Annotated in this window: 57 protein-coding genes, 4 tRNA genes and 1 riboswitch (1 of these 62 only partly in view); of the genes, 54 read left to right on the forward strand and 7 right to left on the reverse strand. The window is 58.7% G+C overall.

Features of this window, described 5'->3' with window-relative positions; all coding sequences use genetic code 11:
* Nucleotides 1-592: the 3' end of an adenylosuccinate lyase gene (purB, locus tag B9Z50_RS15415; protein ID WP_108365702.1), read on the forward strand. It extends 809 nt beyond the left edge of the window; 592 of the gene's 1,401 nt are visible here — the last part of the coding sequence; the start codon falls outside the window, past its left edge; the stop codon is at nucleotides 590-592.
* A gap of 9 nt (nucleotides 593-601) precedes the next feature.
* Complete coding sequence (locus tag B9Z50_RS15420) at nucleotides 602-1,162, forward strand: YaeQ family protein (RefSeq protein ID WP_108365631.1); 561 nt, start codon at nucleotides 602-604, stop codon at nucleotides 1,160-1,162.
* Between the two features lie 72 nt (nucleotides 1,163-1,234).
* Here B9Z50_RS15420 and argC read toward each other — a convergent pair whose 3' ends face one another.
* Entirely contained in the window at nucleotides 1,235-2,158 is a 924-nt protein-coding gene (gene argC, locus B9Z50_RS15425; RefSeq protein WP_108365632.1) for an N-acetyl-gamma-glutamyl-phosphate reductase, read from the reverse strand.
* A gap of 175 nt (nucleotides 2,159-2,333) precedes the next feature.
* Between argC and sucC the strand changes: the two genes are divergently transcribed.
* The 15 genes from sucC (at nucleotide 2,334) to B9Z50_RS15500 (ending at nucleotide 17,845) form a co-directional block, all read left to right on the forward strand.
* Nucleotides 2,334-3,494 carry an ADP-forming succinate--CoA ligase subunit beta gene (gene sucC / locus B9Z50_RS15430; protein WP_108365633.1) on the forward strand — a complete coding sequence of 387 codons (1,161 nt, stop codon included), beginning with the start codon at nucleotides 2,334-2,336 and terminating at the stop codon, nucleotides 3,492-3,494.
* Between the two features lie 53 nt (nucleotides 3,495-3,547).
* The gene (sucD, locus tag B9Z50_RS15435; protein WP_108365634.1) at nucleotides 3,548-4,444 is read left to right on the forward strand and encodes a succinate--CoA ligase subunit alpha; all 897 of its coding nucleotides are present in this window, start codon (nucleotides 3,548-3,550) and stop codon (nucleotides 4,442-4,444) included.
* A 149-nt stretch (nucleotides 4,445-4,593) separates the two neighbouring features.
* Nucleotides 4,594-5,304: a TerC family protein gene (locus B9Z50_RS15440; protein WP_108365703.1), complete on the forward strand. Its 711-nt coding sequence runs from the start codon at nucleotides 4,594-4,596 to the stop codon at nucleotides 5,302-5,304.
* 146 nt (nucleotides 5,305-5,450) lie between these two features.
* On the forward strand, nucleotides 5,451-5,933 hold the full coding sequence (locus B9Z50_RS15445) for a pilin (RefSeq protein ID WP_108365635.1): 483 nt from the start codon (nucleotides 5,451-5,453) through the stop codon (nucleotides 5,931-5,933).
* Between the two features lie 62 nt (nucleotides 5,934-5,995).
* The gene (locus B9Z50_RS15450) at nucleotides 5,996-7,462 is read left to right on the forward strand and encodes a PglL family O-oligosaccharyltransferase (RefSeq protein WP_108365636.1); all 1,467 of its coding nucleotides are present in this window, start codon (nucleotides 5,996-5,998) and stop codon (nucleotides 7,460-7,462) included.
* Nucleotides 7,463-7,569: 107 nt separating this feature from the next.
* A complete protein-coding gene (locus B9Z50_RS15455; protein WP_108365637.1) occupies nucleotides 7,570-8,193 on the forward strand; it encodes a response regulator transcription factor in 624 nt (207 codons plus the stop codon).
* Between the two features lie 58 nt (nucleotides 8,194-8,251).
* Nucleotides 8,252-8,352, forward strand: a riboswitch (S-adenosyl-L-homocysteine riboswitch).
* Between the two features lie 56 nt (nucleotides 8,353-8,408).
* Nucleotides 8,409-11,120 (forward strand): methionine synthase, encoded by a 2,712-nt coding sequence (gene metH, locus B9Z50_RS15460; protein WP_108365638.1) that lies wholly within the window; start codon nucleotides 8,409-8,411, stop codon nucleotides 11,118-11,120.
* A gap of 131 nt (nucleotides 11,121-11,251) precedes the next feature.
* Nucleotides 11,252-11,857, forward strand: a complete 606-nt coding sequence (locus tag B9Z50_RS15465; RefSeq protein WP_233249904.1) for a LemA family protein — start codon at nucleotides 11,252-11,254, stop codon at nucleotides 11,855-11,857.
* 11 nt (nucleotides 11,858-11,868) lie between these two features.
* Nucleotides 11,869-12,849: a YgcG family protein gene (locus tag B9Z50_RS15470; protein WP_233249905.1), complete on the forward strand. Its 981-nt coding sequence runs from the start codon at nucleotides 11,869-11,871 to the stop codon at nucleotides 12,847-12,849.
* 1 nt (nucleotide 12,850) lies between these two features.
* A complete protein-coding gene (locus B9Z50_RS15475; protein WP_108365640.1) occupies nucleotides 12,851-13,393 on the forward strand; it encodes a TPM domain-containing protein in 543 nt (180 codons plus the stop codon).
* Between the two features lie 71 nt (nucleotides 13,394-13,464).
* Entirely contained in the window at nucleotides 13,465-13,701 is a 237-nt protein-coding gene (locus B9Z50_RS15480; protein ID WP_370463087.1) for a hypothetical protein, read from the forward strand.
* Nucleotides 13,702-13,739: 38 nt separating this feature from the next.
* Nucleotides 13,740-14,945 carry an ABC transporter substrate-binding protein gene (locus tag B9Z50_RS15485; protein WP_108365641.1) on the forward strand — a complete coding sequence of 402 codons (1,206 nt, stop codon included), beginning with the start codon at nucleotides 13,740-13,742 and terminating at the stop codon, nucleotides 14,943-14,945.
* Nucleotides 14,942-16,573 carry an ABC transporter permease gene (locus B9Z50_RS15490; protein WP_370463088.1) on the forward strand — a complete coding sequence of 544 codons (1,632 nt, stop codon included), beginning with the start codon at nucleotides 14,942-14,944 and terminating at the stop codon, nucleotides 16,571-16,573. The genes B9Z50_RS15485 and B9Z50_RS15490 overlap by 4 nt, the downstream gene beginning before the upstream one ends.
* Nucleotides 16,570-17,247 carry an ATP-binding cassette domain-containing protein gene (locus tag B9Z50_RS15495; protein WP_108365642.1) on the forward strand — a complete coding sequence of 226 codons (678 nt, stop codon included), beginning with the start codon at nucleotides 16,570-16,572 and terminating at the stop codon, nucleotides 17,245-17,247. Before B9Z50_RS15490 ends, B9Z50_RS15495 begins: the two co-directional genes overlap by 4 nt.
* Nucleotides 17,240-17,845 (forward strand): CDP-alcohol phosphatidyltransferase family protein, encoded by a 606-nt coding sequence (locus B9Z50_RS15500; protein ID WP_108365643.1) that lies wholly within the window; start codon nucleotides 17,240-17,242, stop codon nucleotides 17,843-17,845. Before B9Z50_RS15495 ends, B9Z50_RS15500 begins: the two co-directional genes overlap by 8 nt.
* A gap of 273 nt (nucleotides 17,846-18,118) precedes the next feature.
* On the opposite strand, the gene B9Z50_RS15505 is transcribed toward B9Z50_RS15500, so the two are convergent.
* The gene (locus tag B9Z50_RS15505; RefSeq protein WP_108365644.1) at nucleotides 18,119-18,667 is read right to left on the reverse strand and encodes a YfbU family protein; all 549 of its coding nucleotides are present in this window, start codon (nucleotides 18,665-18,667) and stop codon (nucleotides 18,119-18,121) included.
* Nucleotides 18,668-19,211: 544 nt separating this feature from the next.
* Here B9Z50_RS15505 and B9Z50_RS15510 point away from each other — a divergent pair.
* From B9Z50_RS15510 to ubiA, 4 genes are all read left to right on the forward strand, one after another.
* Nucleotides 19,212-20,663, forward strand: coding sequence for a Fic family protein (locus tag B9Z50_RS15510; protein WP_108365645.1), 1,452 nt, complete (start codon nucleotides 19,212-19,214; stop codon nucleotides 20,661-20,663).
* Nucleotides 20,664-20,778: 115 nt separating this feature from the next.
* On the forward strand, nucleotides 20,779-23,091 hold the full coding sequence (locus B9Z50_RS18015; protein WP_233249907.1) for an FAD-dependent oxidoreductase: 2,313 nt from the start codon (nucleotides 20,779-20,781) through the stop codon (nucleotides 23,089-23,091).
* Entirely contained in the window at nucleotides 23,088-23,843 is a 756-nt protein-coding gene (locus tag B9Z50_RS15525) for a DUF3047 domain-containing protein (RefSeq protein ID WP_108365646.1), read from the forward strand. The genes B9Z50_RS18015 and B9Z50_RS15525 overlap by 4 nt, the downstream gene beginning before the upstream one ends.
* Nucleotides 23,844-23,980: 137 nt before the next feature.
* On the forward strand, nucleotides 23,981-24,832 hold the full coding sequence (ubiA, locus tag B9Z50_RS15530) for a 4-hydroxybenzoate octaprenyltransferase (RefSeq protein WP_108365647.1): 852 nt from the start codon (nucleotides 23,981-23,983) through the stop codon (nucleotides 24,830-24,832).
* 33 nt (nucleotides 24,833-24,865) lie between these two features.
* Here ubiA and proC read toward each other — a convergent pair whose 3' ends face one another.
* Complete coding sequence (gene proC, locus B9Z50_RS15535) at nucleotides 24,866-25,690, reverse strand: pyrroline-5-carboxylate reductase (RefSeq protein ID WP_108365648.1); 825 nt, start codon at nucleotides 25,688-25,690, stop codon at nucleotides 24,866-24,868.
* Between the two features lie 89 nt (nucleotides 25,691-25,779).
* Here proC and glpK point away from each other — a divergent pair, with 89 nt between their 5' ends.
* The 19 genes from glpK to B9Z50_RS15630 all read left to right on the forward strand — a co-directional run bounded on the left by glpK (nucleotide 25,780) and on the right by B9Z50_RS15630 (nucleotide 36,360).
* Nucleotides 25,780-27,282, forward strand: a complete 1,503-nt coding sequence (gene glpK, locus B9Z50_RS15540) for a glycerol kinase GlpK (RefSeq protein WP_233249908.1) — start codon at nucleotides 25,780-25,782, stop codon at nucleotides 27,280-27,282.
* A 266-nt stretch (nucleotides 27,283-27,548) separates the two neighbouring features.
* On the forward strand, nucleotides 27,549-27,917 hold the full coding sequence (gene rplN, locus B9Z50_RS15545) for a 50S ribosomal protein L14 (protein WP_089951934.1): 369 nt from the start codon (nucleotides 27,549-27,551) through the stop codon (nucleotides 27,915-27,917).
* A 9-nt stretch (nucleotides 27,918-27,926) separates the two neighbouring features.
* Entirely contained in the window at nucleotides 27,927-28,247 is a 321-nt protein-coding gene (gene rplX, locus B9Z50_RS15550) for a 50S ribosomal protein L24 (RefSeq protein ID WP_108365650.1), read from the forward strand.
* 2 nt (nucleotides 28,248-28,249) lie between these two features.
* Entirely contained in the window at nucleotides 28,250-28,789 is a 540-nt protein-coding gene (gene rplE / locus B9Z50_RS15555; protein ID WP_062408250.1) for a 50S ribosomal protein L5, read from the forward strand.
* Nucleotides 28,790-28,797: 8 nt separating this feature from the next.
* Entirely contained in the window at nucleotides 28,798-29,103 is a 306-nt protein-coding gene (gene rpsN, locus B9Z50_RS15560) for a 30S ribosomal protein S14 (protein WP_108365651.1), read from the forward strand.
* A gap of 18 nt (nucleotides 29,104-29,121) precedes the next feature.
* Entirely contained in the window at nucleotides 29,122-29,517 is a 396-nt protein-coding gene (rpsH, locus tag B9Z50_RS15565) for a 30S ribosomal protein S8 (RefSeq protein ID WP_108365652.1), read from the forward strand.
* A 16-nt stretch (nucleotides 29,518-29,533) separates the two neighbouring features.
* Nucleotides 29,534-30,067: a 50S ribosomal protein L6 gene (gene rplF / locus B9Z50_RS15570; RefSeq protein WP_108365653.1), complete on the forward strand. Its 534-nt coding sequence runs from the start codon at nucleotides 29,534-29,536 to the stop codon at nucleotides 30,065-30,067.
* 11 nt (nucleotides 30,068-30,078) lie between these two features.
* The gene (gene rplR, locus B9Z50_RS15575; protein WP_062407202.1) at nucleotides 30,079-30,444 is read left to right on the forward strand and encodes a 50S ribosomal protein L18; all 366 of its coding nucleotides are present in this window, start codon (nucleotides 30,079-30,081) and stop codon (nucleotides 30,442-30,444) included.
* A 17-nt stretch (nucleotides 30,445-30,461) separates the two neighbouring features.
* Nucleotides 30,462-30,980, forward strand: coding sequence for a 30S ribosomal protein S5 (gene rpsE / locus B9Z50_RS15580; RefSeq protein ID WP_090044609.1), 519 nt, complete (start codon nucleotides 30,462-30,464; stop codon nucleotides 30,978-30,980).
* Nucleotides 30,981-30,994: 14 nt separating this feature from the next.
* Nucleotides 30,995-31,177 (forward strand): 50S ribosomal protein L30, encoded by a 183-nt coding sequence (gene rpmD, locus B9Z50_RS15585; RefSeq protein ID WP_062407206.1) that lies wholly within the window; start codon nucleotides 30,995-30,997, stop codon nucleotides 31,175-31,177.
* A 10-nt stretch (nucleotides 31,178-31,187) separates the two neighbouring features.
* A complete protein-coding gene (gene rplO, locus B9Z50_RS15590; protein WP_108365706.1) occupies nucleotides 31,188-31,619 on the forward strand; it encodes a 50S ribosomal protein L15 in 432 nt (143 codons plus the stop codon).
* 22 nt (nucleotides 31,620-31,641) lie between these two features.
* On the forward strand, nucleotides 31,642-32,961 hold the full coding sequence (secY, locus tag B9Z50_RS15595; RefSeq protein ID WP_108365654.1) for a preprotein translocase subunit SecY: 1,320 nt from the start codon (nucleotides 31,642-31,644) through the stop codon (nucleotides 32,959-32,961).
* 104 nt (nucleotides 32,962-33,065) lie between these two features.
* On the forward strand, nucleotides 33,066-33,179 hold the full coding sequence (gene rpmJ / locus B9Z50_RS15600; RefSeq protein ID WP_028820150.1) for a 50S ribosomal protein L36: 114 nt from the start codon (nucleotides 33,066-33,068) through the stop codon (nucleotides 33,177-33,179).
* Between the two features lie 24 nt (nucleotides 33,180-33,203).
* On the forward strand, nucleotides 33,204-33,569 hold the full coding sequence (gene rpsM / locus B9Z50_RS15605; RefSeq protein WP_019429278.1) for a 30S ribosomal protein S13: 366 nt from the start codon (nucleotides 33,204-33,206) through the stop codon (nucleotides 33,567-33,569).
* A 19-nt stretch (nucleotides 33,570-33,588) separates the two neighbouring features.
* Nucleotides 33,589-33,993 carry a 30S ribosomal protein S11 gene (gene rpsK / locus B9Z50_RS15610; RefSeq protein WP_019427456.1) on the forward strand — a complete coding sequence of 135 codons (405 nt, stop codon included), beginning with the start codon at nucleotides 33,589-33,591 and terminating at the stop codon, nucleotides 33,991-33,993.
* A gap of 86 nt (nucleotides 33,994-34,079) precedes the next feature.
* The gene (gene rpsD / locus B9Z50_RS15615) at nucleotides 34,080-34,703 is read left to right on the forward strand and encodes a 30S ribosomal protein S4 (protein ID WP_062407211.1); all 624 of its coding nucleotides are present in this window, start codon (nucleotides 34,080-34,082) and stop codon (nucleotides 34,701-34,703) included.
* 100 nt (nucleotides 34,704-34,803) lie between these two features.
* Nucleotides 34,804-35,796 carry a DNA-directed RNA polymerase subunit alpha gene (rpoA, locus tag B9Z50_RS15620; RefSeq protein WP_062407213.1) on the forward strand — a complete coding sequence of 331 codons (993 nt, stop codon included), beginning with the start codon at nucleotides 34,804-34,806 and terminating at the stop codon, nucleotides 35,794-35,796.
* Between the two features lie 82 nt (nucleotides 35,797-35,878).
* Nucleotides 35,879-36,265 carry a 50S ribosomal protein L17 gene (rplQ, locus tag B9Z50_RS15625; RefSeq protein WP_108365655.1) on the forward strand — a complete coding sequence of 129 codons (387 nt, stop codon included), beginning with the start codon at nucleotides 35,879-35,881 and terminating at the stop codon, nucleotides 36,263-36,265.
* Between the two features lie 18 nt (nucleotides 36,266-36,283).
* Nucleotides 36,284-36,360, forward strand: a tRNA-Met gene (locus tag B9Z50_RS15630).
* A gap of 107 nt (nucleotides 36,361-36,467) precedes the next feature.
* Here B9Z50_RS15630 and B9Z50_RS15635 read toward each other — a convergent pair.
* Genes B9Z50_RS15635 through apaG form a run of 4 tightly spaced genes read right to left on the reverse strand, consistent with a single transcriptional unit; the run spans nucleotide 36,468 to nucleotide 38,877 of the window.
* The gene (locus B9Z50_RS15635; protein WP_370463089.1) at nucleotides 36,468-36,956 is read right to left on the reverse strand and encodes a CinA family protein; all 489 of its coding nucleotides are present in this window, start codon (nucleotides 36,954-36,956) and stop codon (nucleotides 36,468-36,470) included.
* Entirely contained in the window at nucleotides 36,947-37,483 is a 537-nt protein-coding gene (locus tag B9Z50_RS15640) for a phosphatidylglycerophosphatase A (protein WP_108365656.1), read from the reverse strand. Before B9Z50_RS15640 ends, B9Z50_RS15635 begins: the two co-directional genes overlap by 10 nt.
* A gap of 2 nt (nucleotides 37,484-37,485) precedes the next feature.
* The gene (thiL, locus tag B9Z50_RS15645) at nucleotides 37,486-38,445 is read right to left on the reverse strand and encodes a thiamine-phosphate kinase (protein WP_108365657.1); all 960 of its coding nucleotides are present in this window, start codon (nucleotides 38,443-38,445) and stop codon (nucleotides 37,486-37,488) included.
* 39 nt (nucleotides 38,446-38,484) lie between these two features.
* Nucleotides 38,485-38,877: a Co2+/Mg2+ efflux protein ApaG gene (apaG, locus tag B9Z50_RS15650; protein WP_108365658.1), complete on the reverse strand. Its 393-nt coding sequence runs from the start codon at nucleotides 38,875-38,877 to the stop codon at nucleotides 38,485-38,487.
* A 29-nt stretch (nucleotides 38,878-38,906) separates the two neighbouring features.
* Here apaG and rpe point away from each other — a divergent pair, with 29 nt between their 5' ends.
* The 14 genes from rpe to B9Z50_RS15715 form a co-directional block, all read left to right on the forward strand.
* Nucleotides 38,907-39,587, forward strand: coding sequence for a ribulose-phosphate 3-epimerase (gene rpe, locus B9Z50_RS15655; RefSeq protein WP_108365659.1), 681 nt, complete (start codon nucleotides 38,907-38,909; stop codon nucleotides 39,585-39,587).
* A 14-nt stretch (nucleotides 39,588-39,601) separates the two neighbouring features.
* Nucleotides 39,602-40,324: a phosphoglycolate phosphatase gene (gene gph, locus B9Z50_RS15660; RefSeq protein ID WP_108365660.1), complete on the forward strand. Its 723-nt coding sequence runs from the start codon at nucleotides 39,602-39,604 to the stop codon at nucleotides 40,322-40,324.
* Nucleotides 40,325-40,608: 284 nt separating this feature from the next.
* Nucleotides 40,609-42,108 carry an anthranilate synthase component I gene (gene trpE, locus B9Z50_RS15665; RefSeq protein ID WP_108365661.1) on the forward strand — a complete coding sequence of 500 codons (1,500 nt, stop codon included), beginning with the start codon at nucleotides 40,609-40,611 and terminating at the stop codon, nucleotides 42,106-42,108.
* A gap of 2 nt (nucleotides 42,109-42,110) precedes the next feature.
* The gene (locus B9Z50_RS15670) at nucleotides 42,111-42,692 is read left to right on the forward strand and encodes an aminodeoxychorismate/anthranilate synthase component II (protein WP_199221767.1); all 582 of its coding nucleotides are present in this window, start codon (nucleotides 42,111-42,113) and stop codon (nucleotides 42,690-42,692) included.
* On the forward strand, nucleotides 42,689-43,765 hold the full coding sequence (gene ltaE, locus B9Z50_RS15675) for a low-specificity L-threonine aldolase (RefSeq protein WP_108365663.1): 1,077 nt from the start codon (nucleotides 42,689-42,691) through the stop codon (nucleotides 43,763-43,765). Before B9Z50_RS15670 ends, ltaE begins: the two co-directional genes overlap by 4 nt.
* 4 nt (nucleotides 43,766-43,769) lie before the next feature.
* Nucleotides 43,770-44,465 carry a LysE family translocator gene (locus B9Z50_RS15680; RefSeq protein ID WP_108365664.1) on the forward strand — a complete coding sequence of 232 codons (696 nt, stop codon included), beginning with the start codon at nucleotides 43,770-43,772 and terminating at the stop codon, nucleotides 44,463-44,465.
* 39 nt (nucleotides 44,466-44,504) lie between these two features.
* Nucleotides 44,505-45,533: an anthranilate phosphoribosyltransferase gene (trpD, locus tag B9Z50_RS15685; protein WP_108365665.1), complete on the forward strand. Its 1,029-nt coding sequence runs from the start codon at nucleotides 44,505-44,507 to the stop codon at nucleotides 45,531-45,533.
* 3 nt (nucleotides 45,534-45,536) lie between these two features.
* Nucleotides 45,537-45,677, forward strand: a complete 141-nt coding sequence (locus B9Z50_RS17810; protein WP_199221768.1) for a hypothetical protein — start codon at nucleotides 45,537-45,539, stop codon at nucleotides 45,675-45,677.
* Nucleotides 45,670-46,458, forward strand: a complete 789-nt coding sequence (gene trpC / locus B9Z50_RS15690; RefSeq protein WP_108365666.1) for an indole-3-glycerol phosphate synthase TrpC — start codon at nucleotides 45,670-45,672, stop codon at nucleotides 46,456-46,458. Before B9Z50_RS17810 ends, trpC begins: the two co-directional genes overlap by 8 nt.
* 8 nt (nucleotides 46,459-46,466) lie before the next feature.
* Nucleotides 46,467-47,219, forward strand: a complete 753-nt coding sequence (locus B9Z50_RS15695) for a uracil-DNA glycosylase (protein WP_108365708.1) — start codon at nucleotides 46,467-46,469, stop codon at nucleotides 47,217-47,219.
* A 62-nt stretch (nucleotides 47,220-47,281) separates the two neighbouring features.
* Nucleotides 47,282-47,367 (forward strand) — tRNA-Tyr (locus B9Z50_RS15700).
* An 87-nt stretch (nucleotides 47,368-47,454) separates the two neighbouring features.
* Nucleotides 47,455-47,528 (forward strand) — tRNA-Gly (locus tag B9Z50_RS15705).
* A gap of 30 nt (nucleotides 47,529-47,558) precedes the next feature.
* Nucleotides 47,559-47,633, forward strand: a tRNA-Thr gene (locus B9Z50_RS15710).
* A gap of 73 nt (nucleotides 47,634-47,706) precedes the next feature.
* Nucleotides 47,707-47,845, forward strand: a 139-nt coding sequence (locus B9Z50_RS15715) for a GTP-binding protein (protein WP_233200730.1), incomplete at its 3' end; no start/stop codon positions are given.

Here is a 47,845-nt window from a genome sequence, read left to right on the forward strand (position 1 = left end):
CGCCGTGGCCCGCAGCAACACCATCTTGATCGACCTGTCACGTGACATCTGGGGCTATGTGAGCTTGGGCTACTTCAAGCAACGCCTCAAAGCCGGCGAGATTGGCTCTTCCACCATGCCGCACAAGGTCAACCCCATCGACTTTGAAAACGCCGAAGGTAACCTGGGCTTGGCCAATGCCGTGCTCAAGCACCTGAGCGAAAAGCTGCCGATCAGCCGCTGGCAGCGTGACCTGACCGATTCCACCGTGTTGCGCAACATGGGTGTGGGCTTGGGCTACACCGCGCTGGCCCATGCTTCGCTCATGACCGGACTGAACAAACTGGAGCTCAACGAAGAAGCGCTGGCCGCCGATTTGGACGCCGCTTGGGAAGTGTTGGCCGAACCGATCCAGACGGTGATGCGCCGCTATGGCGTGCAGGGTGCGTATGAAAAGCTCAAGGAAGTCACCCGAGGCAAGACCGTGACGGCTGCTGATCTGCACGGCCTGATTGCCGCGCTGGAGATTCCTCAAGCCGACAAGGAGAGGCTGCTGGCCATGACGCCGGGCAGCTACATCGGCAAGGCCGCCGAGCTGGCCCGCCGGGTCTGATGGGTGGATATGGCCCTCAAATCCACCATCTACAAAGCCAACCTGTCGATTGCTGACATCGATCACAGCTACTACGAAGACCACCAGCTCACACTGGCGCGTCACCCCAGCGAGACCGACGAGCGCATGATGATCCGTCTGCTCGGTTTGGCCATCAATGCCTACAAGCTGCAAGCCGTGTGCAAAGGCGACGGCAAGTTGGCTTTTGGCGCAGGCCTGTCGGACCCGGACGATCCGGACGTGAGCCTGCGTGACTTCACCGGTCAGACCCGCATGTGGATCGAAGTCGGTCAGCCCGAAGACAAGCCCATCATGAAAGCTTGTCAAAAGGCCGATGAGGTGTTGTTGTATTGCTTCAACCACGCAGCCGAAGTCTGGTGGAAAGGCATTGAGACCAAACTGACGCGACTGGACAAGCTGCAGGTCTGGCGCGTGCCCACCGAAGGCTCACAAGAGTTGGCCAAACTGGCTGAACGCAGCATGCAGCTGCAAGCCACGGTGCAAGAAGGCGAGGTCACCTTCAGCAGCGACAAGGGCAGCGTCCACATTGAGCTGGTGCGCTGGAAATAAGGGGCCGCTTTGGCGGGTGGACAGCGGTCACACCGCCGCCCAGCCCTGCTGAGCCTCTCTGGCTGAGGATTTTTACAGGCCCAGCATCAAAGAGATGTTCTGCACCGCCGCACCACTGGCACCTTTGCCCAGGTTGTCCAGGCGGGCGATCACGACGGCATGGCGGGCCTCTTCGTTGGCAAATACCCGGATTTCCAGCTGGTTGGTGTTGTTCAGGGCGGTGGCGTCCAGCTTGGCATCGGCCGTGGCGGGCAACACGCTCACCCAGCCGCCAGCGGCTTGGCTGGCTGCGTAGTGCGCTTGTAAAGCCGCGTTCAGATCTGCACCCGAGGGCTTGCCCGGCAGGCTGTCCAAGTGCAGTGGCAGTTGCACCAGCATGCCTTGCCGGAAATTGCCCACGGCTGGCACAAACAACGGGCGGCAAGTCAAGCCGGTGTAACGCATGATTTCAGGGATGTGCTTGTGCTTCAGGCCCAAGGCATAGGCTTCAAAGAGAGGTGCCCGGCCGTCATCAAAATCTTCGATCATGGTGCGGCCGCCACCGGAGTAACCACTCACTGATGGCAAACACACCGGAAAATCACGTGGCAGCAGACCGGCATCGATCAAGGGCCGCAAGATGGCAATCGCTCCGGTCGCGTAGCAACCCGGGTTGGCCACACGCTGGGCTTGGCGCACGGCCACCAGCTGGCCTGCGGCCAGCTCGGGAAAACCAAAGACCCAATCGGGATGGCAGCGGTGCGCGGTGGAGGCATCCACAATGTGCGGTTTTTGACCTGGCAGGCCATCGATCATGGCCACAGACTCGATGGCGGCATCGTCGTGCAGGCACAACACCACCAAATCGGCGCCCGCCATCAGCTCGCGCTTGGCTTCGGGGTCCTTGCGGCGGGCCGGGTCGATGCTGAGCACCTCGACCTGCGGCATCAGTGCCAGGCGCTCACGGATTTGCAAACCTGTGGTGCCGGCTTCCCCGTCGATAAAAATTTTGGCCATGGGTATTACTTTCTCAAAATTTCGCGTCCCCAGCGTCAAGCCAATGTAAGACGCAGAGCTCAGGATTGGTGCGTTGCAGCATGATACAGTCGCACGCTGCAGTGTCCAGAGCCTGCTGACGGGTGAATCACCGCGGCAGACCGGTCAAATCAACCACCCTCTGAGAGAAGACCTCATGAAGATCCACGAGTACCAAGGCAAGGAAATCTTGCGTCAATTCGGTGTGCCAGTACCCCGCGGCATTCCAGCATTCACTGTTCAAGAGGCGGTTGAAGCCGCTCAAAAACTGGGCGGCCCGGTTTGGGTGGTCAAGGCCCAGATCCACGCAGGTGGCCGCGGCAAGGGCGGCGGCGTCAAAGTGGCCAAGACCATTGACGACGTCAAGCGCATCGCCGGTGAGATCCTGGGCATGCAGCTCAAGACCCACCAAACTGGCCCAGAAGGCCAAAAAGTCCGACGCCTGTACATCGAAGACGGCGCTGACATCAACAAAGAGTATTACGTGTCCGTGGTCACCGACCGTGCGACCCAAAAAATCGCTTTCATCGCGTCCAGCGAAGGCGGCATGGACATCGAGGAAGTGGCTCACTCCACCCCCGAGAAGATCATCACCGAGTTCATCGACCCGCTGACCGGTCTGGGCGACGAACAAGCCAAGAAGATCTCGGACGCCATTGGCATGCCCGCTGACTCCACCGCACAAGCTGTGGACATCTTCAAGAAGCTGTACCAGTGCTACATGGAAACCGACGCTTCGTTGGTGGAAATCAACCCGCTGAACCGCGACAGCAAAGGCAACGTGATGGCTTTGGACGCGAAGTTCAACTTCGACGCCAACGCCCTTTTCCGTCACCCCGAAATCGTGGCTTACCGCGACCTGGACGAAGAAGATCCTGCCGAAGTTGAAGCTTCCAAGTTCGACCTGGCCTACATCAGCTTGGACGGCAACATCGGTTGCTTGGTCAACGGCGCTGGCTTGGCCATGGCCACCATGGACACCATCAAGCTGTTCGGCGGCGAGCCAGCCAACTTCTTGGACGTGGGCGGCGGCGCCACAGCCGAGAAAGTCACCGAAGCCTTCAAGATCATGCTGGCCAACAAGAATGTCAAAGGCATTTTGGTCAACATCTTCGGCGGCATCATGAAGTGCGACACCATCGCCACCGGCGTGATCACCGCCTGCAAGGCTGTGAACCTGTCCGTGCCTCTGGTTGTGCGCATGAAGGGCACCAACGATGAGCTGGGCAAGAAGATGCTGGCCGAATCCGGTCTGCCGATCATCTCTGCCGACACCATGGCCGAAGCCGCGACAGCCATCGTCGCAGCCGTTAAGTAATGACTTTGCAGGATGGCGCTGCAGGCGCTGTCCGCAACTGATTAGGAACAAACATGTCCATCTACATCAACAAAGACACCAAAGTCATCACCCAAGGCATCACCGGCAAAACCGGTCAGTTCCACACTGAGAAGTGCCAGGAATACGCGAACGGCAAAAACTGCTTCGTCGCGGGTGTGAACCCCAAGAAGGCTGGCGAGTCCATCTTCAACATCCCAATTTACGCATCCGTCAAGGAAGCCGCCACACAAACTGGCGCGACCGTGTCCGTGATTTATGTGCCACCAGCAGGTGCTGCCGCTGCGATCTGGGAAGCTGTTGAAGCCGACCTGGACCTGGCGATCTGTATCACCGAAGGCATTCCAGTGCGTGACATGCTCGAAGTGCGCAACAAGATGAAGGCCAAGGAAGCCGCTGGCGGCAAGCGCACGCTGCTGCTGGGCCCCAACTGCCCAGGTCTGATCACTCCCGATGAAATCAAGATCGGCATCATGCCCGGTCACATTCACCGCAAAGGCCGCATTGGCGTGGTGTCCCGTTCGGGCACTTTGACCTATGAAGCCGTGGCGATGTTGACCGAAGTGGGTCTGGGCCAGTCCAGCGCCGTCGGTATCGGTGGTGACCCGATCAACGGTTTGAAGCACATCGATGTGATGAAGGCTTTCAACGACGATCCAGACACCGACGCCGTGATCATGATCGGTGAAATCGGCGGTCCCGACGAAGCCGAAGCCGCTCAGTGGTGCAAGGCCAACATGAAAAAGCCTGTGGTGGGCTTCATCGCCGGTGTGACTGCCCCTCCCGGCAAGCGCATGGGCCACGCCGGTGCCTTGATCTCTGGCGGTGCCGACACGGCCGATGCCAAGCTGGCCATCATGGAAGAGTGCGGCTTCATCGTCACACGCAACCCGTCTGAACTGGGCAAATTGCTCAAGGCTCAGCTGAAGTAAACAGCGTCATTCGCGATAGTGACAAGACCCAGCCCAGATCAGGGCTGTGGTTTGCCACAATACAAAAGCCGGATTTCCCGAGGGAAAATCCGGCTTTGTTTTTGCAAATTGATCAAAAAGGCCCGCCTTGGCGGGTGAAAGGCATCCCTGTGGAAGAATTTCTGACCGCTCATTTCTGGTTCGCCGTCGGCCAGATCATCATGATCGACATTTTGCTGGGCGGTGACAACGCCGTGGTGATTGCGCTGGCCTGCCGCCAGTTGCCCGACCACCAGCGCACCAAAGGCATCATGTGGGGTACAGCCGGTGCCATCGTGTTGCGTGTCATCCTGATCTTTTTCGCACTCACCCTGCTGGCGATTCCTTTCCTCAAGTTCGTGGGCGCCCTCTTGCTCATCTGGATCGGCGTGAAACTGCTCACCCCCGATGAAGACGACGACCACAGCAACATCCAAGGCAGCGACAAGCTCTGGGGCGCGGTCAAAACCGTCATCATTGCCGACTTGGTGATGAGCGTGGACAACGTGATCGCCATCGCCGGTGCGGCCCAGACTTCTGGTAACGCTGACCATCAAATGCCTTTGGTCATCTTTGGCCTGTTGGTCAGCATTCCGATCATTGTCTGGGGCAGCCAGCTGGTCCTCAAATTGATGGACCGCTTTCCGATCATCATCACCGCAGGCGGCATGCTGCTGGGCTGGATCGCGGGCACCATGATGCAAACAGACCCCGGCCTGGTGGCCTATTTGCCGCAAGACAAGGTGTGGGGCTATGGCATGGGCTTGGCCGGTGCCTTGCTGGTGTTGGCTTTGGGCAAATTCATCATGGCGCGACGCGCGGGAACTGAAAACGCCGCCTGATTCTGACCCCTTACAGCAGCCGCAAGTTGTCGCCTGACATCTTGCGGCTGTTTGTATTTTGAGGGTCAAAAAATTGAGCTCCATCACTGGAGTTCACCAGGGGGATGAATTACCATCAACACCCATTTACAGGGGGGAAACATGCCATGCAAAAAAGGCAACAAGGTCTGACATTGATCGAGTTAATGATCGTCATTGCGATCATTGGTATCTTGGGCGCTCTGGCCTTGCCGGCCTATCAGGACTACAGCATCCGTGCCCGAGTGTCCGAAATGCTCTTGGCGGCAGGCGGTTGCAAAACAGCGGTGAACGAAGCCATCAGCTCTGCCTCACAACCCGATGTCTCCAGCGCATTGCCCAAGGCCTGTGAAAATCAGAGCAGCAAATACGTCAGCAGCATCAGCGCTGATGCAAATGGCGTGATCACCGTGGTGGGCAACCACGAAGCCTTGCGTGGCAGCACCAGCGCAACGGCCAACAGCATCAGCTTGACGCCTGTTCAAACGGGCAGCACCGCCGTCAACGGCAGCACCGACGGCGGCAAGACCATCGCCAGCTGGCGATGCGGACCGGCGGCCACCCATGGTTTGCCACTTAAATACTTGCCCGCTTCGTGCAAGGCATCTTGATTTTGGTGATTTCACGTGAATGCCTGGCGCGAGCCGGGCGTTTGTTGGTGGACTGAGTTCACATGCCGGAGTTCCGCTCACCAGCGCAGGGCACTGGCCGCCTCCAGCATGCCTTGCTGGTGTTGTTGCTGGCCTGGCCCTGGGTGCAGCCTTTTTCCAGCACCCCTTTGCCCAATGTGTGGCCGTGGTTGACCAGCTGGACTTGCCTGGCATTGGCTTTGTTGATGTGGCAACGCCTGAGTTTGACCATCCTTGTTCAAGGCTGGGCTTGGGCAGCTTTGCTCAGCAGCGCCATGGGTCTGGTGCAGTTTTTGGGTCAGGCTGAGCTTTTGGCACCGGCTTTGCATGTGCCCGCCTATCTGGGCGACGCCATGGGCAATTTGCGCCAGCGCAACCAGTTGGCGAGTTTGCTCGCACTGGGCATCTTGGCGGTCTTGATCTGGCGTGCCCTGGCGCTGTCCATGATCCACACCCTCTGGATGCTGGCCCTGTTGGCCATGGGCATGGCCGCAACAGCCTCGCGCACAGGGTTGCTTCAACTGCTGTTCATCGCTGTGTGGATGCTGCTGCACCGCGCAGCCCCCAAAGGACGCGAGGCTTTGGTGCTCACCGGGCTGGTGTTGGGCGTGTATGCCCTGGCGTCTTGGCTTTTGCCGGAGCTGCTGCTGCACCTGAGTGGCCAGGCCACGGACAGCGCCATGGTGCGCATGGGATCCTTGGGTGGCTGCGGCAGTCGCCAGGCGCTTTGGGCCAATGTGCTGCACTTGGTGGCACAGCATCCGCTTGGCGGCTGGGGCTGGGACCAGTTGCGTTACGCGCACTACATCACCGAGTTCCCCTCGTTGCGTTTTTGTGACATGTTGGGCAATGCCCACAACCTGCCCTTGCACATCGCATTTGTGTGGGGTGTGCCCGTGGCCGTGTTGGCGAGCTTGGGTGTGTTGGTGTGGGTGGTTCGCGCCAGGCCATGGCGTCACCAAGGAGCCGGACTACAGCTGGCTTGGGGGGGGCTTGGTGTTCTGGCTTTGCACAGTTTGCTCGAATACCCGCTGTGGTACGGCCCCTTCCAGGTGGCCCTGTTGCTGTGCCTGTGGCTCATGCGGGGCTGGGTCTGGCAAGTCTTGCAAGTGCGGGCCCGCGCGACGGGGCTGGCCGTGGTTTTGTTGGGCATTTTGGGCTTTGTGGCTTATGACCATGAGCAAGTGCGACAAATCTATATGCCAGCAGCGCAGCGCCTCAAGCTTTGGAGCGACCCCGCGCTGCAACTGGCGCAACGCACCTGGCTGTTCCGTGGCACGGCCGTGTTCGCGCTGGTCACCACCACGCCGGTCCACGAAGGCAATGCCCGCGCCATGCTGGAGGCCAGTTTGGTGGCCATGCGCACCTCCCCCGAGCCGCGTGTGATCGAAAAGCTCCTGGACAGTGCAAAGCTGCTGGGTGAAGACGCGCTGTATGAGGCGCATAAAAAACATTTCCAGCGGGTCTACCCACAGGCCTATCTGGCGTGGGCTTACCATCGTCAACCTTGAAAAAAATCAACGGGATATGGCGAAATTTTGCGAAATTACCCAATTGGGTAATTATATAAATCGACATATTTGATAAATTAGTTGCCAAATTCGGTATTGATATTTTTATGAAAAAACGACTTGGGCACATTTTTTTGGTGGACGACAACCATGACATTCGGTTTTATCTGAGTGACATGTTGACCCTGCTTGGCTATACGGTGGATACCTTTGACAATGCCACCGCATTTCTTGAGAGGTCACTGGACATATCGCCTGCTGTGGTCTTGTTGGACATGCGCATGCCCGGTCTAAACGGACTGGAGTTGCAATCGCAGATGGAAACTTTGGGGCGCAAAACCCCCATTATTTTCATCAGTGGTGAAAGTGACAAAGACGAAATCATTGAGGCCTTCCGATTGGGTGCAGTCGACTTCTTGCTCAAACCCTTCAATCGGGAAAAGCTGTGCCAAGTCGTAGACAAAGCCCTTGAAATGGACAGACAGCGCAACCAGGAGTTCATCAACACCGACGCGCTGAGGCGTTCCTTTGACACACTGTCAGCCCGCGAGCAGGAAATCTTCATGCTGATCGTGCAGGGTTTGACCAACAAAGGGATCGCCGAAGTCACAGGCATCCAGCCGGGCACGGCCAAGAAACACCGCGCCACCATCTACCAAAAGTTCGAAGTCAACACCAGTGCTGAACTGATTGGCCAATGCAAGGGCGTCGACTTGAGCAAACTCACCTAAAGTGAAGCCGTGAGGCAGCCGTGAGGCAGCCGTGATCGGCCCCGGCTAAAATCGAGTGCTTCCCAAGGAGCGTTGCAGCCCGCCGCCGTCAAGGCGCAGCAGGTCAGGCTTGGGACCGTTCAATGTCTGAATGATTTTGCACAACGACGCTCACCTGAATGCCCCAAGGTGAGCCTGTGTCTGTTGTCGCGTCTGAAATCCTGTCTGTTCCCCCCATGAAGTTGTCCGGTCTGGAGCCTGTCTCCATCGGCACCGGGTCATTGTTTGTCAACGTGGGTGAACGCACCAACGTGACCGGCTCCAAGGCTTTTGCCCGCATGATTTTGAATGGCGAGTACGAGCAGGCTTTGGCCGTGGCGCGTCAGCAGGTCGAAAACGGTGCGCAGGTCATCGACGTGAACATGGACGAAGCCATGCTCGACAGCCAGGCGGCCATGGTGCGGTTCTTGAACCTGATGGCCGGTGAGCCCGACATCGCCCGCGTGCCGGTGATGGTGGATTCGAGCAAGTGGTCGGTGATCGAAGCCGGTTTGCGCTGCATCCAGGGCAAGGGCATCGTGAACTCGATCAGCATGAAAGAGGGCTTGGAAGAGTTCAAGCGCCAGGCCAAGCTGGTCAAGCGCTACGGCGCGGCAGCTGTGGTGATGGCATTTGACGAAAAAGGCCAGGCTGACACTTACGAGCGCAAGATCGAGATTTGCGAACGCGCTTACCGCGTGCTGGTCGATGAAGTCGGCTTCCCGCCCGAAGACATCATTTTTGACCCGAACATCTTTGCAATCGCCACCGGCATCGAAGAGCACAACAACTACGCGGTGGACTTCATCGAAGCCACGCGCTGGATCAAGCAGAACCTGCCGGGCGCCAAGGTGTCGGGTGGTGTGTCCAACGTCAGTTTTTCATTCCGCGGCAACGACCCGGTGCGCGAAGCGATTCATACCGTTTTTCTGTACCACGCGATCCAAGCCGGCATGGACATGGGCATCGTGAACGCGGGCATGGTCGGCGTGTACGACGACCTGGAGCCCACGCTGCGCGAGCGTGTGGAAGACGTGGTGCTGAATCGTCGCCCCGATGCGGGCGAGCGTTTGATCGAAGTGGCCGACAGCGCCAAAGGCGCGGCCAAAGACGAGAGCACGAAGTTGGCTTGGCGCGGCACGCCCGATGCGCCCGTGAGCGTGGCGCAGCGCTTGAGCCACTCGCTGGTGCACGGCATCACCGACTTTATCAGCGACGACACCGAAGAGGCTTACCGCGAGATTCTGGCCAAGGGCGGTCGCCCCTTGCATGTGATCGAAGGCCCGCTGATGGACGGCATGAACGTGGTCGGTGACCTGTTTGGCCAGGGCAAGATGTTCTTGCCGCAAGTGGTCAAAAGCGCCCGTGTGATGAAGCAGGCCGTGGCGCATTTGCTGCCCTACATCGAAGCCGAAAAATTGGCGCAAGAAGCCGCAGGCGAAGATGTGAAAGCCAAAGGCAAGATCGTGATCGCCACGGTCAAGGGCGATGTGCACGACATCGGCAAAAACATCGTCACCGTGGTCTTGCAGTGCAACAACTTCGAAGTGGTCAATATGGGCGTGATGGTGCCCTGCCACGAAATTTTGGCCAAAGCCAAAGAAGAAAACGCCGACATCATTGGCCTGTCGGGTCTCATCACGCCGAGCTTGGAAGAGATGCAGTACGTGGCGGCCGAGATGGAAAAAGACCCGTACTTCCGCGACCGCCAAATGCCGCTGCTGATTGGTGGCGCCACCTGCAGCCGCGTGCACACCGCCGTGAAGATCGCGCCCAATTATTCAGGCCCCGTGGTCTATGTGCCCGATGCGTCGCGCAGTGTGGGCGTCGCGCAAGGCTTGTTGTCTGAGCAAGCGGCCAAGTTCATCGCTGACCTGAACACCGACTACGACAAGGTGCGCGAGCAGCACGCGGGCAAAAAGCAAACGCCGATTTGGACGCTGGCGCAGGCCCGCGCCAACAAGACGCCGATCGACTGGTCGCAAGGCGTGCCCGCCGCGCCCAAGTTCATTGGCCGGCGCGTGTTCAAAAACTACGATTTGGGCGAGATCGCCCAATACATCGACTGGGGTCCGTTCTTTCAAACTTGGGACTTGGCCGGCCCATTCCCGGCCATCTTGGATGATGAGATCGTGGGCGAGCAAGCCCGCAAGGTGTATGCCGATGGCCAGGCCATGCTGCAAAAAATCATCGACGGCCGCTGGGTCACGGCCAACGCCGTGCTGGGCCTTTACCCCGCCAACAGCGTGAACGATGACGACATCGCGATGTACACCGACGAGTCCCGCAATCAAGTCGCCATGACTTGGCGCGGCCTGCGGCAACAGACCGAGAAACACCTGATCGATGGCGTGATGCGCCCCAGCCGTTGCCTGGCCGACTTCGTCGCGCCGCAAGGTACAGCCCCTGACCACGTTGGCGTCTTCGCCGTCACGGCAGGCATTGGGGCCGACAAACGCGCCGCCGCCTTTGAAGCCGCGCACGACGATTACAGCGCCATCATGCTCAAGTCATTGGCCGACCGCTTGGCCGAAGCATTGGCCGAGTGTCTGCACAAAAAAGTGCGCACCGACCTGTGGGGTTACGCCGCCGCTGAGGCGCTGAGCAACGAAGAACTCATTGCAGAAAAATACCAAGGCATCCGCCCCGCGCCCGGCTACCCTGCCTGCCCCGACCACAGCGCCAAAAAGGCGATGTTCGACTTGCTGCAATGTGAGGACATCGGCATGGGCCTGACCGAGAGCCTGGCCATGACGCCCGCGGCCAGCGTGAGTGGTTTTTACATGGCCCACCCCGAGGCGCAGTACTTCAGCGTGGGCAAAGTCGGCGACGACCAGGTGAATGATCTGGCCCAGCGCAGTGGCGTGGAGGCCAAAGCCCTGCAGCGCTTGCTCGCGCCCAACCTCTGAAGTGGCGGTCGGGCGCTCAGACACAGGCGGTTTGACGGGGAATTGAGCGGGTTGTTGATCGGGGTGTGCATTTGGCCGCGATCACATGGGGTAAGCTTTTCGTTTGTCACACCGCTTGGGAGAAAAGACCTATGAACCGTATTGCTACGCGAGCCAGCGCCTGGATGGCCACAGCGGCCTTGGTGCTCAGCCTGACCGGCTGCGGCTACAACGACTTCCAGCGCCTGGAAGAGCAGACCACGTCTGCGTGGTCCGAGGTGCTCAACCAGTACCAGCGCCGTGCCGATCTGGTGCCCAACATCGTGGCCACCGTGAAGGGCGAGGCCAATTTCGAGCAGGAAACCCTGACCCAAGTGATTGAAGCGCGGGCCAAGGCCACGAGTTTCCAGATCACGCCCGAGGTGCTGACCAACCCGCAGGCTTTGCAGCAATTTCAGGCCATGCAGGGGCAACTCTCCAGTGCCCTGTCGCGCTTGATGGTGGTGTCCGAGCAATACCCCAACCTCAAGGCCAACCAGGGTTTTGCCGATTTGCGCGTGCAGCTCGAAGGCACCGAAAACCGCATCACCGTGGCGCGCAACCGCTACATCGCTGCCGTGCAGGAATACAACGTTCTCGCGCGCAGTTTTCCGAGCAACCTGACGGCCAAGGTGTTCGGCTACGCGCCCAAGGCCAATTTCACGGTGGCCAACGAAGCCGCCATCAGTGCGCCGCCCAAGGTGGATTTCGGTAAGTGATTCACTTCCACATGCCCCAACCTGGGCCAATGGGCGGGTTCAGCGCTCAGCGCTTGGGCAAGGGCTTGACCCGGCTGCTGTTGGCGGTTTTGGCCTGGGTCACATTGAGCCTGTCGCCCGCGTGGGCCCAAGCACTCGTGCCCGTGCCGCCCCTCACCGCTCGGGTGATGGACCAGACCGGCACCTTGGCCGCTGGTGATGTGGCGGCTCTCGAGCAGCAACTCAAGCGCTTTGAGCAGCAGCGCGGCACCCAGATCGTGGTGCTGGTGTTGCCCAGCACCGCGCCCGAGGACATCGCCGACTTCACCCAGCGTCTGGGCGACGCTTGGAAGATCGGTCGGCGCGAAGTGGGCGATGGCCTGCTGTTGGTGGTGGCTCTGAACGATCGCCGTTTGCGCATAGCGCCCGCCAAGTCGCTGGAAGGCGCAGTGCCCGACTTGGCGGCCCAACGCATCATCGACCAAGTCATCACGCCCGCATTTCGCCAGGGCGATGTGGCCGGCGGGCTGCGTGCTGGACTCAGCCACCTGCAAGCCCGCATTGAGGGCGAGGCCTTGCCGCTGCCCAAAGCCGGCGCACAAGCTGGCCAGCCCACTGGAGCGGCCGAGGTCGATGGGCTGAACTTGGCGGTTTTGTTGATGGTGGTTTTGCCCTCTGTAGCGGGCGTGTTGCGCCGGGTGTTGGGGCAGCGCTGGGGCGCATTGGGGACCGGGGGCGTGGTCGGTGTGGTGGTTTGGAGCATGACCGGTCTGCTTTGGCTGGCGGGCATCGCCGCCATGTTGGGCCTGATGTCGGCACTGTTCATGCAGGCCCTGCCCAGTGCCGCAGTGCGGCGCAGTCAGGGCAGCCACCGTGGGCGTGGCGGTGACTTTAACGGCTGGGGTGGTGGCGGACGAGGTCGCTCCGGTGGCTGGGGTGGCTCCAGCGGCGGTGGGTTTTCGTCCGGTGGCGGTGGCAATTTTGGGGGCGGTGGTGCCTCCGGGAGATGGTGATATGCACGAGTCGCTCCTGACCCAGGTCGTGCGATGGTGGCGACACCGCTGGATGGACGAGCGTGCTGCCGAGCGGGCGGTGCCGCCGGCCTTGGCCGAGCAGCTGCAGGCCCGAGTGAGCGCCAGCGAAGCGCGACACAGCGGAGAGATCGTGCTGTGCGTCGAAGCCGCTTTGCCCAACAGCTACCTGTGGCGTGCGGGGCGCGAAACGCCTTTGCCGGTGGTGATACGTGAGCGCGCACTGTCGTGGTTCGGCAAGCAACGCGTGTGGGACACCGAGCACAACAATGGCGTGCTCATCTACTTGTTGCTGGCCGAGCGCCGGGTCGAAATCGTGGCCGACCGGGGCATCAGCCGCCATGTGCCCGATGCCCATTGGCAAGTCGTGGTTCAAAAATTAAGTGAGTACTTGCAAGCCGGGGACTTCGACAGCGGTTTAACTCAGGCGTTGCAGGAAGTCTCGGCATTGCTGGTTCAGAACTTCCCGCTGCAGTCGGGCGAAGCGAACCCGAACGAGCTGTGCAACCGCGTGGTTTGGGCCTGAGCCAGCGGTCTTGTCAAAACAAGCACAATCGGCATCGACACACCGCTGGGTGGCAAGACAATAGAACCAACATGCACAACTTCTGGACCGCTTTGCTCAATGACTTGTACCAAGGCATTGAGCTGGACGCCAAGCGTCAGCAGCAGCTCATCAGCTTGTTCAAGTTGCATTTTGACAACCCGCAAGACATGCGTGCCGACGTGCAGGGCAAGCCGGTTTATTTGGGTTTGGCCATGAACGAGCAAGGTTTGCTGAAGCTCAAACCGCAATACCTTTTGCTCAATTTGCCCTTGTCTCAAGAGGTTTGAACCTTGAGGGATCAGGCGATTCAACTGAGGAGTTATCGATGAGCCCATCAATTTTGCTCACACGCCGACACGCCATGGGCCTCTTTGCAGCAGTGCTGGCGGACCCCGTTCTGGCCAACACAGCTTGGGCAGATACCTTGAATGCAGCCCGTGGCCAGACGGTGTACTTCAACGCCTGGGCTGGCAGTGAGCGCATCAACGCCTACGTGCAATGGGCCGCGGCTGAGTTGCAGCGCAACTTTGGCGTCAAGCTGCAGCACGTCAAGATCAGCGACGCGGCCGATGTGGTCAAGCGCGTGCGCGCCGAGAAGCAAGCCGGGCGCAAAGACACCGAAGGCACAGTCGACCTCATCTGGGTCAACGGCGAAAACTTCGCGGCCATGAAGCGCGATGGATTATTGTCTGCGCCCTTCGCACAAGCTTTGCCCAATTTCCAGTGGGTAGATACCGTGGGCAAGCCCACCACGCTGGTGGATTTTTCGGTGCCCACCGATGGTCTCGAATCGCCCTGGGGCATGGCCCAGCTCACGTTTTTTGCCGATGCCCAGCGTCTGCCTAAACCGCCGCAAAACATGGCCGAGTTGCTGGCCTTGGCCCGCACCCAACCTGGGCGCATCACCTACCCCCGCCCGCCCAACTTTCATGGCACCACCTTCGTCAAGCAGGCCTTGATCGAGCACGCGCCGGACGTGAAAGCGCTGGCCCAGCCCGTGACGCCTGAGGCTTTGGCATCGCAGGCTGCGCCGCTGTGGCGGTTTTTGGATGCGCTGCACCCGCACCTGTGGCGCGGCGGCAAACAGTTCCCGCAAAACTCGGCCGCCGTGCGCCAGATGATGGCCGACGGTGAGTTGGTGATGGCGCTGACGTTCAACCCCAATGAAGCGGCCAACGAGATCGCTGCCAAACGCCTGCCCGCCACGGTGCAAAGCTGGCAGTTCGCCAAGGGCACGATTGGCAACACGCACTTTGTGGCCATTCCTTACAACGCACCCAGCAAAGCGGGTGCGCAGGTGGTCGCCAACTTCTTGTTGTCACCCGCTGCGCAAGCACGCAAGGCCGACATCGACGTCTGGGGCGACCCGACGGTGCTGGATGTGGCCCGCTTGCCTGCGGCTGAGCGTGCGCGTTTTCAATCGGCCTCACGTCCCGGGCAAGTGGCCGTGACCGCCCCTGTGCTGCCCGAGCCGCATGCGTCCTGGGTGGATGCACTCGAAAAAGAGTGGACCCGCCGTTACGGCGTGTGAGCTTCTTGCCCGTCTTTTTGCTGGCCTTGATCGCTGCCGTGCCCATGGGCTGGGCGCTGTGGGCGGCCGCTTCGCAAGCGCTGGATGTCAGCGCTTGGCAGGCCTTGTGGGCCGATCCGCAAACGCTGCGCGCTTGGGGCATGACGCTGTGGACCGGGCTGGCCTCCACGGTGCTGGTGTGGTGGACCGTGGCACGTTTGTTGGCCCATGGTTTCATTCGGCAGCAATTGGCCCGCTGGCTCACCCATGTGCCAGCCTTGCTGGCCACGCCGCACGCGGCCATGGCCATTGGCTTGGTGTTGTGGCTTTCGCCCAGCGGCTGGGCTCTGCGCTTGGTGTCGCCGGGCATCACCGGTTTTGATGCGCCGCCGCCTTGGTTGACCACACAAGACCCGTGGGGTCTGGGTTTGATTTTGGCCCTGTGGCTCAAGGAAGTGCCGTTTTTGCTCTGGGTGGCGGCCACGCAATTGCAACGCGAAGACCTGCGCCGAAGATGGCAGGCCGAATTTGCACTGGCCCAAACTTTGGGCCACACGCCCACACAAGCTTTTGCCCAAGTGGTCTGGCCACAGCTGGCACCGCGCTTACGCTGGCCGCTGCTGGCGGTGTTGGCCTATGGCCTCACGGTGGTGGACATGGCGCTCATCATTGGCCCTGCGACGCCACCTACTTTGGCGGTGCTGGCCTGGCAATGGTTGGGTGATGCCGATGCGGCCATGCAGGCGCAAGGGGCGGCAGCGGCAGGGTGTCTCACGGTCAGTGTGGCGATGTTGGCAGGGGTGACCGTCATGGTGCTGCGTGCTTGGGCGCGTCTGCGCAGAATCGTGAGCAGCCCCCTGTTGTTCCAGGGTCAGGCGCCCTGGATGGGCTGGGCCATCGGTGGGGCATATCTGGCCGTTTGGTGGGCCTTGGCGGTGGGCAGTGTGTCGGGCGTCTGGCCTTTTCCGCTGCTTTGGCCATCGCTGTGGACGGGTGATGCCTGGGCGCAAGTGATCGCCAGTGCCCCCACGGTGTGGACCACCTTGGGTTTGGCTGCGGCTTCGGCCAGTGTGTGCCTGGTTTGGTCGGTGGCCTGGCTGGAGCTGACACCGCGCCGCTGGCAACAGGCTTTGCGGCCCTGGTGGTTGCTGCCGCTGGTGTTGCCCTCGGTGCTGTGGGTGGTGGGCCTCTACAGCGTGGCGCTGCAGTGGCGACTGGAAGGTCAGTGGCTGGGCCTGCTTTTGGCGCATGCGGTCATGGTGCTGCCGTATGTGCTGTTGGCCTTGGAGCCCGCCTATTTGGCGGTCGATCCGCGCCAATCAGCCCTGGTGGCCAGCTTGGGGCAGAGCCGATGGACTGATTTGCTGCGCATCAAATGGCCGCTGCTCCAACGCGCCATCGCCTCGGCTTGGGCGGTGGGTTTTGCGGTCAGTGTGGCGCAGTATTTGCCCACCTTGTATGTGGGGGCGGGGCGCTTTGCGACGGTCACCACCGAGGCCGTGACGCTGGCGTCTGGCGCGCAGCGCTCGCTCATGAGCGCTTATGCCGCTTTGCAGATGCTCTTGCCCGTGTTGGCCTTTGCTTTGGCCGCCTACTGGGGCAGGCCACGCCAATTTGAGAAGATCGGGTCGATGAAAGACAACACATGAACGCGGGACTCCAGATCGACATCGAACGCTTGGGCACGGCGGCGCAGACCTTGGTGCAAGACCTGCACCTGCATGTGCCCGCAGGCGAGATCCTCACGCTCATGGGGCCGAGTGGTTGCGGCAAAAGCTCGGTGCTGGCGGCCACGGCGGGCACGCTGGCCAGTGTGTCCGAAGGTTTGCAGCCTTTGCAGTTTGACGGCCGCGTGCAGCTGAACGGCCGTGACCTCACCACTTTGCCCACGCACCTGCGCGGCGTCGGCTTGGTGTTTCAAGATGCTTTGCTGTTTGCCCACATGACGGTGGCCGAAAACCTGCTGTTTGCAGTCCCCCGCGCCTTGCCGCTTGCACAGCGCCAGGCGCGTGTGCAGCAAGCGTTGCAAGAAGCCGAGCTGAGCGGCATGGGCGAGCGTGATCCTTCTACCCTGTCGGGCGGGCAACGCGCCCGCGTCGCGCTCATGCGGGCGCTGCTGGCCGAGCCGCAAGCGCTGCTGCTCGATGAGCCGTTTTCCAAACTCGACGCTGCCTTACGCGCCCAGCTGCGCCCGTGGGTGTTTGCGCATGTGCGTGAGCGGCTCATCCCGGTGGTGCTGGTCACGCACGACCAACAAGATGTGGCCGACCCGCAGCGCGTGGTGCACTTGCGCGCCACCGAAGAAAGCCCCCACCATGTTTGACCGCCACGCCCAAACCCTCTTGCGCCCCGCGCTGAACGCTGCCGCACGCGGCTTGGTGCGCGCAGGCATCAGCGCCGACACGCTGACCTGGCTGGGCTTTGCCATCGGCATGGCCGCCGCCGTGGCTATAACGCTGCAAGCGTGGTGGTGGGGCTTGGCGCTGCTGCTCGCCTCGCGCTTGCTCGACGGCCTGGACGGCAGCGTGGCCCGCCTGACCCAACCCACCGACGCGGGCGGCTTCTTGGACATCGCGCTCGACTTCGTGTTTTACGCCGCCATTCCCCTGGCCTTTGCAGTGGCCAACCCCAGCGCCAACGCACTGCCCGCCGCAGCCCTGCTGGCCAGCTTCATCGGCACTGGCAGCAGCTTTTTGGCGTTTGCCGCACTGGCCGAAAAACGTGGCCTGACGGACACTGCCTTGCCGGGCAAAAGCTTTTACTTCTTGGGCGGCCTGACCGAAGCCACCGAGACCATCACGGTGTTTGCCGCCATGTGCATCTGGCCTGAACACTTTGCGGTGTTGGCTTATGGGTTTGCGGGCTTGTGTGCGGTGACGACGGGGATGCGGGTTTGGTGGGGGTATGGGCGGTTGGGGTGAAGTTACGCCGTTACGCGATTAGCTTGAATGTTCGTGTCCTTAGTTTGCTATCCACTTTGCGGATTAACGTTTAGGCGGCAAGGGAACCGACGCCAATAGCCGTAATGCTGGGATCGGTCATTCGAAGACTCCTGATACATAACGCCAAAGTTAACCGGCGCCGGAGCCGAAGGCGGAAGGCACCAACACTGGCCATGAAAATGGCGAAGCCATTGCCAGTGTTGGCGTCCGCGTTGAACGCCCAGTTAGACCTGGCTCCGAAGCGCGCAGCATTTAGAAACTCGAATGACGTCGAGCATTCAGCACATCTGCCATTTCATCGATGGAAAGACCTCGACCATCAAGCTTGGGGCGGATTTCGAGAAACTTTGCCAACATTCGCTGGTAGCCATCGATTACTTGGCAATGAGAGTTCAGGTCGCGATCAGCGAACCGAGTAAATCGATTCATCTCTTTGACCAAGAAGTTCGCAATGCTCATGTATTCCGATTCGTTATTTCCATCGAATCCGGAGAAGGCGACGTGCTTGCCGAACGGGTCAGCTTTTGCTTCAAGCGCAGATTTTTCGGTGGCATCGAACCGCTCATGGGCCTCTTCGATGAAGGACCACATGTCCAGAATGTCGACTATCAAGCTGACTTCGGCTGGGGTTGGCTCCGGTGAATCACCGACGATTCCTGGAAGTTCCCAAGACAAAGCCCATGTGTTGTTCGAGTAGATGGCTTGCTTGATGAGCTTGGTGTTGACTTCGTCAATCTCAAGCTTTTCGTGCAAGTCCGCGAGCATCGTGACAATCAACTTCTCTGCATTTGTGAATTTCATGTGTTCTTTCTGGTTGAGTAAGTGGTGTGTCGGGAGGGTCTAATGTGATGTAGACCGCAAAACCCGGTTGATACACCCGGTCTGAGTCGATACATCCTTTTGTTGAAATCGTTGCAAGCGGCTTGTGCCATGGGGTTCAGGCCAAGCGCTGTATGTGCATGCAGGTATAAATTTCAAGACCAAACCCGGCATCCAATTCCTTGCAACTTCCCTCCCGCACCATCCAGCGCAGCAGGCATGAAGCACTCCACTATACCCAAATAAATACGAAAAATTAGCTACAAAAACTCTCTGTGTTCAATCATCAGCAGTCCCCCAACCCACCCCAAGCACCAACTGGTACCCGCGATTGCGGCGAATATGCAGCTCATTCACCGCAATATTTGCGGTGAATGACGACGACTCAACGCCTTCACATACAGATTGCACGACACGATGACTCGCAAGCGCGACACATTGAGCGACATAATGGCGATCAATAGTGACGCTCTTGGAGGCCCTAAATCCCCTGAGCGCGACAAATGACCCCTCAATAGGCCACCCCATGCCCCGCATCACCCCCGCCGCCGAATTGCAACTGATCGAATCCATCGTGGCCGCGCACCCCGGCGGGATCGGCATTGCCGAGATCGAGGCGACCATGGCGCAGCGTCATGGTGGGGCGCTGAACCGCCGCACTTTGCAGCGCCGCTTACTCAAACTGATCGATGCGCAGCGGATCGCGTTTGAGGGGCAGAGCATTGCGCTGGTTTACAAGCCGGTGGCGTTGGCTTGGGCGCAGCTTGCGCGTGGGGACGTCAGTGCCCCTTTGAGCATGGGCGTCGGCGTGGCCGAGGCGGAACCCGATTTGCCGGTTTCGCCCGAAGGCGCCAGCATCCGTGATCGGGTCCGGCAACCGCTGATGCACCGGCGCCCGGTGGGTTATCGGCGTGAGTTTTTGGAGTCGTATCAGCCGGGTGTGACGTTTTACTTGCCAGCCGCGCTGCGAAGCCAGCTGCACGAGATGGGCCGCACGCCCGCCCATGAGCGACCCGCAGGCACCTACGCCCGCGACATCTTGAGCCGTTTGTTGGTGGATTTGTCGTGGGCTTCATCGCGGCTGGAGGGCAACACCTACAGCCGCCTGGACACGCAAAACCTGATCGAGCATGGTCAGGCCGCGCAGGGCAAGGACGCCATCGAAACGCAGATGATCCTGAACCACAAAGCCGCTATCGAGATGCTGATTGAGGACACGGACGAGGACATGAACGAGGTGGGCTTTGATGCCTTCACGTTCAAAAACTTGCATGCCGTGTTGTCGCAAGACCTGATGCGCGACCCGCAGGCCAGTGGAAGGCTGCGTCGGCGCGTGGTGGAGATTTCGGGCACGGCGTTTCACCCCGTCGCCATGCCTCAGGTGATTGAGGACTGTTTTGAGCTGTTGCTGAGCAAAGCTGCCGCCATTCCCGATCCGTTTGAGCAGGTGTTTTTCCTCATGGTGCAGCTGCCGTATTTGCAGCCGTTTGAAGATGTGAACAAACGCGTGTCGCGCATTGCTGCCAACATGCCGCTGATCCAGCACAAGCTGTGCCCCTTGTCGTTCATCGACGTGCCCGAGCGGGCTTACATCGAAGGGACTTTGGGCGTGTATGAACTCAACGAGGTCGATTTGTTGCGCGACGTGTTTGTGTGGGCGTATGAGCGTTCGTGCCAGCGTTATCTGGCCATCACCCAAACCATGGTGGAGCCGAACCCTCTCAAAATCAAATACCGCGAAGCGCTGATTCAGGCCGTGCAGGCGGTGGTCAAAGGCCTGCAAGCGCCCAGCCCAGACGCGCTGGCTACTGTGGTGGCGGGTATGGGTCTGCCTGCAGCCGATCACGATGCGTTCACCCGCATGTTGGCCGAGGCGCTGCACCAGTTGCACGAAGGCAGCGTGGCCCGATACCGGCTGCGTCGCTCGGAATACCTGGCTTGGCAGTTGGCTTGCTCGGGTGGTGACGATCACTTGTAACTTTTTGCCCAGCCGCACCGAACTGTCAGTTCATCAGCGTTATCGTTCACAGTCTTGGGGAGTGCACATCTCGCACCATCCGCCAAGTGATCGCCCCATCAGGAGTTCCCCTTTCATGCGTCTTAGACAATCTCTTTTGCTGCTGTTGTTGGGCTTGGTCATTGGCGCTTTTGTCGGCTTGGACCTGAGTCGCTACCTGAGCTTTGAGCAGCTCAAGGCCAGCCAGGCCAGTTTTGACCAGCTCTATGCACAGCAGCCCGTGATGGTGGCTGCCGTTTACTTTGGGGTTTACGTCTTGGCCACGGCGTTGTCGATTCCGGGTGCGGTCATCATCACTTTGGGCGGCGGTGCCGTGTTTGGCCTGTGGCAAGGCTTGCTGCTGGTGTCGTTTGCCTCCACCCTCGGTGCCACTTTGGCTTTTCTGGCTTCACGCTTTGTGCTGCGCGAGTGGGTCGAAGCACGTTTTGGTCAGCGCTTGGCCGACATCAATGCAGGCGTGGACAAAGAGGGCGCGTTTTACCTCTTCACTTTGCGCCTGATTCCGGTGGTGCCGTTTTTCCTGATCAACCTGCTCATGGGCCTGACGCGCATGAAGACCTGGACGTATTACTGGGTGAGCCAGTTGGGCATGCTGGCGGGCACGGCGGTGTATGTGAATGCGGGCACGCAACTGGCGCAGCTGGACTCGGTGCGGGGCATTTTGAGCCCGGCGTTGTTGGGCAGCTTTGTGCTGCTGGGCATCTTTCCCTTGTTGGCGCGCCGCATCGTGGCGGCTGTGCAAAAGCGCAAGGTCTACGCCCGCTGGACCAGCGTGCGCCCCAAGAAATTTGACCGCAACCTGATCGTGATCGGCGGAGGCGCGGCAGGTTTGGTGTCGGCCTACATTGCGGCCGCCGTCAAAGCCAAAGTCACTTTGATCGAGGCGCACAAGATGGGTGGCGACTGCCTGAACTACGGCTGCGTGCCGAGCAAGGCCTTGATCAAGAGCGCCAAGCTGGCCCACCAAATGCGGCACGGTGCACAGTACGGCCTGAGCGACACCGCGCCCAGCTTCAGTTTCAAGGCGGTGATGCAGCGTGTGCACGACGTGATCAAAGCCATCGAGCCGCACGACAGTGTGGAGCGCTACACCGGCTTGGGTGTGGAGGTGCTGCAGGGTTATGGCAAGTTGGTGAACCCCTGGACAGTGGAGGTGACGTTGAACGACGGCCAGGTGCAGCGCCTGACTGCGCGCAGCATCGTGATTGCGGCGGGCGCACGCCCTATGGTGCCGCCTTTGCCGGGCCTCGATGACGTGGGCTATGTCACCAGCGACACGCTGTGGGACGAGTTTGCCAAGCTCGACGAGATTCCGAAGCGCATCGTGGTGCTGGGCGGCGGGCCAATTGGCTGCGAGCTGTCGCAAAGCTTCGCCCGCCTCGGTGCACAGGTCACGCAGGTCGAGATGGGCGAACGCATCATGGTGCGCGAGGACGAAGAGGTGTCTGCGTTGGCGCGCGACGCGCTGCAGGCCGACGGCGTGCTGGTGCTCACCGGACACAAGGCGCTGCGCTGCGAATGGCGGCCCACCCCCACTGCGAACGAAGCGAAGCAGTCCATGGATCGCCACGCTTCGCTCGCGATGACAGGAGACATGTTGCTTGCGATGCAGGGAGGCAAGTTGCCTGTGATGACAGGAGACAAGTTGTCTGCGATGACAGAGGATGAGTCGCCCCCGATGACCAAATACCTGATCGTCGAGCACGGAGGTCAAGAGCGCGCCATTCCATTTGATGCGCTGGTCTGCGCTGTGGGCCGTGTGGCCCGTCTGCAAGGTTATGGCCTCGAAGACATTGGGGTGCCCACGCACCGCACCGTCGAGACCAATGAGTATTTGCAAACGCTCTACCCCAATATCTTCGCGGCAGGCGATGTGGCTGGGCCTTACCAGTTCACGCACACGGCCGCGCACCAAGCTTGGTATGCGGCAGTCAACGCGCTGTTTGGTGATTTCAAATCCTTCAAGGTCGACTACCGCGTGATCCCCTGGGCCACCTTCATCGACCCCGAGGTGGCGCGTGTGGGCCTGAACGAACAAGAGGCGCAAGCCCAAGGCATCGCTTACGAGGTGACGAAGTACGGCATCGACGACTTGGACCGGGCGATTGCCGACAGTGAGGCGCACGGCTTTGTGAAAGTGCTCACCGTGCCGGGCAAAGACCGCATTTTGGGTGTCACCATCGTGGGCTCGCACGCGGGCGATCTGCTGGCCGAATACGTGCTGGCCATGAAGCATGGCCTGGGCTTGAACAAGATTTTGGGCACCATCCACACTTACCCGACCATGGCCGAGGCCAACAAGTACGCCGCCGGTGAATGGAAGCGTGCCCATGCACCGCAAAAGTTGCTGGCTTGGGTGAAGAAGTTCCACGATTGGCGGCGTGGATGATTCATTTGTTGAAACCTGTTCCTGCGCTGCTGGCGCTGGGCATGGCCTGCGCTACAGCTTTCGCCACTGCGCAAAGCCTGTCGCCTTTGGTGCCCGCCGATGGTGCAGCCGCCAGTACTTGGCGCTTTGTGGGCTTTCCCAAGTCCAAGGCCGACATTCCCGCCACCCGCTTCGAGTTGGCCGAGGTGCAAGGCGAGCGGGCCCTTAAGGTCAGCACCCGCGCTTCGTATGGCACCTGGGTGCACGACCTGCCCAAAGCCGAGCCGGGTCGCCTGCAATGGCGCTGGCGTCTGGACCAGCCACTCACGGGTGGGCAAGTTGTGGCCGACATTTTGACCAAAGCCGGTGACGATGCGGCGCTCAAGGTTTGCGTGATGTTTGACCACCCGCTGGACCAGGTGCCTTTTGTAGAGCGCACCTTGTTGCGCATTGCCAGAAGCGTGAGCGGCGAAGACTTGCCTGCGGCTACGCTTTGTTATGTGTGGGACAGCGTGCATGCAGCGGGCCTGCAAGCGGCCAACCCCTACACAAAACGGGTGCGCTTCATCACTTTGCAAGGCAAGGGTGCGCCCCTGGCCCAATGGCAAGCCGAAACCCGCGATGTGGCTGCTGACTTTGCGAAATGGTTTGCCGAGGAGTTGCCAGCAGGCGCTGCCGCGCCCAAAGTGCTTGCGGTGCTGATTGGAGCGGACAGCGACAACACGGGTGCTCAGAGTGTGGGTTGGGTCAAAGGCATCGATTGGGTGCGCTGAAAACATGGCCCTCTTGGGGGGCTGGTCATGCCGCTCGATCGCAATGGGTTCATTCATCTGGATGTGAAAAAGGCTGAGTCTGCAGCGATGTGTATGTTGCGGGCAGCAGCATAGGTCGTGAGACGGATAATTCGGGGATGATTGACCGACTCAAGCTTTACCTGGACCTGATTCGCTGGAACCGACCTGCCGGCTGGCTGTTGTTGTTGTGGCCCACTTTGTCGGCTTTGTGGGTGGCGGCTGACGGCTTCCCGGGCTGGCATTTGGTGGCGGTGTTCACGTTGGGCACCATCCTCATGCGCAGCGCGGGTTGTTGCGTCAACGATGTGGCCGATCGCGAGTTTGACAAACACGTCAAGCGCACGGCCCAGCGCCCTGTGACCAGCGGGCGTTTGGGCGTCAAAGAGGCCTTGCTTTTGGGGGTGGTCTTGGCGCTGTGGGCTTTTGTGTTGGTGCTCAGTACCAACCGCGTGACGGTCGCTTGGTCGTTTGCAGCTTTGGCCGTGACCTTGGCTTACCCCTATGCCAAACGTTTTGTGTCCATGCCCCAGGCGGTGTTGGGGGTGGCCTTCAGTTTTGGAATTCCGATGGCTTTTGCGGCGGTCCAAAGCGAAGTTCCACTGCTCGCTTGGGGTCTACTGATGGGCAATTTGTTTTGGGTGTTGGCGTATGACACCGAGTACGCGATGGTGGACCGCGACGATGATCTGAAGATCGGCATGAAAACCTCTGCCATTACGCTGGGTCAATGGGATGTGGCGGCCATTGCGGGTTTCTATGCGGCCTTTTTGACCATATGGGCGCTGCTGCTGGACGCGCCCGAGGGCAGCGCTTGGCTGTGGGTGGGTTTGGCTGGTGCGGCCGCCCAGGCGGTGTGGCATGTGTGGTTGATCAAGGACCGCAGCCGAGAGGGCTGCTTCAAAGCTTTCAGGTTGAACCACTGGGTAGGCTTTAGCGTGTTTCTGGGTTTGGTCCTGTCTCATACCTGATGTCCAAAGCCCCTGGCGGGTGTTGACCCGCGTTCAGGCCTTGCCGAATTCGTCACCCAACTCGCGCGCCCGTCGCTCGGCCGCTTGCATGGCCGTGACAAAAGCGGGCTTGATACCGGCAGCCTCCATCGCGGTGAGGGCCGCATAGGTGGTGCCGCCTTTGGAGGTGACACGCTGGCGCAACACCGCAGGCGATTCGGTGGAAGCCGCAGCCAGGCTGGCTGCACCCGCAAACGTGGCCACCGCCAGCTGATAGGCCTGCTCGGCACTCAGGCCCATGCCCTGGCCCGCTTCGGTCATGGCTTCAAGGAAATAAAACACATAGGCCGGACCGGACCCCGACAAGGCGGTCACCGCGTCCAGCTGCGACTCCTGCTGCACCCAGATGAATTGTCCGGTGGTGCCAATGACTTGTTCTACCAGCGTCTGGTCTGCCGGAGTGACAGATGGGCAGGCAAACAAGCCGGTGATGCCTTGGCCCACAAGAGCCGGGGTGTTGGGCATGCAGCGCACCACCCGATCGGTGCCGACCCAGCGCGCAATGCTGTCGGTGCGTATGCCTGCGGCCACCGACAGGTGCAAGGCGGCGCGGGTGTGGGCCATGACCGGCGCAGCCGCTTCGCTGAAGATTTGTGGTTTGACCGCCCAGACCACCAAGTCAGCCCGGGCCAGGGCTGGGCCTGCGACGGGCAAGGCGGTGATGCCGAAGTCCTTGTGCAGTTTGGCGGCGGTATCGGCAAAGGGTTCGACCACGGTGAATTGATCGGGCCGCATACCTTGACGGATCAAACCGCCAATGATGGCGCTGGCCATGTTGCCGCCGCCGATGAAGGCCATGTGGTGTGCAAAAGTCGTCATGGTGCCAAGTCTCGCTGGTGTCTTTGTACAAAGGTCAATCGGGGAATTGTCGCTGTTTGTACTGGCTGCTTTGAGCTAATCTTATGCACATGGACTTCATGCTTTCAATTGACCAAGGCACCACCAGCTCACGCGCCGTGGTGTTTGACCGAGCCGGCCAGGTGGTGGCCATGGCACATCGCGAATTTACCCAGCATTTCCCACGCCCGGGGTGGGTCGAACACGATGCCACCGAAATTTGGCAAACACAGCTGGCTGTGCTGCGCGAGGTGCTGGGACGGGCGTGCATCACCGCTCAACAGATTCGTGCCATGGGCATCACCAACCAGCGCGAAACCACCGTGCTGTGGGATCGCCAAACGGGGCAGCCCGTAGCCCCAGCCATCGTCTGGCAGGATAGGCGCACTGCCGGATTGTGCGAGCAATTGCGAGCGGCAGGCCACGCCGAAACCATCGCCGCCAAAACCGGATTGGTACTCGATGCCTATTTTTCGGGCACCAAGCTGGCCTGGTTGCTGGACCATGTACCCGGCGTAAGAGCGCGGGCCGAACGGGGCGAATTGGCCTTTGGCACGGTGGACAGTTGGTTGCTGTGGCAGTTGACAGGCGGACGGGTGCATGCCACCGAGCCCAGCAACGCCTCTCGGACCCTGCTTTTCAACCTGAAAACCGGGACCTGGGACGACGACATGCTGGCGTTGCTGAACATTCCATCCGCTGTGTTGCCCCGAATCTTGCCCTCTTGCGGCCAAATGGCCGAGACGGATGCGCACCTGCTGGGCGCCAGTGTGCCGATTGCAGGGTGGGCAGGGGACCAACAGGCTGCCCTGTTCGGTCAGGCCTGCTTTGCTCCGGGAATGGCCAAAAACACCTATGGCACGGGCTGCTTCATGCTCATGAACACGGGCGACCAACCCGTAGCCAGTCAGCACCAATTGCTCAGCACCGTCGCCTGGCAAGGCCCGGGCGCAGCACAACGCCCCATGGCCTATGCCTTGGAAGGATCGGTTTTCATGGCCGGCGCCACAGTGCAGTGGTTGCGAGACGGATTGCAGATCATTGACAGCGCGGCCCAGGTTGAAGCTTTGGCTGGCAGCGTGCAGGACACCGGGGACGTGTTTTTGGTGCCCGCTTTTGCCGGTTTGGGCACGCCTGACTGGGATGCTCAGGCCAGAGGCACCCTGGTAGGCATGACACGGGGGACGGGGCGGGCGCACATAGCCCGGGCGGCATTGGAGGCCATTGCTTTGCAGACCGCCGACGTCTTTCGGGCCATGAGCGCTGACAGTGGATTGGCACTGACTGAACTGAGGGTGGACGGTGGTGCCAGCAAAAACGACCTGTTGATGCAGATTCAGGCCAATGTGCTGGGCGTGCCAGTGGTACGAAGCCGTATCACGGAGACCACTGCGCTCGGGGTCGCATATCTGGCTGGGTTGGCCACCGGCTATTGGTCAGGTGCAGAGGAGCTGTCAGCACAATGGCAAGAAGAGCGGAGATTTGTTCCGCAATGGAAAGAACCTACAAGAGCCGCCCATGTGGCGCGCTGGCGAGAAGCAGTCACCCGGTCTCGCGCTTGGGCGCGCAGTTGAAGCCCCCACACGGCATCGCCACGCGCAGAGCAAAAAGAGGCCACAAATGGCGCCATGTGGTGAAGAAAGACAAAAAAATTCAAAAACGGATTGCACAAGGCATTTTTTACAGGCATAATCGTGGGCTTCGCCTTGCAAAAGGCGCAGGTATCTGCCCAAACTGAAGCACAGCAAGTGGTTTGCTGTGTGAATGACGGGTCCAAGACTGATTCTTATTTGTTGGCTTTTGGGCTTGCAGATAAAGAATACAAGTTGGGAACAAAGAAATGATCCAGACAGAAACTCGGTTGGATGTGGCCGACAACACCGGCGCTAAGTCCGTGCTGTGCATCAAGGTGCTCGGCGGGTCCAAGCGTCGCTATGCAAGTGTTGGCGACATCATCAAAGTGAGCATCAAAGAAGCCGCCCCACGTGGTCGCGTCAAAAAAGGCGAGATCTACAGCGCTGTGGTGGTACGCACTGCCAAAGGCATTCGCCGTGGCGATGGCTCGCTCATCAAATTCGATGGCAACGCCGCTGTGTTGCTGAACGCCAAGTTGGAGCCTATCGGCACCCGCATCTTCGGCCCGGTCACGCGTGAACTGCGTACCGAGAAGTTCATGAAGATCGTGTCCTTGGCCCCTGAAGTACTGTAAGGACGCGCCATGAACAAGATTCGCACAGGCGACGAGATCATCGTCATCACAGGTCGTGACAAGGGCAAGCGCGGCAAAGTGTCGTCGCGCGCCAGCGACTCGCACCTGCTGATTGACGGCATCAACATCGTCAAAAAACACGCCAAGCCAAACCCCATGAAGGGCACAACTGGCGGCATCATCGAAAAGGCCATGCCGATTCACCAATCCAATGTGGCGATTTTCAACGCTGCAACTGGCAAGGCTGATCGCGTGGGCATCAAGTTGCAGGCTGACGGCAAACGCGTTCGCGTTTACAAGTCCAGCGGCGAAGAAATCAAGGTGGCATGAGCATGGCACGTTTGCAACAACTCTTTCGCGAGAAAATCGCTGCTGACCTGACAGCCAAGTTTGGCTACACGTCACCCATGCAGGTGCCTCGCATCACCAAGATCACTCTGAACATGGGTGTGTCTGAGGCTGTGGCCGACAAGAAAGTCATGGACCACGCTGTGAGCGACCTGACCAAGATTGCAGGCCAAAAGCCTGTGGTCACCAAAGCCAAGAAGGCGATTGCGGGTTTCAAAATCCGTGAGCAGCAACCTATCGGTTGCATGGTGACTCTGCGCGGCGTTCAGATGTACGAATTCCTGGACCGTTTTGTCACCGTGGCATTGCCCCGTGTGCGTGACTTCCGTGGTATTTCCGGTCGTGCCTTCGATGGTCGCGGCAACTACAACATCGGCGTCAAAGAGCAGATCATTTTCCCTGAGATTGAGTACGACAAGGTTGATGCCTTGCGCGGTCTCAACATCAGCATTACCACCACGGCCAAGTCTGACGAAGAGTGCAAAGCGCTCTTGGCAGCTTTCCGCTTCCCCTTCAAGAACTGAGGTGCCACGTGGCTAAAGTAGCTTTGATCGAGCGCGAGCTCAAGCGTGAAAAACTGGCAGCCAAATTCGCGAAGAAATACGCGGAATTGAAGGCCGTTGCCAATGATTTCAAGCGCAGCGATGAAGAGCGTGCAGCTGCCCGTCTGGGTCTGCAAAAGCTCCCACGCAACGCCAACCCGACCCGTCAACGCAACCGCTGTGAAATCACCGGTCGCCCACGCGGTACGTTCCGTCAATTTGGTCTGGGCCGCGCCAAGATCCGTGAAATGGCCTTCGCCGGTCATATCCCGGGCGTGACCAAGGCCAGCTGGTAATCGGCAGGAGATAACAACATGAGCATGAGTGATCCCATTGCCGATCTGTTGACCCGCATTCGCAACGCACAAATGGTGGCCAAGGCTGCTGTGATGGTGCCTTCTTCCAAAGTGAAGGTGGCCATTGCCCAAGTGCTCAAGGATGAAGGCTACATTGACGGCTTCAAAGTCAAAACCGAAGACGGCAAAGCCGTTCTCGAAATCGCCCTGAAGTACTACGCCGGTCGCCCAGTGATTGAGCGCATCGAGCGCGTGAGCCGTCCTGGCCTGCGCGTGTACAAAGGCCGTGATGCCATCCCACAAGTCCAAAACGGCTTGGGCGTCGCCATTGTCACCACACCCCAAGGTGTGATGACCGACCGCAAAGCGCGTGCAGCCGGTGTCGGCGGCGAAGTGCTGTGCTACGTCGCTTAAAGGCAGGAGAGACTGAATGTCCCGAGTAGCAAAAATGCCTGTGACCATCCCCGCTGGTGTGGATGTGTCGATCAATGCAACACAAATCAGTGTGAAGGGCGCTGGTGGTCAATTGGCCATCGCCGCAAACACACTGGTTACCGTGAACAACGAAGGCGGCAAACTGAGTTTTGCGCCTGCCAATGATTCACGTGAAGCCAATGCCATGAGTGGCACCTTGCGTCAGCTGGTGAACAACATGGTCACTGGCGTGACCAAAGGCTTCGAAAAGAAGTTGAACCTGATCGGTGTGGGTTACAAAGCGGCTGCTTCTGGCGCCAAATTGAACCTGGCTGTGGGTTACTCACATCCCGTCAACATCGAGATGCCCGCTGGCATCACGGTGGCCACTCCGACCGCGACAGAAGTCGTGATCAAGGGTGCCGACCGTCAACGTGTTGGCCAAATTGCCGCTGAGATCCGTGCTGTTCGTCCACCTGAGCCTTACAAAGGCAAGGGTATCCGTTATTCGGATGAGAAGATCACGATCAAAGAGACTAAGAAGAAATAAGGAGCTGCATCATGTTGACCAAGAAAGAGCAGCGTCTGCGTCGTGCACGCCAAACACGCATCCGCATTGCCCAGCAGGGCGTGGCGCGTTTGACCGTGAGCCGCACCAATTTGCACATCTACGCCAGCGTCATTTCTGGCTGCGGCACCAAAGTGTTGGCCAGTGCCTCCACCGCCGAAGCCGAAGTGCGTACAGCACTGGGTGCTGCAGGCAAAGGCGGCAATGCCGCTGCAGCCACCGTCATCGGCAAGCGTATTGCTGAAAAAGCAAAAGCTGCTGGCGTTGAGAAGGTCGCCTTCGACCGCGCAGGTTTCGCTTACCACGGTCGTGTCAAGGCTTTGGCCGAAGCAGCCCGTGAAGCAGGTCTGCAGTTCTAAACGGATCGGAGTTACAAATGGCTAAATTTACAGCAAAACCGCAGAGCGACGGTCCTGAAGACGGTCTGCGCGAAAAGATGATCGCGGTCAACCGCGTGACCAAAGTGGTCAAGGGCGGCCGTATCCTCGGTTTCGCAGCATTGACTGTGGTCGGTGATGGCGATGGCAAAGTTGGCATGGGCAAAGGCAAATCGAAAGAAGTGCCAGCAGCTGTGCAAAAAGCGATGGAAGAAGCTCGCCGCAACCTGGCCAAAGTCCACCTGAAAAATGGCACGATCCACCATGCCGTGAACGGTCACCACGGCGCAGCCCGCGTCATGATGGCACCAGCTCCAAAGGGTACCGGCATCATTGCTGGTGGTCCAATGCGTGCTGTGTTCGAAGTGGTGGGCATCACCGACATCGTGGCCAAGAGCCATGGTTCGTCCAACCCTTACAACATGGTTCGTGCCACCTTGGACGCATTGTCCAACTGCACAACAGCTTCCAACGTGGCTGCCAAGCGCGGCAAGTCGGTTGAAGAACTGTTCGGCTGAACCGGAGAACGAACATGACGACAGCAACAACTGTGAAAGTCCAACTGGTTCGCAGCCCGATTGGCACCAAAGTTTCCCATCGCGCCACAGTGCGTGGTTTGGGCTTGCGCAAGCTGAACTCTGTGAGCGAGTTGCAAGACACGCCCGCAGTGCGCGGCATGATCAACAAGATCAGTTACCTGGTCAAAGTTCTCTAAGAGGCTGATGATGGAACTCAATAGCATCAAGCCCGCAGAAGGCTCAAAGCACGCACCACGCCGAGTCGGTCGTGGTATTGGCTCCGGCCTGGGCAAGACTGCAGGTCGCGGTCACAAAGGTCAAAAGTCACGTTCGGGTGGATACCACAAGGTGGGTTTCGAAGGCGGTCAAATGCCTTTGCAGCGTCGTCTGCCCAAGCGCGGTTTCAAATCGCAAACCCTCAAGTACAACGCTGAGATCACCCTGACAACGCTGTCGCGTCTGGACATGGCTGAAGTCGATGTTTTGTCTTTGAAGCAAGCCGGTTTGGTTGCACACATGGCCAAAGTGGTCAAGGTGATCAACACGGGTGAATTGACCAAAGCTGTCAAGTTGACAGGCATTGGTGCGACAGCAGGTGCCAAGGCAGCGATTGAAGCTGCTGGTGGCTCCGTGGCCTGAACCTTGATGGACGAGACACAAAGTGGCAACCAACGCTAATCAAACAGCCAAAGCAGGCAAGTACGGTGACTTGAGTCGTCGGCTGGTCTTCCTGCTGTTGGCGTTGGTGGTTTACCGAATAGGTGCACATATCCCTGTGCCTGGAATCGACCCTGACCAGCTCAAGCAATTGTTCAATGGTCAGCAAGGCGGCATCCTGAGCTTGTTCAACATGTTCTCGGGTGGCGCTCTGTCTCGCTTTACGGTATTTGCTTTGGGCATCATGCCCTACATCTCTGCCTCGATCGTGATGCAGTTGATGACATACGTGGTTCCCATGTTTGAGCAAATGAAGAAAGAAGGCGAAGCAGGTCGTCGCAAGATCACTCAGTACACCCGTTTTGGTGCATTGGGTTTGGCGATCTTCCAGTCCTTCGGCATTGCCGTAGCTCTGGAGGCCTCTGCTGGTCTTGTGATCGATCCGGGCTTGGGTTTCAGAATGACAGCAGTTGTGAGTTTGACTGCCGGGGCTATGTTCCTGATGTGGTTGGGTGAGCAAATCACTGAGCGTGGTTTGGGCAACGGCATCTCGATTCTGATCTTCGCAGGTATTGCTGCCGGTTTGCCGAACGCCTTGGGTGGTTTGTTTGAACTGGTTCGAACTGGTGCAATGAACCCGTTGATCTCGATGTTGATCATCGTGGTGGTGGCCCTGGTCACTTACTTTGTGGTCTTTGTTGAGCGCGGTCAACGTAAGATTTTGGTCAATTACGCACGCCGTCAGGTGGGTAACAAGGTGTATGGCGGTCAATCGTCACACTTGCCACTCAAACTGAACATGGCTGGTGTGATTCCACCGATCTTTGCCTCGTCGATCATTCTCTTGCCGGCCACCTTGATTGGTTGGTTCAGTTCGGGAACATCTGAGAGCGTCGTGGTCAGGTTTTTCAAAGATGTGGCCAATGCGCTCGCACCAGGACAACCGGTCTACGTGATGTTTTATGCGGCAGCCATAATTTTCTTCTGCTTCTTTTACACGGCATTGGTTTTCAACAGTCGTGAAACAGCAGACAACCTGAAGAAAAGTGGTGCTTTCATCCCTGGGATTCGTCCCGGTGATCAAACAGCCAAGTACATCGACAAGATTTTGCTGCGTTTGACCGCAGTGGGTGCTGTTTACATCACCTTCGTGTGTTTGCTGCCTGAGTTTTTGATTCTGAAATACAATGTTCCGTTTTACTTTGGCGGCACTTCACTGCTGATCATTGTGGTCGTGACCATGGATTTCATGGCACAAGTACAAAATTACTTGATGTCACAACAGTACGACTCGCTTTTGAAGAAAGCGAACTTCAAGTCTTAATCGGCTTGATGCATGTTTGGTAAAGAACCCTGAGCTGTTGCAAGGGGCCATATTTTTCACCTGGTCTGTGAAGTCTGGGTATCGATGAGTTTTAGGAGAGAACCATGAGAGTTTCTGCTTCGGTGAAAAAAATTTGCCGTAACTGCAAAGTCATCCGCCGTAAAGGCGTTGTTCGTGTGATCTGCACCGATCCACGTCACAAGCAGCGTCAAGGCTGATTGAATTAGTTTTAGAGGACGAAAATGGCACGTATCGCTGGCATCAACATTCCGCCGCACAAACATGCTGAAATTGGCTTGACCGCCATTTTCGGTATTGGTCGCACCCGCGCTCGACAAATTTGCGAAGCTTCTGGCATCGCATATTCGAAAAAGATCAAGGATCTGACCGACGCAGACTTGGAAAAAATTCGCGACCAGATCGCAGTCTTCACCATCGAAGGTGACCTGCGCCGCGAAACCACCATGAACATCAAGCGTTTGATGGACATTGGTTGCTACCGTGGTTTCCGCCACCGTCGCGGTCTGCCCATGCGCGGTCAGCGTACACGTACCAATGCACGTACTCGCAAGGGTCCGCGCAAAGGCGCTGCGGCTCTGAAGAAATAAGCAGGATTGAGAGACCACCATGGCAAAAGCACAATCAAACAGCGCCGCACAACGTGTCCGCAAAAAAGTCCGCAAGAACATTGCTGACGGTATTGCTCACGTGCACGCTTCGTTCAACAACACCATCATCACGATCACCGATCGCCAAGGCAACGCCTTGTCGTGGGCTTCATCGGGTGGTCAGGGTTTCAAGGGTTCGCGCAAATCGACACCTTTTGCAGCTCAGGTCGCCTCTGAAGTGGCGGGTCGTGCTGCCCAAGAACAGGGCATCAAAAACCTCGACGTCGAGATCAAGGGCCCCGGTCCAGGTCGCGAGTCTTCGGTTCGTGCCTTGGGTGCATTGGGTATCCGCATCACATCGATTGCCGATGTGACACCGGTTCCCCATAACGGCTGCCGCCCTCAAAAGCGCCGTCGTATCTAATCTCAAACCAAGCCCACCGCCAGGCCATGCTTGCATCGCCTGGCTCCCGCATTTGTTGATGCGGCAGCTGCATAAAGGAAAATCAAGTGGCACGCTACCTCGGCCCCAAGGCCAAACTCTCACGCCGTGAAGGCACCGACCTGTTCCTCAAGAGCGCACGTCGCTCGATTGCGGACAAGTCCAAATTCGACTCTAAGCCAGGCCAGCACGGTCGCACTTCGGGTCAGCGCACATCAGACTATGGTCTGCAATTGCGTGAAAAGCAAAAAGTCAAACGCATGTACGGTGTGCTGGAGAAGCAGTTCCGCCGCTACTTTGCTGAAGCTGACCGCCGTAAGGGCAACACAGGTTCTAACCTGTTGGCTTTGCTCGAGTGCCGTCTGGACAACGTGGTTTACCGCATGGGCTTTGGCTCAACACGTGCAGAAGCCCGTCAAATGGTTTCACACAAAGCCATCACTGTGAACGGTCAATCCGTGAACATCCCCTCTTACTTGGTCAAGGCCGGTGATGTGGTTGCTGTTCGTGAAAAATCGAAGAAGCAAAACCGCGTGGTTGAAGCTCTGCAATTGGCCGCTCAAGTCGGTATGCCTGCATGGGTGGAAGTCAATGCCGACAAGGCTGAAGGTACTTTCAAGAAAGTGCCTGACCGCGACGAATTCGGTGCTGACATCAACGAATCGTTGATCGTCGAACTGTATTCACGTTAATACGCTGTTTCAATCGTTCCCGACGCACAAGGCATTGTGGGTCGGGTGCTTCATCAGCCTTACCGGTGTAACGAACCGGGGGTATTGAGAGGAAGTCTGAATGCAAACCAATTTGTTGAAACCCAAAGCTATCCAGGTCGAACAATTGGCCGCCAACCGTGCCAAAGTCACGTTGGAGCCTTTTGAGCGTGGTTACGGCCATACCCTGGGTAATGCGCTGCGCCGTGTTTTGTTGTCTTCCATGGTCGGCTACTCCGCCACTGAAGTCACCATCGCTGGTGTCGTGCATGAGTACTCCTCCATTGATGGCGTTCAACAAGATGTCGTGAACATCTTGTTGAACCTCAAAGGCGTTGTTTTCAAGCTTCACAACCGTGATGAAGTCACGCTCAGCCTGCGCAAGGATGGAGAAGGTCCCGTTACGGCGGCTGATATCCAGACTCCGCATGATGTCGAAATCATCAACCCTGAGCACGTCATTGCCAATTTGTCGCAAGGCGGTAAATTGGACATGCAAATCAAGGTCGAAAAAGGCCGTGGTTATGTGCCAGGCAGCATGCGTCGTTATGCCGACGAGCCCACCAAGGCCTTGGGTCGTATTGTTCTTGACGCTTCGTTCTCGCCTGTTAAGCGCGTGAGCTACACCGTCGAGAGCGCACGTGTCGAGCAGCGTACCGATCTGGACAAGCTGGTCATTGAGATCGAAACCAACGGTGCCATCACAGCCGAAGACGCTGTGCGTGCATCGTCCAAGATTCTGGTGGAACAGTTGGCGGTATTTGCACAACTGGAAGGCAGCGAGCTGTCGGCCTTTGATGCACCTGCCGTGCGTGGTGGTGCGGGCAGTTTCGATCCGATCCTGTTGCGCCCAGTGGACGAACTCGAACTCACCGTTCGTTCGGCCAACTGCCTCAAAGCAGAAAACATTTACTACATCGGCGACTTGATCCAACGCACTGAGAATGAATTGCTCAAGACCCCTAACCTGGGTCGAAAATCTCTCAACGAAATCAAGGAAGTCCTGGCTTCTCGTGGTTTGACTTTGGGCATGAAGCTCGAAGCTTGGCCACCAGCAGGTCTGGAAAAGCGATAATCTCAAGTTCCCGGAAATGATCCGGGTTGTGCACGGGCAGTACCTGATACGGCTGTCTGTTTAATAAAGAAAGGAAAGCACCATGCGTCACGGACACGGCCTTCGTAAACTCAATCGCACCAGCTCGCACCGCCTTGCGATGCTCCAAAACATGATGAACTCGCTCATCGAGCATGAAGTCATCAAAACCACAGTGCCTAAGGCCAAAGAATTGCGTCGCGTGATCGAGCCTATGATCACTTTGGCCAAAGTGGACAACTTGTCGAACCGTCGTTTGGCGTTCAACCGTTTGCGTGACCGCGACAGCGTCACCAAATTGTTCACTGTGTTGGGCCCACGTTCGGCTTCACGTCCTGGTGGTTACACACGCATCCTGAAAATGGGTTTCCGCGTGGGTGACAATGCACCGATGGCTTTGGTTGAATTGGTCGATCGTACCGAAACTACTGCTGAAACAGCAGCTGAGTAAGGTATAATTCAGAGATACCGCGGGGTGGAGCAGTCTGGTAGCTCGTTGGGCTCATAACCCAAAGGTCGTTGGTTCAAATCCGGCCCCCGCAACCAATTTTCAACATCTGTTGGAATTCAAGAAAACCCTCTTCGGAGGGTTTTTTCGTTTTTGATGCCAATGTATCTAACAACTTCCAACATATCAGAGTTAATTGACCTCGTCATTGCTGGATCGGCAGGCGCTGGCTTAAACCCAATAGTGCATGCGCGCAGCTGGCTTGTCGCACCTGTTGTCGAGTGCCGGTAAAAATACGGCACTCTGAATAAACCAAGCCATCGATGCACCAGCCAAACCAAAGCGTGCCCACCGGTTTGGTAGCAGAACCACCATCTGGTCCTGCAATACCAGTGACCGAAATGGATGCCTGTGCGTTTGTCCTGTAGAAGGCACCCAAAGCCATAGCCCGGGCAACCTCCTCACTCACTGCACCATGGCTTGCGATCAAAGACGGATCAACCCCCAATAAATCAGATTTGGCTGAATTCGAATAGGTCACCAAACCCCGATCAAACCAGCGACTTGAACCGGGCAGATCCGTACATTCGGCTGCAATCAAGCCGCCTGTGCAGCTTTCAGCAGTGGCCATCATCCAACCCAAGGACATCAACTTATCCGCCAAGTTGAGTGCAATATTTGACATCAGAACCATCTCCACAAGGCAAGAACCAGCAGTGTGCAAAAGGCAGCCACCAGATCGTCAAACAAGATGCCCCAGCCGCCACGCCATCCAAACCCTTTGAACAATCGATCGGCCCAAGCGACAGGGCCAGGCTTGGCGGCATCAAAAAAACGGAAGAGCAAAAAAGCCGACAGTTGAGCCATGAAGCCAGCAGGCATCATCAAAAACAAGATCAACCACATGGCCACGATCTCGTCCCAAACGATGGAGCCGGGATCGCTCACGCCCATGTTCTTTGCTGTCAATGTGCATGCCCACCAACCGATGAACAGCGAAACCAAGAGCAGGGCTGCCTGAGCATTCAGAGACAAGTTGTTTTGAATCAACAACCATGAGGCCCAGCCCCACAGGCTGCCCACCGTACCCGGGGCTTTGGGTGACAAACCTGAGCCAAATCCCAAGGCAATGGCATGGGCTGGATGACGCCACATGAAAGAAGCTGTGGGTCGTATCGGAGGGTTTACCGAAGGATCGGATATGTCAGAAATGGAGGACATCTTCAAGCGAAATGGTCGAATGAGCGGAAGGTGTTGGGTAAAACACGCCCATCTTTAGAAAGTAAAAGCAAGCGGGGATCGGCCGTGATGTGACCAATGCGTGTGACAGGCGTGTTGCAGGACTCACTCAAGGACATCACTTGATGATGATGGGACGGGTGAGAGGTAAAGACCAGTTCGTAATCATCGCCACCCGACAGAACGCATTGTTGTAACAAGTCCGCAGGGCAAGTCCATGTGTCACGGGTCAACATCAAATTCGAAATCGCAGGAAAGTGTAGATCTGCCCCTAGGCGGCTGGCATTGAGAATGTGACCTAAATCTCCCCAAAGCCCATCACTGATGTCGGCCATGGCGGTGGCCAGGCCACGCAATCCAACACCCAGGGCCGTGCGCGGAGTAGGCCGTTCCAACCGAGCGCGAGCCAACTCAAAAACAGCTTGCGGCAAGCTCACCGTGCCGCGAAATGCTTCAAGCGCAAGACGGGCATCGCCCAAATGGCCGCTCACATACACGTCGTCACCAACTTGGGCGCCCGAGCGCAAAATGGCTTGACGCACAGGCACCTCGCCCATCACCGTGATGGACACATTCAAAGGGCCTTGGGTGGTGTCACCACCGATCAATTCACAGCCATGTGCATCGGCCAAGGCGAACAATCCTGTTGAAAAGCCAGACAACCATTCCTCGTCCACCCGAGGCAGGGACAAAGACAATAAAAAAGCACGAGGTGTTGCACCACAGGCGGCCAGGTCACTCAAATTGACCGCCAAGGCCTTGTGGCCCAAATCACAGGGGTTGACGGTGGAGAGAAAATGTCGACCTTCAACCAACATGTCAGCGGAAATGGCCAGTTGGTGGCCTGGGGTGGGTGTCCAAATGGCGCAGTCGTCGCCAATGCCGACATCTGCTTGCCGCGCAGCACGTTTGAAATAGCGTTCAATCAGTTCAAATTCACCCATGGGGCAAAGCTTAACCGAGAGTCAAACCCAGGTGGCATCTCAATGCAAAGTGCGACCGCCGGGGATGGCGTTGGAGGCATCGAGCACAAAAGTGCCAATGGGTGCATCGAATCGGTGGCCATCCTCGGCCACAAAAAAGTAGCTGCCGTGCATGGTGCCATTGGCTGCTCGCAAGCGGCAGCCACTGGTGTACTGAAAAGATTCACCGGGGCGCAGCAAGGGCTGCTGACCGACCACACCCAGGCCTTTGACTTCCTCGCTGTGTCCGCGTTCGTCTTGGATCACCCAATGGCGAGAAATCAACTGAACAGGCACCCGACCCGTGTTGGTGACCGTGACGGTGTAGGCGAATGCGAAGACATCCTGCAAGGGATTGCTCTGATCTGCCACATAGTGAGGCAGTACATCAATTTGAACAGTGTAAGCAGACATGCGCACATGTTAACTGCGACAATTCAGGGATGACAACGACCTACCGCATTGCCCCTTCCATCCTCTCGGCTGATTTCGCCCGCTTGGGCGAGGAAGTCAAAAGCGTCATCGACGCCGGTGCCGACTGGATCCACTTTGATGTGATGGACAACCATTACGTGCCCAACCTCACGTTTGGGCCCATGATTTGCCAAGCCCTCAAGCCGCATGCCAAAACGGCGACAGGCGTGGCCGTTCCGATCGATGTGCATTTGATGATCTCGCCCGTCGATGCATTGGCAGCGTCTTTTGCCGAGGCCGGTGCTGACCTCATCAGCTTTCACCCCGATGCCAGCGCCCATGTGCACCGCAGTATCCAGGCCATCAAGAGCAAGGGTGTCAAGGCCGGGCTGGTGTTCAACCCGGCCGAACCACTGGATGTGCTGGAGTGGACCATCGACGACATCGACCTGATCCTGATCATGAGCGTGAACCCGGGTTTTGGTGGTCAAAGCTTCATCGATTCGGCCTTGCGCAAAGTCGAACTGGCGCGCCAGTGGATCGAGCGCAGCGGTCGCGATATTCGCTTGGAAGTGGACGGGGGCATCAAGGCCGACAACATTCGGCGCGTCGCGGATGCCGGGGCCGACACCTTTGTGGCGGGCAGTGCCATTTTTGGCAAACCCGATTACAAAGCCGTGATCGACCAGATGCGCGTCGCTTTGTCCTGAAGTGGGGCAGCCCCATGCAGGATCTGACGCAGATTGACGCGGTCATTTTTGACCTGGACGGCACCTTGGTGCACACCTTGGGTGATTTTCAGGTGGCCTTGCACCGCACCATGGCCGATCTGGACTTGCCGCCGGTTTCGGATGCGCTGATCGAGCAAACCATTGGAAAAGGCTCTGAGCATCTGATTCGCACCTTGCTGGCGCATCAAATCAACCGGCCAGAGGTCAAAGGCGTTGGCCAGGCTTGCCCTGCCCTGTCGGTGGATGCCCTTTTCGGCCGTGCATGGCAGCGTTACCAGCACCACTATTTGACCATCAATGGGCAGTTTGCCGATGTTTACCCGGGCGCGCTGGAAGCACTGGAGGCTTTGGCTGCGCAGGGCATGCCCATGGCCTGCCTGACCAACAAGCCCTTGGCCTTTGCGCAGGACTTGCTGAAAGAAAAGTCGCTGACCCACTTCTTTGGCCCCGTGTTTGGTGGGGACAGTTTCGAACGCAAAAAACCCGACCCCTTGCCCTTGATCAAAACCTGTGAGGCGCTGGGCACGGCTGCTGCACGCACCTTGATGGTGGGGGATTCCAGCAACGACGCGCAGGCCGCCCATGCTGCAGGCTGTCCGGTGGTGCTGGTCACGTACGGCTACAACCACGGTCAGCGCGTACAAGACACCCCTGCTGCTGCTTGGTTGGACACGCTGGCCGATTTGCCAGAGCGTTTGTGCGCCGCGGGCCGATGAACTAAGGCCGAGCAGGCGCAGATCCGGTGAACTTGGGTCTGCGGGCTTTGCTACACTTGACAGATCATGTTCATCGTCCACAGCCACTCCAGCGCAGCCAGCCTGCCGAGCCTTTTCCTTGCGGAAGGCCGGGGAGCCTGGCCCTGGCGTCGGCCAGCCTGACCCCATCGACTGTGCGGCTTGCCCGCCACCCGCGCCCGGTTTCATAAACACCATGATCGGGCACCTGGATGAATGAAAAACACCTCGCCTGAGGTCGTTGAGCGCTTTGGAGGCTCTAGCCTGTGATCACCGAACTTGAATTCAAAAGCCTGGCCAGCCAAGGCTACAACCGCATTCCCCTCATGCTGGAGGCCTTTGCGGACCTGGAAACGCCTTTGTCGCTTTACCTGAAGCTGGCCCACACCAAGGACAACGGCCAATACAGCTTCTTGCTCGAATCGGTCGTGGGCGGCGAGCGTTTTGGCCGCTACAGCTTCATTGGCCTTCCTGCACGCACATTGCTGCGTGCCAGCGGATTTGGCGCAGAGGCCAAGACCGAAGTCGTGCGTGATGGCCTGGTCATCGAGTCGGCTGCGGGCAACCCTCTCGACTTCATCGAGCAATACCAAAAGCGTTTCAAGGTTGCTTTGCGCCCGGGCCTGCCCCGTTTTTGTGGCGGCCTGGCGGGCTATTTTGGTTACGACGCGGTGCGCTACATCGAGAAGAAACTCGAAAAATCCTGTCCGCCCGACACCTTGGGCACGCCCGACATCTTGCTGCTGCAGTGCGAAGAACTCGCGGTGATCGACAACCTGTCGGGCAAGCTCTACCTGATTGTTTATGCCGATCCGGCCACGCCCGAGGCCTATGTGGGCGCGAAAAAACGCCTGCGCGATTTGAAAGAGCAACTCAAGTACTCGGTGAGCGCCCCGGTGGTCAAGGCCACCCAGTCCTACCCGGCCGAGCGGGACTTTGCAAAGGCCGATTACATCGCCGCCGTGGAAAAAGCCAAGGAGCTGATCGCAGGCGGTGATTTCATGCAGGTGCAGGTGGGTCAGCGCATCAAAAAGCGGTACACGGAGAGCCCACTCTCGCTGTACCGGGCGCTGCGTTCGCTCAACCCCAGCCCGTACATGTATTTTTATAACTTCGGCGACTTCCATGTCGTCGGGGCGAGCCCCGAAATTCTGGTGCGACAGGAACAAACTGACGAAGGCGCCAAAGTCATCATCCGCCCATTGGCAGGCACACGCCCACGGGGCGCAACGCCTGAAAAGGACAAGGCCGCTGAGCAGGAATTGATCAACGACCCCAAAGAGCGGGCCGAGCATGTGATGCTGATTGACTTGGCGCGCAACGACATTGGCCGCATCGCCCAGATCGGATCGGTCAAGGTGACCGAGGCCTTTGTGGTCGAGCGCTACAGCCATGTGATGCACATTGTCAGCAACGTCGAAGGCGTGTTGAACGAGGGCATGAGCAACATGGATGTGCTCAAAGCCACTTTCCCGGCGGGCACCTTGACAGGTGCGCCCAAGGTTCATGCCATGGAGCTGATTGACCAATTCGAGCCCGTCAAACGCGGCATCTACGGCGGCGCTTGCGGCTACATCAGCTATGCGGGTGACATGGATGTGGCCATCGCCATCCGCACAGCCGTCATCAAGGACCAGACGCTGTATGTGCAGGCTGCGGCCGGGGTGGTGGCCGATTCGGTGCCTGAGATGGAGTGGCGCGAAACCGAACACAAGGCGCGTGCTTTGTTGCGGGCCAGTGAGTTGGTCGAAGAAGGCTTGGAGTGAACATGTCGAAAAAAATCAAACTCCTGATGGTCGACAACTACGACTCGTTCACCTTCAACATCGTGCAGTACTTCGGTGAACTGGGCGCGGAGGTCGAGGTCTTTCGCAACGACGAAATCACGCTCGAGGGCATTGCAGCCCGCCAGCCTGATCGCTTGGTCATTTCGCCCGGCCCGTGCTCGCCAGCTGAAGCGGGTATTTCGGTGGCCGCCATCCAGCACTTTGCAGGCCAACTGCCCATTTTGGGCGTGTGCTTGGGTCACCAAAGCATTGGCGCGGCTTTTGGCGGCAAGATCGTTCGTGCACAGGAATTGATGCACGGCAAGACCAGTGTCATCACCACCACGCAAGAAGGCGTGTTCGCGGGCTTGCCCGAGCAGTTCACCGTCAACCGCTACCACTCTCTTGCCATTGAGCGGGCCACTTGCCCGCCCTGCCTGAAAGTCACGGGCTGGACGGATGATGGCGAGATCATGGGCGTGCGTCACACCGAGTTGGACATCGAAGGTGTGCAGTTCCACCCCGAATCCATCCTGACCGAGCATGGCCACGCCATGCTCAAAAACTTTCTGGTGCGGCCATGAACATAACCGTTGATCTGCGCAGCGACACCGTCACCCAGCCCACCGCCGCCATGCGCGAGGCCATGCTGGCAGCGCCAGTGGGCGACGATGTGTTTGGCGACGACCCCACGGTCAATGCCTTGCAAGAGCGCATCGCGCAGATCACTGGCAAAGAAGCGGCTCTGTTCATGCCCTCGGGCACACAAAGCAACCTGTGCGCCCTGATGGCGCATTGCGAGCGGGGCGACGAGTACATCGTCGGGCAAAACGCGCACACCTACCGCTACGAAGGCGGTGGTGCGGCCGTGCTGGGCAGCATCCAGCCGCAGCCCCTGGCGCAAAACAGCTTGGGCGAAATGGCGCTGGCCGATATCGCCGCAGCCATCAAACCCCTCGATTGCCACTTTGCACGCACACGCTTGCTGGCGCTGGAAAACACCTGGAACGGCCACCCCATGTCGCTGGCTTATTTGGGGCAAACCACTGCCCTCGCCCGGCAGCATGGCTTGGCCGTGCATCTGGATGGTGCCCGCCTCTTCAATGCAGCCGTTGCGCAGGCCGAAGGCGGGCCAGTCACGGCCAGCGTGCGGCGCATCGTGGACCCTTTCGACAGCGTCTCTGTTTGTTTCAGCAAGGGGTTGGGCGCACCCGTGGGCTCGGCCTTGTGCGGCTCCCGTGAACTGATTGACAAGGCGCTGCGCTGGCGAAAGGTGTTGGGCGGTGGTTTGCGTCAGTCCGGCATTTTGGCGGCTGCGGCTTTGTACGCCTTGGATCACCATATGGACCGATTGGGCGATGACCATGCGCTGGCGCAGCGGCTGGCCCAAGGTCTGCAAGGTGTGCCGGGTCTGAGCGTGCGTTCGGCGCAAACCAATATTGTGTTTGTGGATGTGGCCGATGGGCGTGGCCCGGCGCTGCTGGACGATCTCAAGGCCCATGGCGTGTTGGCCACGGGTTTGATCGGCCTTCGCTTTGTGACGCACTTGGGGGTGGATGCTGCAGGCATCGACCATGCTGTCGGTTGTATCCGGCGCTTCATGGCGAATGCGTCCGAGCAGACTAACCCTGCCTCTAGCCGGACAGGCGTTTACTGAAGCCATGTTTGATGCGCAGCAAGTCCTGATGTTCATGTTGGCCGGTGTGCTGCTCAACCTCACACCCGGGCCGGATGTGCTTTACATCGTCAACCAGTCCCTGGGGGGCGGCGTGCAGCGTGGGCTGGTTGCTGCCTGGGGCATCACGGCGGGGTGTTTTGTGCACGTGGCTGCCGCCGCATGGGGCTTCGGGACCGTTTTGGCCACTTCGGCAGAGGCCTTCAATCTGATCAAGTGGATCGGTGCGACCTATCTGTTGTGGCTGGGGGGGCGCCTGTTGTGGCGCACAGGCCTAGCCCGTGATGGTCTCAAGGGGCAACAAGCGTTCGCTGTGATGGGCTATTCTGACCAGCACGGGGGTGGACCAGCCCCCAAAGAAGCGAGCGGTTTACTGCCCGTGTTCTTCGGCGCGTTCGCCACCAATGCCTTGAACCCGAAAGTGGCGCTGTTTTTTCTGGCGTTTGTGCCGCAATTCATTCCGGCGCAGGCCCCCGATCCGGCCTGGTCTTTTGTGCTCTTGGGCTGCTTGTTCAATGTGAACAGTTTGCTGGTGTGCATGGGCTGGGCTTGGGTCGCTTCTTGGCTGGCCCATAGGAGCCACTGGTTGCAGCGCGGCACGCGCTACTTGGACCGGCTGACGGGCTTGTTGTTTGTCGGTTTTGGTTTGAAGCTGGCCTTCACCGACGCGCCGCCCCACTGAATTTTTTAACGAACTCCACCATCCGAGAGGAAACTCACCATGCCCATTACCCCTCAGGAAGCGCTGCAACGCACCATCGAGCACCGCGAAATTTTTCACGACGAGATGCTCCACCTCATGCGCATGATCATGAATGGCGAGCTGTCGCCAGTCATGACCGCCGCGCTGGTCACAGGCCTGCGTGTGAAAAAGGAAACCATTGGCGAGATCACAGCCGCCGCGCAAGTGATGCGCGAGTTTTCGACCAAAGTGAATGTGGCCAACCCCACACACCTGGTGGACATCGTGGGCACGGGTGGCGATGGGGCCCACACCTTCAACATCTCGACCTGCGCCATGTTCGTGGCCGCTGCTGCTGGAGCCAAAACGGCCAAGCACGGTGGGCGCAGCGTGAGCAGCAAATCGGGCAGTGCCGACGTGGTCGAAGCCCTGGGCGGCAACATCCACCTGTCGCCAGAGCAGATCGCGCGGTCGATCGATGAGGTGGGTATCGGCTTCATGTTCGCCCCCAACCACCACCCCGCCATGAAAAACGTGGCCCCGGTGCGCAAAGAGTTGGGGGTGCGCACGATGTTCAACATCCTCGGCCCCCTGACCAACCCAGCCAGCGCTCCGAACATCTTGATGGGGGTGTTCCACTCTGACTTGGTGGGCATTCAAGTGCGTGCCTTGCAACGCTTGGGGGCTGAGCATGCATTGGTGGTGTATGGGCGCGATGGCATGGATGAGATCAGCCTGGGCGCGGCCACCTTGGTGGGCGAGCTCAAAAACGGGCAAATTACCGAATACGAAATCCACCCGGAAGACTTTGGCCTGACCATGGCCAGCAACCGGGCTCTGAAAGTCGACACGCCCGAGCAATCCATGGCCATGTTGCGTGGTGTGCTGGACAATCAGCCTGGCGCAGCGCGCGACATCGTCATGATCAACGCGGGCGCGGCCTTGTACGCGGCGAATGTGGCCAGCAGCATCGCCGATGGCTTGGCGCGAGCACGTGTGGCCATCGAGTCGGGCGCGGCCAAAGCCAAGCTGGCGCAGTTTGTGGCCTTTGGCCAGATGGCGGCTTGAGCCATGTGGCGGGACGAAGGCGCATGGATCGCTTTGGGCGTGTCGGCTTTGTTTGTGGTCGTGGCTTGGGTGATGCACCGCGTCTTTGTTCGCATTTTGAAAAACGGTGCCACTGAGCCCGTACAGAAAGAAAATCATGAGTGACATCCTGGACAAAATCGTCGCGGTCAAACGTGAGGAAGTGGCGGCAGCCCTGAAGCAAAAATCACTGGCTGCGGTGCGCGCCGATGCCGAAAGCCGTGTGCTGACCCGTGACTTCGAAGGCGCGATGCGTGCCAAGATCGCCGCTGGTCAATCTGCGGTGATCGCCGAAATCAAAAAAGCCAGCCCGTCCAAAGGCGTGTTGCGGGCCGACTTCATCCCGGCCGACATCGCCCAAAGCTACGCCGAATTCGGCGCGGCATGCCTGTCGGTGTTGACCGACAAGCAGTTCTTTCAAGGCAGCGTGGATTACCTCAAGCAAGCGCGCGCCAGTTGTGACCTGCCGGTGCTGCGCAAGGACTTCATGATCGATGCTTATCAAGTCTACGAAGCCCGAGCCATGGGCGCCGATGCGATTTTGCTCATCGCGGCCTGCCTGGACGATGCTCACATGGCCGAGATGGAGGCGGTGGCCCGCAGTTTGGACATGGCGGTGCTGGTGGAGGTGCACGACAGAGCCGAGCTCGAGCGCGCCCTGAAGCTCAAAACACGTTTGGTCGGCATCAACAACCGTAACCTGAAAACCTTCGAGGTGTCCCTGCAGACCACCTTGGACATGCTGCCCGATGTGCCGGCCGACCGCTTGCTGGTGACCGAAAGCGGCATTCAAACACCGGAAGATGTCCGGCGGATGCGCGAGGCTCAAGTTAACGCCTTCTTGGTGGGCGAGGCTTTCATGCGCGCCAACGAGCCCGGTGAGGCGCTGGCCAAACTCTTTGCCTGATGACCCGCATGACGGGGCAACAAAGCCTGGGGTTTGAAGAGCCACGGGTCGTTCCCCATTCAGGGCTGAATTGGCCTGCAGATCTTCAAAAATTGGACGCAGGGTGGCGAGGCTTGGTGGACGCCTTTCTGAGCTCGGAGCCCGGGCTCGCCTTGTCCGAGCGCCTGACCGATGCCCTGAATGCCGGGCAAATCATTTACCCGTCCGAGCCCTTTCGGGCGCTGAGCCTGACGCCATTGAACGAAGTTCGGGTGGTGATTTTGGGGCAAGACCCCTATCACGGACCCGGCCAGGCAGAAGGCCTGGCCTTCTCGGTGGCGCCAGGTGTTCGCCTGCCGCCCAGTTTGCGCAACATTTTCAAGGAGCTGCAGCAGAGCCTTGGTGTTTCTATGCCTACAAACGGGTCATTGGTGCGATGGGCCAAACAAGGGGTCTTGCTGCTCAACAGCTGTTTGACAGTCCAAGACGGGCAAGCCGCCAGCCATGCCCGCTGGGGTTGGGAGGTGTTGAGCGATCAGTTGGTCCAGACTGTGGCCCAAAGTTCAAGACCGGTGGTGTTCATGTTGTGGGGTGCACACGCCCAGGCCAAAAAAGCCTTGATTGATGCGGCGGGGTATTCAGGGCATCACTTGGTGTTGATGGCCAACCACCCTTCGCCTTTGTCGGCCCTGCGTGCCCCTGTTCCATTTATAGGCTGTGGTCATTTCGTGCAGGCCAATGCCTTTTTGGCGCAACGCGGCGAAAAAACCATCGCATGGTGAAAATTTTGTGAGCTAACTTGTGGGGCGTCACAAAAAGATGGCATAATCTAAGACTCGCTTCTGGAGGGGTGCCCGAGTGGCTAAAGGGGGCAGACTGTAAATCTGTTGGCTTACGCCTACACTGGTTCGAATCCAGTCTCCTCCACCAGCAAACTGGCTAACGCCGGATTGATTTGAGCAATTGGAAATGGTTTCCAAGCATTGGCGCAGCATCCACTCGTGCGGCGCAAACAGTGCGGGAGTAGTTTAATGGTAGAACCTTAGCCTTCCAAGCTAATGACACGGGTTCGATTCCCGTTTCCCGCTCCAGTCAACCGGTAGAGTTTGTCAGAAGTTTTCGCCCTTGTGGCTCAGTGGTAGAGCACTCCCTTGGTAAGGGAGAGGTCGCGGGTCCGATTCCCGCCAAGGGCACCAGTTTTGGGGCGCGCAATGCAGGTTGTGCGCCCTCTGTCTTGGTTGTTGACCACTACTTTTCGGAGTCGAAGATATGGCAAAAGAGAAATTCGAACGGACCAAACCCCACGTGAACGTGGGCACCATCGGTCACGTTGACCACGGCAAAACCACACTGACTGCTGCCATCACCACCGTGTTGGCTGCCAAGTTCGGCGGTGCTGCCAAAGCGT

Origin of the sequence: Limnohabitans sp. Bal53, from assembly GCF_003063355.1 — a bacterium.
In the GTDB taxonomy this organism is placed as follows: Bacteria; Pseudomonadota; Gammaproteobacteria; order Burkholderiales; family Burkholderiaceae_C; genus Limnohabitans_A.

Coding starts and splice junctions, on each gene's coding strand:
- B9Z50_RS15420 (WP_108365631.1), top strand. CDS start 602: ATGGCCCTCAAATCCACCATCTACAAAGCCAACCTGTCGATTGCTGAC.
- argC (WP_108365632.1), bottom strand. CDS start 2,158: ATGGCCAAAATTTTTATCGACGGGGAAGCCGGCACCACAGGTTTGCAA.
- sucC (WP_108365633.1), top strand. CDS start 2,334: ATGAAGATCCACGAGTACCAAGGCAAGGAAATCTTGCGTCAATTCGGT.
- sucD (WP_108365634.1), top strand. CDS start 3,548: ATGTCCATCTACATCAACAAAGACACCAAAGTCATCACCCAAGGCATC.
- B9Z50_RS15445 (WP_108365635.1), top strand. CDS start 5,451: ATGCAAAAAAGGCAACAAGGTCTGACATTGATCGAGTTAATGATCGTC.
- B9Z50_RS15450 (WP_108365636.1), top strand. CDS start 5,996: ATGCCGGAGTTCCGCTCACCAGCGCAGGGCACTGGCCGCCTCCAGCAT.
- B9Z50_RS15455 (WP_108365637.1), top strand. CDS start 7,570: ATGAAAAAACGACTTGGGCACATTTTTTTGGTGGACGACAACCATGAC.
- metH (WP_108365638.1), top strand. CDS start 8,409: ATGAAGTTGTCCGGTCTGGAGCCTGTCTCCATCGGCACCGGGTCATTG.
- B9Z50_RS15465 (WP_233249904.1), top strand. CDS start 11,252: ATGAACCGTATTGCTACGCGAGCCAGCGCCTGGATGGCCACAGCGGCC.
- B9Z50_RS15470 (WP_233249905.1), top strand. CDS start 11,869: ATGCCCCAACCTGGGCCAATGGGCGGGTTCAGCGCTCAGCGCTTGGGC.
- B9Z50_RS15475 (WP_108365640.1), top strand. CDS start 12,851: ATGCACGAGTCGCTCCTGACCCAGGTCGTGCGATGGTGGCGACACCGC.
- B9Z50_RS15480 (WP_370463087.1), top strand. CDS start 13,465: ATGCACAACTTCTGGACCGCTTTGCTCAATGACTTGTACCAAGGCATT.
- B9Z50_RS15485 (WP_108365641.1), top strand. CDS start 13,740: ATGAGCCCATCAATTTTGCTCACACGCCGACACGCCATGGGCCTCTTT.
- B9Z50_RS15495 (WP_108365642.1), top strand. CDS start 16,570: ATGAACGCGGGACTCCAGATCGACATCGAACGCTTGGGCACGGCGGCG.
- B9Z50_RS15500 (WP_108365643.1), top strand. CDS start 17,240: ATGTTTGACCGCCACGCCCAAACCCTCTTGCGCCCCGCGCTGAACGCT.
- B9Z50_RS15505 (WP_108365644.1), bottom strand. CDS start 18,667: ATGAAATTCACAAATGCAGAGAAGTTGATTGTCACGATGCTCGCGGAC.
- B9Z50_RS15510 (WP_108365645.1), top strand. CDS start 19,212: ATGCCCCGCATCACCCCCGCCGCCGAATTGCAACTGATCGAATCCATC.
- B9Z50_RS18015 (WP_233249907.1), top strand. CDS start 20,779: ATGCGTCTTAGACAATCTCTTTTGCTGCTGTTGTTGGGCTTGGTCATT.
- B9Z50_RS15525 (WP_108365646.1), top strand. CDS start 23,088: ATGATTCATTTGTTGAAACCTGTTCCTGCGCTGCTGGCGCTGGGCATG.
- ubiA (WP_108365647.1), top strand. CDS start 23,981: ATGATTGACCGACTCAAGCTTTACCTGGACCTGATTCGCTGGAACCGA.
- proC (WP_108365648.1), bottom strand. CDS start 25,690: ATGACGACTTTTGCACACCACATGGCCTTCATCGGCGGCGGCAACATG.
- glpK (WP_233249908.1), top strand. CDS start 25,780: ATGGACTTCATGCTTTCAATTGACCAAGGCACCACCAGCTCACGCGCC.
- rplN (WP_089951934.1), top strand. CDS start 27,549: ATGATCCAGACAGAAACTCGGTTGGATGTGGCCGACAACACCGGCGCT.
- rplX (WP_108365650.1), top strand. CDS start 27,927: ATGAACAAGATTCGCACAGGCGACGAGATCATCGTCATCACAGGTCGT.
- rplE (WP_062408250.1), top strand. CDS start 28,250: ATGGCACGTTTGCAACAACTCTTTCGCGAGAAAATCGCTGCTGACCTG.
- rpsH (WP_108365652.1), top strand. CDS start 29,122: ATGAGCATGAGTGATCCCATTGCCGATCTGTTGACCCGCATTCGCAAC.
- rplF (WP_108365653.1), top strand. CDS start 29,534: ATGTCCCGAGTAGCAAAAATGCCTGTGACCATCCCCGCTGGTGTGGAT.
- rplR (WP_062407202.1), top strand. CDS start 30,079: ATGTTGACCAAGAAAGAGCAGCGTCTGCGTCGTGCACGCCAAACACGC.
- rpsE (WP_090044609.1), top strand. CDS start 30,462: ATGGCTAAATTTACAGCAAAACCGCAGAGCGACGGTCCTGAAGACGGT.
- rpmD (WP_062407206.1), top strand. CDS start 30,995: ATGACGACAGCAACAACTGTGAAAGTCCAACTGGTTCGCAGCCCGATT.
- rplO (WP_108365706.1), top strand. CDS start 31,188: ATGGAACTCAATAGCATCAAGCCCGCAGAAGGCTCAAAGCACGCACCA.
- rpmJ (WP_028820150.1), top strand. CDS start 33,066: ATGAGAGTTTCTGCTTCGGTGAAAAAAATTTGCCGTAACTGCAAAGTC.
- rpsM (WP_019429278.1), top strand. CDS start 33,204: ATGGCACGTATCGCTGGCATCAACATTCCGCCGCACAAACATGCTGAA.
- rpsK (WP_019427456.1), top strand. CDS start 33,589: ATGGCAAAAGCACAATCAAACAGCGCCGCACAACGTGTCCGCAAAAAA.
- rpoA (WP_062407213.1), top strand. CDS start 34,804: ATGCAAACCAATTTGTTGAAACCCAAAGCTATCCAGGTCGAACAATTG.
- rplQ (WP_108365655.1), top strand. CDS start 35,879: ATGCGTCACGGACACGGCCTTCGTAAACTCAATCGCACCAGCTCGCAC.
- B9Z50_RS15635 (WP_370463089.1), bottom strand. CDS start 36,956: ATGGTTCTGATGTCAAATATTGCACTCAACTTGGCGGATAAGTTGATG.
- B9Z50_RS15640 (WP_108365656.1), bottom strand. CDS start 37,483: ATGTCCTCCATTTCTGACATATCCGATCCTTCGGTAAACCCTCCGATA.
- thiL (WP_108365657.1), bottom strand. CDS start 38,445: ATGGGTGAATTTGAACTGATTGAACGCTATTTCAAACGTGCTGCGCGG.
- apaG (WP_108365658.1), bottom strand. CDS start 38,877: ATGTCTGCTTACACTGTTCAAATTGATGTACTGCCTCACTATGTGGCA.
- rpe (WP_108365659.1), top strand. CDS start 38,907: ATGACAACGACCTACCGCATTGCCCCTTCCATCCTCTCGGCTGATTTC.
- gph (WP_108365660.1), top strand. CDS start 39,602: ATGCAGGATCTGACGCAGATTGACGCGGTCATTTTTGACCTGGACGGC.
- B9Z50_RS15670 (WP_199221767.1), top strand. CDS start 42,111: ATGTCGAAAAAAATCAAACTCCTGATGGTCGACAACTACGACTCGTTC.
- ltaE (WP_108365663.1), top strand. CDS start 42,689: ATGAACATAACCGTTGATCTGCGCAGCGACACCGTCACCCAGCCCACC.
- B9Z50_RS15680 (WP_108365664.1), top strand. CDS start 43,770: ATGTTTGATGCGCAGCAAGTCCTGATGTTCATGTTGGCCGGTGTGCTG.
- trpD (WP_108365665.1), top strand. CDS start 44,505: ATGCCCATTACCCCTCAGGAAGCGCTGCAACGCACCATCGAGCACCGC.
- B9Z50_RS17810 (WP_199221768.1), top strand. CDS start 45,537: ATGTGGCGGGACGAAGGCGCATGGATCGCTTTGGGCGTGTCGGCTTTG.
- trpC (WP_108365666.1), top strand. CDS start 45,670: ATGAGTGACATCCTGGACAAAATCGTCGCGGTCAAACGTGAGGAAGTG.
- B9Z50_RS15695 (WP_108365708.1), top strand. CDS start 46,467: ATGACGGGGCAACAAAGCCTGGGGTTTGAAGAGCCACGGGTCGTTCCC.